Consider the following 57,671-nt stretch of genomic DNA (forward strand, 5'->3'; position numbering starts at 1 on the left):
CAACCCGCTTCGACAAGCTCGCAAGAAATTTCCTCGCCGCAATCGCAATCGCTTCAACACGCCTTTGGCTCAGAAATTATGAGCCCACAACCTAGTCACCAGGGGCGTCTTTGCGTGTCCGAAGACATATCGCCTGAAGATACGTCAAATGGCTATGACGCCATTGCCGAACAATTCATGCATCACCGTCTTCGATCGTCGGTCGGGCTCGCGACCATCCGGACATGGGCGGCATCGCTGCCGCGCGGCGGGGCGGTTCTCGACGTCGGCGCCGGGTCCGGCGAGCCGCTGACCGCCGCCCTGATCGAGGCGGGTTTCGATGTCGCCGCGGTCGATGCCTCTCCGGCGATGGTCGCGGCATTCAGGCGGCGTTTTCCCGATGTGGCGATCGCGTGCGAGCCCGCTGAACGCAGCCGCTTCTTCGACCGGGCTTTCGACGGGGTGCTGGCCATCGGGCTGGTGTTTCTGTTGCCCGGGGACAGTCAGCGCAACCTTGTTCACCGCATGGCCGCGACGCTCAAACCCGGCGGGCGGCTGCTCTTCTCCGCACCGCGTCAGGTTTGTGTCTGGGACGACCTTTTGACCGGTCGGCCGTCATCCTCCCTTGGGGCCGATGCGTACCGGCGCATTGTCGACGGGGCCGGCCTGCGCCTCGTCGGTGAACATGTCGATGAGGGGGAAAACCACTATTACGAGGCTCGCAAAAACCCTGCCTGAACGCGGCGGCCGGCAGGTGATAAGCGCTTCCTGACGGGACCTGACCAGACTTGACCTGGATCAATTGGCCATTTTGCCGGCGCGCTATGGTCTGGCCCCATGAAACAGTCACCGCCTCCATACGCGCTGGCCCGCGTGCCGCGTTATACAAGTTACCCGACCGCCCTCCAGTTCTCGGATGCCGTCGGTTCGGATCGTCACAAGGCCTGGCTGGCCGGTCTTGGGGCCGGGGACAGGCTGTCGCTTTATATTCATGTGCCGTTTTGTGCCCAGCTTTGCTGGTATTGCGGCTGTCATACCAGCGTGCCCGGTCAATATCAGCGGGCTCAACGCTATACCGATTGCCTCGTCCGCGAGATTGAAACCGTCGCCCGTCATCTCGGACCGCACGGCGGGGTCTCCCAGCTTCATTTCGGCGGCGGGACCCCGACCTATCTCAAGTCCGCTGAATTCATGCGTATCCTGATGGCCTGTTCAACGCATATCGGCAGCCTGGAACAGGCCGAGATCGCGGTGGAGGTCGACCCCCGCACCCTGGACGATGAACGGATCACGCTTCTGGGGGATCTGGGGGTCACGCGCGTCAATCTCGGTGTGCAGGATTTTGACGAGGGCGTTCAGCGCAAGATCAATCGGCTGCAATCCTTTGATCTGGTGACCCGCACGGTCAAGGCGCTCAGGACCGCCGGTGTGCCCAATATCGGGTTTGACCTGATGTACGGTTTGCCGGGACAGACCGTGGACAGCGTGCGCCGTTCCGCCCGGCAGGCCGCCGCGCTCGCGCCCGACCGGGTTGCCGTCTTCGGCTATGCCCATGTGCCCTGGTTCAAGAAGCATCAGGCCCTGATCCGCGAGACCGACCTGCCGGACGAAGGAGAACGTTTCGCCCAGATGCGTGCCGCGGCCGAGGTCTGGACCGCCGCCGGATATGTGCCGATCGGCTTTGATCATTTCGCCCGTCTCGGCGACAGCCTCGCCAATGCCGCCCGCGACGGTGTGCTGGCCCGCAATTTCCAGGGCTACACCGATGACGGTGCCGAGGCCGTGATTGGTTTCGGGGCGTCCGCTATCAGCGCCCTGCCGGGCGGATACGTCCAGAATGAGCCGCGAATCGGGGTTTACAGGGCATTGACGGCGGATGGCGGGCTTGCCAGCGTGCGCGGTGTTGCGGTCACGGCCGATGACCGCTTGCGGCGCGATGCCATCGGTCGCCTCATGTGCCGTTTTGAACTGGACATGGACGCCTTGTGCGCCCGGCACGATGTCCCGCGTGACATATTGGCCGATGCCCGCGACCGGCTGGAAGGCTATGCTCTGGACGGACTGTGCCGCCTGGATGGCGGCCATGTCACCATACCGGAAAAGGCCCGGCCCTTTGTCCGCGTGGTCGCGTCCAGTTTTGATGCCTATCTGTCCGATGGAACGCGTCACAGTCGCGCCGTCTGAATATCTTTGTGACAGGCCGGGACGATACCCGGCTGATACGGCTGTGATCCATATGTGATGCGATCTGTCACAGGTCCGTGCCTTGTATCTTGCGGCGGGCTATGCTGGTAATGGCGGCGGCTGTCCCTTGATGCCCGACAGGGCCGGGGCCGGTCATGTCCGCGTTTCCAGCATGAAGGGCCGTTTCCACCGATGTTGCTGCTGTTGTTGTTTTTGGCCACGGCCCTGATGATGGGGTTCAGCATTCTGCTGCCGTCCATCCTTTATGTCCTGCAGAATATGGGGGCCAGTCCGTCGCTGGCTACGCCGGTTCTGGCCAGTTATAGCTTAGCGCAGTTTGTCGCCGGACCCCTCTGGGGCCGTCTGTCCGACCGTGTGGGCCGTAAACCCGTGCTGGTGGCCAGTCTCGGCCTGTCGGCGCTGGCTTATGGTGGCATGGCCCTGTTTGCCACATCGGTATGGGGCCTCTTGATCACGCTGGCCTTTGCCGGGCTCGCCGCCGGCGGTATGTCCTGCCTGATGGCCACGGCGGTGGATGTGACGGGCGCGCGGGACCGGGCCAGGGGAATGGGGATGATCGGCGCGGGCGTCGGTCTTGCTTTTATCGTCGGCCCGGCACTTGGCGGTGTTCTGGGCGGGGCGGATGCGGCCCATGCCGGGATTGCCGCGCCGGCGGTTGCCTCGGCCTGTGCCAGCCTCATCGGTGTGATGATGCTGTGGGCCATGTTCCGCGAACCCGGCGTGTCCGCCGGCGGTGCCGCGCCCCCCATGGGGCATCTGCACACCCTGCGCGGTCTTTTCGGCAGGCCGCTGCTGGTGCGCCTGTGTCTCTTGATGTTGGTCTTTACGGTCAGTGTCGCCCTGATGGAAACCGCCACACCTCTTTTGACCCGGGATCGGTTTGACTGGGGGCCGCGTCAGTTGGGGGCTCTGTTCGCCTATGTCGGCGTGCTGCTTGTGGTGGTTCAGGGCGGCCTTGTCGGCCGTCTCAGCCGGCGTTTCGGGGAACGCCGGCTGGTAACCGTGGCTTTCCTGCTCATGGGATTGGGGCTTGTGACAATTGCCTTTTCCGCCTCTCTGTGGACCCTGTTGCCGGGACTGACACTGACCAGTCTGGGGGCGGCGTTTTTCGCCAGTGCCATGCCCGCCCTGGCCTCGCACCAGGCCGACAGCCGGTCCCGTGGCGCCGTGATGGGGTCGGTGCAGGCGATGCAGGCGCTTGGCCGCACGCTGGGGCCTGTTTTCGCCGGGCTGTTTTTTCAGATACGGGACGATTTGCCCTTTCTGGTCGGCGCGTCTGTCATGGTGCTGGGTCTTGTCTGGTTCATGCGGCTTCTGCCCGCAGGCCGCAATGATACGGGCAGACGGCCGGACGAAAAAGAGACACCGGAGATCGACGCGCTTGAACAACAGGGCGCCGAATGAACCGGGGCGGCCTGACGCTCGCGGCGGTGGCGGAAGACTGGCCGCTGGCCAGGCCGTTTGTCATTTCCCGCTCCGCGCGGACACAGGCGCGGGTGGTCACCCTCTCTGTCGATGACGGGCAGGGCCGGGGGTATGGCGAATGCCAGCCCAACAGCCGTTACGGTGAAACAGCGGAAGAGGTGGTCGACCAGTTGAATGCTCTGGACGGGCGTTTCGGCAGCGTCGATGCCTTGCGTGCCGCGCTCCCTGCCAGCCGTGCCGCCCGCAACGCCCTGGATTGCGCGCTGTGGGATCTGGCGGCCAAACGGCGTGGATGCCGCGTGTGGGACCTGCTGGGGCTCGACGCGCCGGGTGATATCGTGACCGCTGTCACCGTTTCGCTGGGGCCGCCGGATACCATGGCCCGCCACGCGGCGGAACTGGTTGCCGGGGGCGCGCGCCTGCTCAAGCTGAAACTGGGCGGGGACGGCGATATGGCCCGTGTGCGGGCCGTGCGCGCCGCCGCGCCCGATGTCCGCCTTATCGCCGACGCCAACGAGTCCTGGACGCCGGACATGCTGGTACCAAACCTCGCGGCCATGGCCGCCTGCGGTGTCGAATTGCTGGAACAGCCATTGCCCGCCGACGCCGACGAGGCTCTGGCCGGCCTCGACAGGCCGCTTCCCGTTTGTGCCGATGAAAGCTGTCTCGACGTGAACAGCCTGTCCCGCCTTGTCGGACGCTACGATGCCGTGAACGTTAAACTCGACAAGACAGGGGGGCTGACACAAGGCCTGGCCCTGTTACGCGCGGCGCAAAAAGCCGGCCTGAAAACCATGATCGGTTGCATGCTCGGAACCTCGCTTGCCATGGCACCGGCCCATCTTCTGGCGGCCTTGGCCGATTGGGCCGACATTGATGGCTTCCTTCTGCTGTCGCGGGACCGGACGGCGGTTTTGCCCCATCGCGCCGGCCCCTTTGTCGGGGCATCGCCCGCCGCTTTATGGGGCTGATCGGGTCGGGCTTGCAAATTGCATTTTCTTTTGCCGTGTTTCTGCCGGTGGTTGACCAAGTGATGGACAAGGCTGCCACTGCTTAGTAGTCTCGGCAGTCTAAGGCAGTAAATCGGGGGTGTGGTATCATCATGGCCGTTCAAGGCCGGGGCGCACCTGAAATTGACAGTCGCGACCGCTTCCGCCGCACCCCGCCGGTGTGGCTATGATGTCGCATCAAGTGAGAGGACAGACATTATGGAGTATCGTATCGTCGAAAATGGTGACGATGTGAATGTGGTGTTCCAGGGCGATATCACCTTTTCCGAAAATGTGGCCTTTCGCCGGCTGATGCGCGAGCTTGAGGAAAAAAACTTCGGGCGGTGCGTTTTGGATCTCAGCGATGTCGGCATGATTGATTCCGCCGGTCTCGGCATGTTCCTGATCGCCAAGGAGCAATCGGAAAACGGCGGTTGGAAACTTGGCATGCGCGGGGCGCACGGCCATGTCGAAAGCATGCTCAAGCTGACCAAGCTGTCCGAACTCCTTGAAGAGGTGGACTGACCCGTTGCGCCATCCTGTCCGGGGGCGAGCAAAGAGATGAATATCGATATGCCCGACCAGTCCCTTGTCATGGTCGAACGCATTCGCGATGCGCATATTCTTGTCGTGGATGACATGGACCTCATGCGCCAGATCATCGGTGTCTGTCTGAAACGGGCCGGTTTCGAGAATCTGGCCTTCGCGGGCGACGGCGATGAGGCCCTGCGCTATCTCAAGGAAAATGAGGCGGATCTCGTGATCCTCGACCTGAATATGCCGCGCATGTCCGGGTATGAGGTCTGCCGCAGGCTCAGGGCGGAAAGCAAGACGGCCAGCCTGCCCATCCTTGTCCAGTCCGCCGCCGAAACCGCCGAGGAACGGGTCGAGGTGTTCAATGTCGGGGCCACCGATTTTGTCTCGAAGCCGATCAATCAGCCCGAACTGCTGGCGCGTGTCTGCATGCATCTGGAAAACCGTTTCCTGATCCGCGACCTGTCGGACTATCACCGCCACATGCAGGCGGAACTGGTCATGGCGCGCGAGATGCAGGAATCCCTGTTGCCCCAGAAAGACCGTATCAGGGGCATCACGAAGCAGACCGGCGTCGAGATCGAGGCGGTTTATCAGGCTTCCATCGGTCTCGGCGGGGATCTGTGGGGCATGTGGATGCTGGATGACAGCCGCATTGCCCTGTTCACGCTGGATATTTCCGGTCACGGTGTGGGGGCGGCGCTGAACACATTCCGCGTCCATGCCACCATCAACCGCTACAGGGACCTGCGCGAAGACCCGGCGGCCTTTCTGACGGCTCTGAATTCGGACCTGAAAGACAGTTTTCCGCTCGGGCATTACGGCACCATGTTTGCCGGTGTGCTGAACTGCGGGGACGGCACCCTCCGGTTCGCCGGGGCCGGCGCGCCGCGCCCGTTTGTGGTGCGCGGATCGTCACAGATCGAAAGGCTGGATTCATCCGGCATGCCTGTCGGGATTTCGTCCCGTCCCGGTTACGAAAACAAATCCGTGGTCCTGTCGCCGGGGGACAGTCTGTTCCTCTATTCCGATGTTCTGATCGAAACGCGTACTGTCAAACACGATATGCTGGGCGAAGACGGCCTTGCCGACATGGTCGTGGAGGCAGACGCCGACGTTCCCCGCGAAAAGCTGGTGGATGCGGTTCTTGGAAAGTTTTTCATCCGCTACCCCGGTGCGCCTACGGACGATCTGACCGCCGTGGGGCTCCATTACCGGGGCAAAGGTCCGAAGGCGCAGGCCGCCCCGCGAGACGAAAAATGAATAATACCGGCGCTCCATTGGTGATCGCCATTCTGCCGGATGCGTCTTGCGATGCGGGGTTTTATGACAGTCTGGCCTGTCCCGATTTCGATGTCGCCACCGTCACCGGCGAGGCCGCGCTGAAGGAACGCGTCTCCGATAATGCCGATACACTCTCGGCCCTGCTGCTTGACGCCCGCTTCCCCCTGAATGAGAAATTCGCCTGGATGGACCGTTTCGCGGATGCGGCCCTGCCGGCAAAACTGCCGGTTTTCGTGATGCTGGACGATGCCGAGGCGGATGTTGAAGTGCGCCTTCTCGAAGCCGGGGCCAGCAATGTGCTGCACGGGGTGCAGAACCTCAATTCATTGCGTGTCAAACTGACGATCGCCATCGAGGGGTTCGGCAATGTAAGGGCCCTGAAGGAAGAGCTGGAGCGACGCTCGTCCGCCATCGGCCAGATCGTCTCGGGCTCCTTCCGGGTGACGACGCGCCGTGAAGGCCGTAACCTGGCGACCATGCTGTCCATGGCCTGCGATGATCCCCTGCCGGTGGCCATCGGTCTGACGGAACTGATCGTCAACGGGGTGGAGCACGGGTGCCTGGCGATCAGTCACGACCTGAAAGGCACTCTGATCGAAACGGGTATTCTCAATGATGAAATCCAGCGCCGGCGGGCATTGCCCGAATATGCCGGGCGCTATGTCACCGTCGATTTCCAGCGGGAGCCCGACAAGCTGGTATTCCGTGTCACCGATCCGGGCGACGGCTTTGATTATAATGCGTATCGGGCTGACACCGTCGACAGTGCCAAGAAACACGGCAGGGGCATTCTGATGGCACGTGGCTGTTTTGAACGCGTTAAGTATTCAGGACGCGGCAATGTGGTCACCGCGATCAAGAATCTGCCCTGTACATCCGATCCGTAAAAACGGTTTCCCCTTGTCTGCCGCAACGCTTGCGTTCAGGGGGTGCTGCGTTCTTTTGCCGTCTCCTGGCCGAACAGTCCGCCGGACAGGAGACCCGCCAGCAGGGCAATCAGAAACGGCCATGCCGCATCCGGGCGCACGGCCATAATGGTCACGGCCGGGCCCGGACACAGGCCGACCAGCCCCCAGCCGATGCCGAACAGGGCCGCGCCCAGGATCAGCCGGGCATCGATGGCCGATGTTTGCGGTATGGCAAAATGGTCCGCCAGAAAGGGCGCGGCACGGCGGAACACCAGCCTGTAGCCGATCAGCGTGGTGATGACGCCGCCGCCCATGACAAAGGCAAGGGACGGGTCCCACACCCCGCCGACATCGAGAAAGCCCAGAACCTTGGCCGGGTTGGTCATGCCGGAAATGACAAGTCCGAACCCGAACAGCAGGCCCGATACAAGACTGGTCAGGAGTGTTTTCATGATTGCGTCCCCCTTCAGCCGGCAAGGGCCACGGTGATCATCGCGGTCGCCATGAATGTGGCCACGGCGGCGAAGGACCGCGGTGACAGGCGCGACAGGCCGCAAATGCCGTGTCCGCTGGTACAGCCGCCGCCGATCCGCGTGCCGAGGCCGACGAGAAAACCGCCCGCCACAAGCATGGTGGGCGTATCCGTCAGGATAACCGGCACCGTCTTTCCGCTGACCGCCATATAGAGAATGGGCGCCGCAAGCGTGCCTGTCAGGAACGCCAGACGCCAGGATTTGTCCCGCCACGACGCCGGGTCCGTCAGGGCCCCGGCAACCCCGTTAACAATGCCGGACAGACCCATGATACGGCCCGGACCCGCCATCAGGACCACTGCGGCCAGCCCGATCAGCATGCCGCCGATCAGACCGGACAGGGGGGTGAAATGGGCCATGTCGATGGTCATTTTCGTCTCCTTATCGTTTGTGCGCGGGTGTGTGGCCGTGGGCTCCGGCATGCCTGCGGTGGATTCTCGGCGGCGCGTGCAGCCGTTTTGCCCGCTGGCCGGCACGAGGGCAAGCGGCAGTTTTGTCCGGTGCAAAAAAACGGCCGGCTCAAAAACTGCTGGTCAGGCCTGCGCGGATTTGCCAGACAAACGGGGGGCGTCCGAATAAAGGATGTCAAACAGAATTGTCCGGCAAAGACGCCTGGCAGGGCATGCGCGGGGCGGTCTCAGCCGTTGAAAGGCGGGAAAAGCGTATGATCGACAAGCTGCCGGCGTCAAAGGGGCGGTCCGGTCTAAGAGCAGGCGTCCAGCGTATTCTTGGCGCTTTTCTCATGGGGCTTGGATGCCTCGCGGTGATACCGGCGGGACTGCCGCCCGCAACGGCCGAAGAGGCCCCGGACTGGATCGCGCGGGGTCTGGCCCCCTGCCATGTCAAAGGTGTCAGCCGGCGGGCCTTTTGCGGTCATGTCACCGTTCCGCTTGATTATGCGATGCCGTCGGACGCCGGCGGGGAAACCATCGATATTTTTGTCGCTCTCCTGCCGGCGCAGGCGACTTCGCGCCGGGGGGATCCCTTCGTCCTCCTGGCGGGCGGGCCGGGGCAGGCGGCCAGCGATATGGGCGTTCTGGCCGCCCGGGCCTTCGATAACATCTGGCGTCGCCGCGATATTCTGCTGATCGACCAGCGCGGCACCGGGCGCAGCCACCCGGTCAAATGCGACATGCCGGATGGTGCCCCGGACATGGAGGCGGCCGTGGCGGCGGTGGCCGCATGCCGGGCGGACGCCGATATCGATGTCAGTCATTTCACCCTTGAAGCGGATATTCACGACATGGACCGGGTGCGCGACGCCCTGGGCTATGAAACCCTGAACCTGTGGGGCGTGTCCTACGGTACACGCACGGCGGCTCTGTATTACCGACGCTACGGCTCGCGTGTTCGCAGTCTTGTGCTCGACGGGGTGGCTCCGCCGGACTTGCCCCTGTTTCTCACCGCCCCGGCGGCGGCCGAACGCGCCAAACGCAAACTGGCGGAAGCCTGCGCCGAACAGCCCGCCTGTGCCCATACGTTCGGGGATTTGAACGCCGCGATTGACCGGCTGGTCGACCGTGCCCGTGCCGGCGAACTGTCTTTCGACGGCATCGATCCCCTCAGCGGTGCACCGCTTGCCTTCACCATGACCGAGATGATCGCTGTCGAAGCGGTGCGCTCCGTCCTGTATCAGCCGGACGCCGCCGTCACCCTGCCGTTTGCCGTGACCGAGGCCGACCGGGGCAATCTGTTGCCGCTGATCGCGGGCCTCATGGCCGGCGCCGGGCTTGCCGACAGCATGTATCTGGGCGCCACGCTCGGCATTCTGTGCGGCGAGGAGGTGGCGCGGACCGGCGCGGATGCCGCGCGGGCGGCGGGCCGGGACAGTTTCGCCGGCGACACTTACTACCGCACCTGGAAAGCCTATTGCGATGTCTGGGATTACAGGATACCCGGCCGGGACCTGCCCGACGATATCGGCGCTCCCATCGGCGGCGACGTGCCGGCACTGATCCTCTCGGGCGAACTGGATCCGATTACCCCGCCCGGGCAGGGCGACCATATGGCGCGCGGGTTTCCCAACAGCCGTCACATCGTGGCGCCTGCCGCCGGTCACAACACCAGCCACGTGGCCTGCATGCCCGATCTCATCGCCGACTTTCTGGAAACCCTGGATGCGGCGGCGCTGGATACGGCTTGTCTGGACCATCTCGCACGCCTGCCCATGGTGGTGGGGCTGAACGGCCAGACCCGCCTCAGGGGTGGTGACGCCGACGACGGCGACAGTCGCGGCACAGAGACAGAGGCCCATGCCACGGAGAGGCACCCATGATCAGAGTGGAACATCTGGCGAAGTCCTTTGGCGCGGTGGTCGCCGTCTCCAGCGTCAGTTTCACGGCGGAAGATGGGGAAATCACCACTCTTCTGGGCGCCAACGGGTCCGGTAAGACGACCACGCTCAGGGCCGTTGCCGGCCTTTTGAAGGCGGATGGCGGAAGTGTCTTCGTTGACGGGGTCGCCGTTGCAGACGATCCCCTGGCGGCCCAGGCGCGTCTGGGGGTGTTTCCGGACAATTTCGGTCTCTACACCCGGCTGACGGCGCGCGAACACTTGCGCTATTTCGCCGAACTGCACGGTATGCAGGGCACCACCCTGGACGAGGCGGTTGAGTATGTCGCCACGCAGCTCCGCATGCAGGACATTCTCGACCGCCGTACCGAAGGTTTCAGCCAGGGGCAGCGGATGAAGGTCGCTCTTGGTCGTGCCATCATCCACCGGCCGAAAAACATCATTTTCGACGAACCCTCGCGGGGCCTCGATGTGATCAGCGTGCGTCTTTTGCGGCGCATTTTGCTGGACCTCAGGGCCGCCGGTCACTGCGTGCTTCTGTCCAGCCATGTCATGGCGGAAGTGCACAGACTGTCGGACCGGGTCGTGATCATGAGCGACGGGCGCGTCTGTGCCGAGGGCACGCCCGATGCCCTCATCGATCTCAGCGGTGAGGACAATCTGGAAGAGGCTTTCGTCACACTGGCCGGCCTGCCGGCGGAACCGGACACCGGGCTGCGGGCGCAAGCCTGACGGACGGGTCGGACAGGTCACCAAGGGGAAAGCCATGCTGCGTCATATCCGCGTCGTCTATCTGAAGGAACTGCGTGATGCCCTGCGCGACAAGCGCGCGCTTTACGCGCTGGGCTATTTCGTGCTGGGGGTTCCCGCCTTCAGTGCCTTTATCTTTTTTCTCATCAGTCTTGGTGATGATGACGCCGCGATCCGGGCGCAGGTTTACGGGGCGGATCTCGCCCCCGGTATTGTCGCTTTCATGGAACGGGCCGGGATCACGCCCGAGGCCATGCCCCTGGATCAGGCACCGGACAATCTGATGACCCTGCCTGACGGCATTGATGCCGTGGTCATCGTGCCGGCCGATTTCGCCGAACGCCTGGACAAGGGCCAGATGGCGCGGGTGCGTGTTTTTGCCGACCGGGGTGGGCGCAAGACCATTGAGCGCAGCGGCGACGTGATGACCGCCCTCAACGCCTACGCCGCCCATATGGCCAGCGCCAGGCTGGTGACGCGCGGTGTGCCGCCCGTTCTTACCCGGCCTTTTTGGGTCGATGTCGCCGATGTGGCCGAGGAAAGTTTTCTGCGCCGTTTCCTGTCCGACATCATGCTTTTGTTCTTCATCTTCGCCCCCTTTGCCACCGGGGCCAGCGTGGCCACCGATATTTTTGTCGGCGAGAGGGAGCGCCAAAGCCTCCAGCCGCTCATGGCACAGCCGGTATCGCCTCTTGCCCTTGCTCTTGGCAAATGGGGGCTGGTTTTGACATTCGGCCTGACCGGGGCGGTTCTCAGCTTTCTGGTGGTGTCCGTCGGCCTGTATTTTGCGCCCGGCGATTTCCTGGTGGTCGAACCGACGCGGCGCCTTGATCTGCTGTTTCTGGCCCTGTTGCAACTTGTGCCGCTGGCCATGCTGGCGGCGTCCGTACAGACTCTGGTCAGCATTTCCGTCAAGGGTTTCAAGGAAGCACAGACCTATAACGGCATCGTCATGATGCTGCCGATGATCATGGCCTATGTGAAAGTCTATGCCAGCGATAGCCTGCCGGCGGCCGCTGCTTTCCTGCCCATTCTCGCGGATATGGAAAGCCTGGGACGCCTGTTATTCGCCGACAGATGGGTGGCCGGTTCGTATTTCACGGCCGTTGCCGTGGGACTGCTGGGTACGGCGCTGGCGCTGGCCCTGACCGTCCGACGCCTTGGCAGCGAAAAACTGCTGGACGCGGCTTGACAAGGTCTTGGGCCGGGGCGCAGGTGCGCCCGTGCCCTGACCCCCGTGCCCTGACCCCCGTGCCCTGACCCCCGTGCCCTGACCTATGCCCGGGATCGTCGGGGCGGCCGTTTGCGGGGGCCATTTTCCATCCGGTCAATGTCCTCCCGGGGCCGCGTCGTACATGAACCAGATCGCCCTTTGCACCGCCCTATCTGTACCGCTCTTGGCCGGTGAATGCGGTCAGGCGGCCGTCAGCGATTGCACGAATGCCTCTGATCGGGTTTTCAGATCGCCCGACAGCGCTTCCATCGCTTCCGCCGACCCGGACAGCTCGCCGGTGGTCGCGCGTGTTTCATCGATATTGCCGCGGATTGTTTCAATCGCGCTGAAGGCCGAACGCGATTCATCCGCCGCCGTCGTGGCGCCGCGCGCGATTTCACGGGTGGCGGCATCCTGCTCTTCCACCGATGCAGCGATCGAGGCGGCATTTTTGCTCAACTCCTCGATGATGGTGCGGATCTCGGCAATGGCTGAAACGGCGTTGCCGGTCGCGTCCTGCATCGAGGAAATGCGGCGCTGGATTTCATCGGCGGCCTTGGCGCTTTCGTTGGCCAGGCTTTTCACCTCGCTCGCGACAACGGCAAACCCCTTGCCGGCTTCGCCGGCACGCGCGGCCTCGATCGTCGCATTCAGCGCCAGCAGGTTGGTCTGCGCGGCAATGTCCGAAATCAGCGAGACCACCGTGCCGATGCTGTCGGCCTCTTCCGACAGCTGCGAGACGTTGTCATTGGTCGCATTCGCCTTTTCAACAGCCTGCTGGGCGGTGCTGTTGGACTGGGTCACCTGGCCGGCGATTTCGGCGACGGACGCCGAAAGCTCCTCGGTGCTGGCGGCGACGGTCTGTACATTGGCGGACGCGCTCTGGGTCGCGTTCATGACGGACTCCAGGGCCGTGGCGCCGTCGCCCGACAGGCGGTCCAGAAGATTGGAGCGCTCTGACAGATTCTGTGCCGCGCCGGCGAACTCGCGGGCGATCGCGGCGATGGACGCTTCAAAATCCTCCGCCGTGCGCTGGCGTTCCGCGCGGGCGTTGGCTTTTTGCATCTCTTCCATCTTCATGGCCTGTGCGTTCGCGGCCTGGACTTCACGCTGGGCGGCTTCGGCTTCTTCCGTGGCCTGACGGGCCTCTACGGCGGCTTCTTCGGCATCCCGCTCGCGTTCCGCCGCGATTTCAGCTGCTTCCAGCGCCTGCTGACGCGCACTGTCCGATGCCGAAAACAGCGTTTCAATCTGATTGGTCACCCAGATCAGCGCGGCGCTTTCCAGGACAACGACAACGGCATGCAGCACGACGCGGAACAGGTCCGCGCCATCCGGAAAAATCAGGGACGGCAGGGTGAAATTCAGGATCACATGATGCAGGGCGACCGTCGCGGCCGCATAGAGGATCACCCGCCACCGGCTGTATGCCGCCAGGATGGCAAGACCGGCGAAGAAATACATATGCATGTCGATCTGCCAGGGGTGGCCGGCGAACAGGGCGATCAGGACGCCGATTTGTATCATGTAGGACACACCGACAAACTGATGCGTGGTCTCGCTGGCGCCGTTCCGGCGGGCGAGGGCGGTCGGCACCGCGGCAAGAATGGCGACAAAGGCGGTCGCAAGCCATGTCGCACCGCTGCCGATAAGCAACCCGGCAAGGATCGCCACGGGCACCTGGGCCCACAGCAGAACGATCAGATAACGGCAAACGGTGTTGCGAAGATCATCAAGAGTGGTCATGAAAACCTCACTTTAACTGGATAACAGGGCGGCGAACGCCGGTCCGCGGCCGGTCTCGCCGCACGGAAGCAAGCCCTCGGGCCGGAAGGACAGCCAGACGCCGGCGGGCAGCCTGTCCCGGAAGGCCCGCATGTCCGCCGGTGCCACCACGGCGACGAATTCGACCGGGCCGAAGGCGACGACCGCCGCGTCGGTTGCTGACAGGATGCGCACGATGTCGGCCCGCGACAGACCGGGGTCGAAGACAAGCCCGAGACGGCTGTCGTCCATGGCGGGCCGTATCGCCACCGCAAGCGACATTGCCATGCCGGCAAGGGCATAAAGCAGTATGGACAGTTTCATCGGACGGACCCCAATCGCAAACGCCGTCCTCCAAAGGGTATGCGTTCCCCTTAAGAGCACGGATTAATCGTGCGCGTGTCTGACGAAAACGGACCTTGTCCACAACGGGAAAGGCGCCTTTCCCGTGTAAGGGGTTGCGAAATGCGAAAGGAAAACTTTCAGTTGTCCCGCCCGGTCACCGTACGCGCGGCGGCGCGTCGTGGGGGGATTGGCCGCGGATGATCTGCCTGATCAGATGGCGGCCCGGATGCAGACCGGCCAGCCAGTGTCGGGGCACGGGCAGCGGATCGCCGGTGATCAGGGCGGCGACAATCTCACCGGCAAGCGGGGCGTATTGAAAGCCCTTCGAGCCCAGGCCTGTCAGTGTGTACAGCCCCTGTCTGTATACCGGCGCTGGCAGGTCCCGCCGCCGTGCATCGCGGGACAGGGGGGCATACAGCGCGGCAAAGGCCCGCCAGTCGGGCAGGGGACCGGCATGGGGCAGATGATCCGGCGTCGTCGCGCGCAGGCCCGCCCAGGCCCGCCCGGAAAATTCGCCTTGCCCGTTTCCGTCCGGGCCGGATGGATTTGTCACGGCCGGGGCGGCCCAGTCGGTCTCGAAACCGGCCAGCAATTTGCGCCGTGCATCCGCGTTTGGCCTGATCGGCGCCGTCGGTACCGCCCGCAGCCTGTCAAAGGTGGCGCCGATGGTGCGCAGGGGCAGACCGGTTTCACGGTCGTTTAGTGTCGCTGTCAGATAGGTGCCTGCGCTGCCCGATGGCGGCAGTCCACCCGGCAGCTCGTCCGGGGGCAGCATTTCCACCTGCCCGGCGACCGGCCGCAATTCCAAGCCCCCGGTAGTGCAGCCAGAGACGTCGCCAGAGACGTCGCCAGAGATGTCGCCAGAGATGTCGCCAGAGACGTCAGCGGGGACATCGGCGAGTCCTCGGGTGGCCATGCCGGCGGCAAGAACACAGACGGGCGAGCGGGCGATGGCCTGTCCCCTTCCGTCTTTAAGGATCCATTCGTCGTCTTCTCCCACTGTCAGGGTCGCGGCGCGGTGGTGCAGACGGTCCGCGCCCGCCAACAGCGCTTCCAGAAGGGCCGGCGCGTCCACCGTGCCTGCGCGCGGCAGCCACAGGCCGTCCTGCCCCAACCGCATCCAGTCGGGACCCCAGCCGTGTCGGCGCAGAAGCCTGCCGTGTGTCTCCAGGGCGTCGGCATCGTCCGCTTTCAGCAACAGCCCGGCGGGGCTGGCCATATGCCGACGGACCAGCGGATGACCGGCTGCGTGGAGAAAGGCCGTGGCCGCGAAGTCCGCCAGCATTCCGTGTCCAAGGTGCAGGCGCGGTGCCATGATGGCGGCGGGCAGACCGTGACAATCCAGCCCGTCCCGGTGTGGGCCGTCCGCCGTTCCGGGCGCGATCACCGTCACATCCCGGCCGCGCCGGATCAGGGCATGGGCCAGGCTGGCGGCGGCAATGCCCGCGCCGACAATACTGACCGGTCCTTCTGTCGGTGCCGGCCGCTCCGCCCATGGCGGCGGGGCGCCGGCGTCTGAACTTTTCTGTCCGTCGGTGTCGTTGCGGCATGGGGCGGGCCGGATGCCCTCGGCAAGCAGCCGTTCCTTCTTGCGTCCGAAACCGGGGGCCTTGCGCACGGCAAAGCCCCTGTCCGCCAGGCCGCGCCGGACAAAACCCGCTGCGGTGAATGTGGCCAGCCGTGTGCCCGGACCGGACAGACGGGCAATCTGGTCCAGGACGTCCGGCCGCCACATGTCGGGGTTTTTGGCTGGTGCGAAACCGTCCAGATACCAGACGTCCACGCCGGCACCGGCATCCAGTGCATGCAGCATGTCACCGGCTTCGCCCAGCAGCAGAAGAAGCGCAATCCGCCCCTCTTCGAACAGCCGCAGGTGAAACCCCTGTGCCGGCGGCGGCCAGGCATCGCGCAGGGCAGCGGCTTCGGTGGCCAACCGGGCGAAAGGGGCGTGCGTCCGGGCAAGTTGTGCCAGTGTCATCGGATACGCCTCGGTGGATATGAAGGTCAGTCTGCATGGCGCGGCCAGCCGCTTCCACCGGGCCCAGGTGGCGAGAAAGTTCAGCCCGGTGCCGAAGCCGGTCTCGGCGATCACCAGATGGTCCCGGGCGGCGGCAAGCGTGTCAAAGCCCACACCGTCCGGAAAAACATACTCGCTTTCCGCCAGACCGTTTTCGGGATTGTAATACATGTCGCCGAAAGCGTCCGCCACCGGCGCCGTCCCTTCCCATCCGAGACGCGGCGGTGCCAGGGGGGCCGCGCGGACAGGCGTGTCATTCCGTTCGTCTGTCGTTTCGTCCATGCTCTGACCGGGGACCTGCTGACGCCTTGCTTTACCTATCCGTGCGGACTGCGCTATCTTAGGGCGTAAATGGCTGTGGCCAATCGTGTCCGGGCGACCGCAAATGAGGAATAACATGCTTTACGAACTGGATGGAACCGCGCCGTCAAAGGCGGACGAAGGGGTATGGGTTGCCCCCAACGCCTGTGTCATCGGCAATGTTCACCTGCATAAGGACAGCAATATATGGTTCGGCGCAACCCTGCGCGGCGATAATGAGCCGATCACCGTGGGCGAGGGCAGCAATGTACAGGATGGCAGCATTTGTCACACGGACCCGGGGTGCCCCCTGATCATCGGTGCCGGTGTGACCGTCGGTCATATGGTCATGCTGCATGGATGCCGCATAGGCGACAACTCGCTGATCGGCATGGGCAGCACGATTTTGAACCGGGCTGTGATCGGGCAGGAGACGCTGGTCGGTGCCGGCAGCCTGATCACCGAGGGGAAAACCTTTCCGCCTAGCGTGCTGATCATGGGGTCGCCGGCCCGTGTTGTACGCCCGCTGAATGAGGGCGAGCGGCAGATCATCCGCGCCTCGGCCAGTCATTATTGCGAAAATGCCCGCCGTTATGCGCGGTCTTTGAAACCTTTGCCTTAAAAAGCTCATCTTTGGTGCGATTAATGGATGCCATATTGAAACGCTCACATGAAATTCATGAAATTTAACCTTTCCGCTATAGATAATATGGCAACATGCTGTTACTCAGCGCCGCCTCTATTTCAGGGTAAGGCACGCGCCGCCCGCTGCGATTTGGGCATATATGTTCATGACTTTGCCCCGACATGCGTGTTTTGCATCGGTATGTCATGAATGCGGTTTCGGGCCCGCGATACGGGCCTGTGTTCGGAGTATGAAGCGATGAGGGATATGTGACTGGTACGGTCGGTGAACTTGTCAAGGCGGAAGAACTGCGCAATGTCGAACTTGTCGCGCGGATCGAAATCGCGCGCAAGGTCGGGCGGCTCCTGCAGAAAAGCCCGGACGATGCGGAAAAGGATGCCGCAATCGAACTCGCGCGCCTCCTGGCCGAGGATGTGTCCGTTTCCGTGCGTGAGGCGTTGTCCCGCGAACTGCGGTGTTGCCGTTATCTGCCAAAGGATATCATCGCCACACTGGCCCGTGACATCGATCAGGTCTCCATGCCGTTTGTCATGGCGTCGCAGGCGATTGACGATGCCTTTCTCAAGGATTTGCTGAGCGATTGCGGTGACGGTACCCAGGAAGCCATTGCCCGTCGTCAGGACCTGTCCGAGCTGATTGCCTACATCATCTGCGATGTGGCCGAAGCCGATGCCGTCGGCACGCTGATGGATAATGAAACCGCCAATGTTTCCGAGCGGGCCTGCCACCGTGTGGTTGACCGTTTTCCCGAGGAAACCACCCTCATGGAAAAAATGGCGGCCCGCGCGGATCTGCCGATCGGCATTGTCGAGCGGATCATCTTCAAGGTGTCGCAAAGCTATGCCGAACACCTGATGGAAAAATTCGCACTGTCGGAGGATTATGCTTCATACCTCATGTCCGTCGCGAAAAGACAGGTCTTCGCCAAGGCGCTGGAGGTCGCTCCCCTGCGCGAGGTTGAGAATTATCTTTACCAGTTGAAAGCGGTCAACGGCCTGACATCCGACATACTGCTGAACTATCTCCAGAACCGGAATCTGAAACTGTTCACCATTGCACTGGCCGTACTCATGGACCGCGACTATGGCGATGTCGAGGAGCAACTGAAGCAAAAGGGCAAGCTGTTTCTCTCTCGTACCCTTGAAAAACTGGGGTTTTCAAGGGCCGTGATCGGTGTCCTGTTGATCGAGTATGAACGCTGACCCTGCCGGCCGCCGTTTCTCTAAACCAAGACATTCCCGGGGTGCGGCGTCCCTGATATTCGGTGGTCCATGCCGCTTCGCGGATGCACCGGCTCGTGCCGATCTGGCGTTGTCCATCTGGTTTGCCTGCCTCTTGTGCTGTTTGCCGGTGTCGAGGGTCCCCTTTTTAAGGGGGCGGCCATGCAGCGATCATGGGGGTGTCATGATGTGTGCCCTCTGGTCTTTGCGCTGCCTTTGGTGCAGACTTGCCACCCTTGCCGGTCAAAGTCGGATTTTACCCATGCATCCGCCAGTCGGGAGTTTTTCATGATCCTGCCAAGCCAGCGTGGTCTGTTCGATATACCACGTGATTTGTGCTATCTGAACGCGGCCTACATGACCCCGCTCACACGGGCGCAGCAGTCGGCTGCGGACATGGCGGTCGCCCAGAATATGCGACCGTGGGAGGTTGCCCCGGAAGATTTCTTCACCACCGTTGAAGAGGTGCGCGGCCTTGCCGCGACCCTTCTTGGAACCACGGCGGATCATATCGCCCTCGTGCCGGCCACCAGCTACGGCATTGCCACGGCCGCCCGCAATCTGAGCGCTGCACCGGGCCAGCAGGTGCTTTTGCTGGAGGGTCAGTTCCCCTCCAATGTCTATGAATGGATGCACTGGGCGAAGCGGCAGGGGGCTGAAACGGTTTTCATCGGCACCCCTGACGATGATGACTGGACCGGTCCGCTGCTTGCCGCGATTGAGGCCGCCGGAGACCGTGTTGCGCTTGCGGCTCTGCCGAATGTGCATTGGTCTTCCGGGGCCGTGGTGGACCTGCCGCGTGTCTCGGCGGCCCTCAAAAAGGTTGGCGCCGCCCTTGTACTGGATATGACCCAGTCCCTGGGCGCCATGCCTTTCGATTTGGAGGCCGTGGACCCCGATTTCATCGCGATGGGAAGCTATAAGTGGCTGCTTGGGCCATACGGGCTGGGGCTGCTTTATGTGGCGGCGCGCCACCATGACGGCGAACCTCTCGAACAGAACTGGATCGCACGCGAGGACAGCGAGGATTTTGCCGGTCTTGTCCATTATAAACAAGGGTATCAGCCGGGCGCGCGGCGCTTTGATATGGGCGAACGGTCACAGTTTATTCTGGCCCCGGTTCTGAAAACGGGCCTGCGGCATATTCTCGACTGGGGTGTGGACAATATCGCTGCGACCCTGTCCGCGCTGAACATGCGTCTGGCCGAACGGCTGGCTGCCATGGGACTGCGTCCCGTTGACGCGGCATATCGCAGTCCGCACCTTTTGGGCGTACACATGGACGGGCGCGGCGGGCAGGTCCTGCAGGCCCTGAAACAGGACGGCGTTTCAGCCAGTCTGCGCGGCGATATGTTGCGTCTGTCTCCACACCTTTGGGTGGACAGGGACGACGAGGACAGATTTGCCGCGGCTCTTCAGGATGTCTGTGTGCCTGCCGGTGGGTTTTAAAGTGTGATCTTGCAAAAAAGAAACATGATCACCTTCCCAAAAGCATCTGATTGATATACAGTTTTCCGCTATGGAAACGGGGGAAGCGCATAATGGTTTCCATTGGTGTACAGGGCGGTGTTTACCGCCAGGCTGCCTGCTTGCAATGTCCGGCTCGACCGCGGATGTTGTGTGCCGGTATGACGAACGAGCTCTTGCCCGCGCTGGGGTCCATCGCGACCGATGTGCGTCTGGATAAGGGCGAAACCCTTTTTTACGAAGGGGATGACGCGAAATACGTCTATAATGTGAAAAAAGGCTATGTCCGCCTCAGCAGGCTGGGTGTGGACGGGCGCCGTCAGGTTATGGGCTTTCTGACCGTGGGCGACTATATGGGCCATACGGGCAAATCCCAGTATGCCATTTCCGCCGAAGCGCTGACCGATGCCGAAGTGTGCCGGTTTAGCCGCTCAGATCTGGAATCGCTGTTGTCCCAGTATCCGCAGTTGGAGCGGCAATTCCACCACATGACCGCCGGTCTTCTGGATGACATGCTGGATCTGCTGTTCACGCTTGGCCGGAAAAATGCCATCGAAAGGGTGGCCTCTTTTCTCGACAACGCTCTGGACCGGCAGATTCAAAGCGATGAACCTGCGACCCAGATCTGGCTGCCGATGACGCGGGCCGATATTGCCGATTTTCTGGGACTGACCCTGGAAACCGTAAGCCGGGCTTTTTCCCGTCTGCGGAAAGAAGGCATCATTGATATCGAACATGCCCACACCATCCATATCCTCCAGCGTGCGCGTCTGATCGATATTGCCAGCGGCGATGGTTGAGACGCAAAGGTCCGGCATTCGCGATTGACATGCGAACTGATTATGTGAACGGGGCCGGCTGATGCCGGCCCCGTTCTTTTTGTCGATCAGTCTTTGGTTGCATCATTATGAACCATGTTTCGTAATGGAACATTTTTTCCCGTTTTGCCTGTATCGTTATAGATCATGTCCTGGCTTATGTTTCTCTAAGTCTTTGATATTAAATACCATTCACGCCTTGGCACGAAGACTGCGATAATAATGGCGTTTTACAGCATTGCCTGAGGCTGTGAAACTGTTCGGAGTGAGTATCCGCTGCGTTTGCCTGAGCGTTTCGGATAGACTTTGTGGGGCGGACAGTCATGTCCGCCTTTTTTTTGTCTCCCAAGCTATACGGACGGCCGATTATGCACTTTGTTGGGCATGCACGCCCCAAGTGCCGGCCACTGTCATGCCCTGGGCACAGCACAGTCACATAGGGCACAATCACATATCGGACGGATGCCGGGGTTGGTTTCAGTTGACCAGGGATGGTTTCAGTTGAAAAGAGCGCCGGGGTTCAGGATGCCCTTCGGGTCCAGGGCCTTTTTGATGGCGCGCTGTGTCTCCAGCCGTGCCGGGGTGCTGAGGCGCGCCAGTTCCCCCCGTTTGATGGTGCCGATGCCATGCTCTGCCGAAATGGAGCCGCCGTGATCTGTGACAAAATCATGGACCATCCGGTTCATACCGTCCCAAAGGGCGAGAAAATCTCCCTTTTCGGCACCTTTCGGCTGCATCACGTTGAAGTGCAGGTTGCCGTCACCCATATGGCCGAAGGGCGTGACCCGGATACCGGGAAAGGCAGCCTCAAGCGCGGGTGTCGCAACGGTCAGAAATGCCGGGACCTTGCCGACGGGGACGGAAATGTCATGCTTGACGCTGGCGCCTTCCTTGGACTGTGCCTCCGACAGGCTTTCCCGCAGACGCCAGAATTCACTCCGCTGGCGGTTCGACTGGGCGATGGAGGCATCCTGCGCCAGGCCGGCCTCAAGAGCATTCTCCAGAAGTTTTTCAAGTGGTCCGGTCAACCCGGACCGCGCTTCTGCGCCGCCCAGTTCCAACAAAACATACCAGGGGCTGATATGCTCGAAAGGCCGGCGTGTTCCCGGAATATGGGTCAGAACCATCTCAAGGCCGGTCTCGCAGATCAGTTCAAAGACGGAAACCCTGTCTCCGCCATGGTCACGGGCCAGAGACAACAGCTCAAGGGCCGCGCCCGGATCCCGCACCGCAATGAAGGCGGTGGCTCGGCTCTTTTCCGCAGGGCTCAGTTGAAGTGTGGCCTTTGTGATAATACCAAGTGTGCCTTCGCTGCCGATCAGAAGCTGTTTCAGATCGTAACCGCGATTGTCCTTGCGCAGCGGGGACAGGTCTTCGAAGATTTTCCCGTCCGCCAGGACCGCTTCCACCCCGAGGACCAGACGCCGCATCGTGCCATAGCGGATGACATGAACGCCGCCGGCATTGGTGGCGATGGTGCCGCCCACCGTGCAGCTGCCTTCCGATGCCAGGGACAGGGGAAACATCCGGCCGGCTTTTTCGGCGGCATCCTGTACGGCGGCAATGGTGCAGCCCGCTTCCGCCAGCAGCGAATGGTCGTCTGCGTCCACGTGGATGACCGATGTCATCCTTTTCAGGCTGACAAGGATTTCGCGGCGTCCGTTCAGTCCCGGCAGGCCGCCGGCGACCAGTCCCGTATTGCCGCCCTGCGGGACCACCGGCAGTCCATGGTCATGGCAATAGCGCACGGCGCGGGACAAGGCGTCGGTATCGCCGGGCATCAGCATGATGTCGGTGCTGCCGGTATACCGGCCCCGCCAGTCGGCCATGTGGGGGGCGATCCGTGCCGGGTCGTCTGTGACACTGTCTTCACCGACGAGCGCCCGCAATGCGGCCAAATGCTCCGACAGTGCCGTCATGGCGTGGATATCCCCGTGCCGTTATCCGGTGCTGGCTCCGCCATATCCCTCTCCTCATCCTGCCGGGCATTCTTCGGGGCGGCGGCGCGGGACAGCCGGTCGTTTATGGCGATCCCGATGCCTTCCGCCGGGATGGGGGCAATGGCGATTTCTCCCGTAGCTCCGGCTCCCAGACGCGCATCCGCGGCGCGCAGCATGGCAAACAGATTGGCGGCCGCTTCCCTCAGGTCGCCGTCCGGGCTCAGATTGAAATCCCCCGAAGAACGGCCGAAACCGATACGCACCCGCCCCGGTGCCGGTGCCGTTGTGTTCAGACGCACGGCGGCACTGGGGGCATAATGGCTGGCAAGCTGACCGGGCGCGGTCACGGCCGGCGTCCGGCCGCTGCCGGATGCGGCATGTCTATCCTGCTGTTGCAGGGGCATTCCGGTGGTGTCCATGATCTGCTCGGCGGTGATGCTGCCGGGACGCAGCAGACTGACGCCCGCATCGTCAATGCCGACGATGGTTGATTCTATCCCCAGCCTGGTCGGGCCGGCATCGAGGATCAGGGCGACGCCGGTCAGCATGTCCTCCGATACATGGGCCGGTGTGGTGGGCGACACATGGCCCGAGAGATTGGCGCTGGGGGCGGCGACGGGTCTGCCGAGCCGGCGGATGACGTCCCGTGCCGCAGAAACATCCGGGCACCGCACGGCCAGCGTATCAAGTCCCGCCGTGACTTCCCGGGCGATGGTGCTGTCGGGGCGGCGCTTCAGAACCAGGGTGAGGGGGCCGGGCCAGAAATGTTTCATCAGACGGTCCGCCGCCTCCGGCACGATGACATGTCGGTGGGCCATTTCAGGGCCGTCCACATGGCATATCAACGGATTGTAGGCGGGGCGGCCCTTGGCCGCATATATGGCCCTGACCGCCGAACCCTGCGTGGCGTCCGCGCCCAGGCCGTAAACCGTTTCCGTCGGCAGCGCGACAAGGGCGCCCTTGCGCAGCAGGCGGGCAGCCGTTTCACGGGCCGCCTCATCCCCGGCGGGCAGGATTTGACCTATTGTTTTCGCCATGCACAAATTCTATCGTGGCCCGCCTTGTTCGCAATATGAAATGGGTGTCATGCGAAATGCCGTCGCCTGTTCGGGACAGTGCCGGCCCGGTTTACCCGGACGGCTTTATGCCCGCAAGCCATTCCGGCACCCGGAACCGTTCTGATTGAAGCAAAGAGGTCGATCATGTCCGATTATTCCGCCCCGATTGAGGAAATTCAGTTCGCACTGGAAACTGTCGGCGGCATGGCCGACTGGCCCAGCTTGCCCGGGTTTGCGGAGGCGGGCGACGATCTGGTCGCCGCCGTCCTGGAAGAGGCCGGCAAGCTGGCCTCCGAGGTGATCGCTCCGACAAACCCGGTCGGGGACAGGGAGGGGGCTGTCCTGACCGATGGTGTGGTAAAGACGCCGGATGATTTCAAGGCTATGCACCGGGCCTATGTGGACGGCGGGTGGCCGACGCTGGCCTTCGACAGTGAATATGGCGGACAGGGCCTGCCCGGCGCCCTTGCCATGGCCGTGACGGAAATGGTCACCTCCGCCAATATGGCCTACAGCCTGAACCCGCTTCTGACATCCGGTGCGATTTCTGCCCTGACGGCCCATGGCAGCGATGAGCAGAAATCCCTCTATCTGCCGAAGCTGATATCCGGCGCCTGGACAGGCACCATGAATCTGACGGAGCCCCAGGCGGGCTCCGACGTCGGCGCTTTGCGGTCCAAGGCGGAAAAACAGCCCGACGGGTCCTATCTGATCACGGGTCAGAAAATCTATATCACCTGGGGCGAGCATGACCTGGCCGAAAACATTGTCCACCTCGTCCTCGCGCGCCTGCCCGGCGCGCCCGAGGGCACGCGCGGGATTTCCATGTTCGTGGTGCCGAAGTTCCTCGTCAATGCGGATGGCACCCTGGGCGCGCGCAACGATGTGCGGTGCGTCAGCCTTGAGCATAAGCTGGGCATCCATGCCAGTCCCACCTGCGTCATGTCTTTCGGCGACGAGGGCAAGTGTGTCGGCTATATCGTCGGCGAGGAAAATCGCGGCATGCGCAATATGTTCACCATGATGAACCATGCCCGCGTCGGTGTCGGCCTGGAAGGTGTGGCAATCGCCGAACGGGCCTATCAGAAAGCTGTGATCTACGCCCGTGAGCGGGTGCAGTCCGCTGCCATCGGGGCCAAGACCCGGGATGCCGTCACCATCGTCCACCACCCCGATGTGCGCCGTATGCTGATGACCATGCGCGCCTATGCCGAGGCCAGCCGGGCCATCATCTACCGGAATGCCTGGGCCATGGACAGGTCTCACAAACTGGAAAACCCCGAAGGCCGCAAGGCCGCCGAGGGCGAGGCCGATCTGTTGACCCCGGTTTCCAAGGCCTTCTCCACCGATCTGGGGGTCGAGGCCGCGTCGCTCGGCATTCAGGTCCATGGCGGCATGGGCTTTGTCGAGGAAACCGGTGCGGCGCAACATTACCGCGACGCTCGTATCGCCCCGATTTATGAAGGCACGAACGGCATTCAGGCACTGGATCTGGTGGGGCGGAAACTGAATGCGGACGGCGGCGCGCACTGGCGCGCCCTGATCGATGAGATGCGGACCTTCTGTCAGGGGATGGACCGTGCCATGGCGCCGCAACAGGAAACATTGATGGCGGGAATCGCGGCTTTGCAGGACGCGGCGGAAACCCTGTTCGCCAACGGGTTCGAGCGGATCGTCGATACCGCCGGGGCGGCGACCCCTTATCTGCGTCTGTTCGGTACGGTGCTAGGCGCCTATCTCCTCGCCCGTCAGGCGATGGAGGCCGAGAGGCGTTTGGCGGCGGGCGAGGGCAATCCCGCTTTCCTCCGGGCGAAAATCGCCACGGCCCGCTTTTTCATTGAGCAGATCCTGCCGGCGGCGACAGCCCTTCTCGGTCCGGTCAAGGGGGGCGCCGCCCATCTGTTCGATCTGGACGAAGAGGATTTCGCCCGTGCCTGAGGAAGCGATACCTGATGAAACTGTCGCCGGGGATGACGCTGTCAGCAGCGCCGAGGCACCGCGCATCGCCGACCACCGGGACAGCGTACGTGCCGCCAGTGCGGGGGAGAAACTGACCTATCCGGTGGATGCCGTGCCGGATGGTGTCAGTGTTCTGCAATTGGCCGATGGGCTGATCTGGGCGCGTATTCCGCTGCCGTGGTCGCTCGACCATATCAATGTCTACCTATTTGATGAAGGGGACTCCTGGACGTTGATCGATACCGGCGCCAAGGGGGAACGCGGCCGGCAGGTCTGGTTTGACCTCGAGGACAGGGTTCTCGACGGAAAGCCCATAGGGCGGGTGATCGCAACCCATCTGCATCCCGACCATCTGGGACTGGCCGGGTGGCTGTGCGAACGTCATGGTGCCGAATTCTGGATGACACAGACGGAATATCTTCTGGCGCAGACCCTTTGGCTTGGCGCGGCGCAGCAAATCCCTCAGGCCGAACTGGACTTCATGTGGGCGGCCGGCGTGGACCGCCAGGTGGAATCCATGGTGCGGTCCGTCGGCTATGGCAGCTACAAGAAAGGGGTGTCCGCCCTGCCGGGACAGTATGTCCGGATGGAGGAAGGCACGCTTTTGAAACTTGGCGGGCGTCTCTGGCAGGTTGTCATCGGCCGTGGCCACTGCCCGGAACATGCCTGTCTTGTCTGCCTGGATGAGCCCCTGTTCATTTCCGGCGATCAGGTTCTGCCAAGAATTACATCCAATGTGTCGGTTTATGCGCGGGAGCCGCGCGCCAATCCGCTTGGCCACTGGATCGCCAGTCTTGACCGTTTGAAGGCCATACCCGGCGATCCGCTGGTGCTGCCGTCGCATGGAAAGGTTTTCAAGGGACTGCACCGCCGGCTGGACGATCTGATCCGGGGGCATGTGGACAAGCTGGCCGCCCTGCATGAACATTGCCGGCAGGAACGCACGGCGGTTGAAACCTTTCCCGCATTGTACCGCCGCAAGATCACCGGCTTTGATTTTTTCATGGCCCTGGGCGAAGCGGTGGCCCACTGTCACCTTCTCGAAGCCTTGGGCCTGCTGGACAGGCGTCAGGACGGCGATGTTTACCGGTTCAAGGCAAAAGGGCGGTTCGATGCCGAGGCGGTCGCGCCCGGTACCCTGGCCTTGCCGGGGGTGGCGCTGGCGCCTTTCCACCTGCACGATGCCGCGGCCTAGTGTCTTTTCGTGCTAAGGTTTTGACCGCGCCGCATCGCATCTTATAACATCGCCCGTGCCTGAAAGCACGGCACGGGCGACACGCATACGACACACCAGCAAGGCATCCGCATGACATCCAAAACCGATGAATCCCCCATTTCAGACGATCTGAAAGCCCAAATCCAGGCCATGACCTTTGAAGATGCCATGATGGCGCTGGAGGATGTGGTCAGCCGGTTGGAATCGGGCGGCGCCTCGCTTGAGGAATCCATCGACCTGTACGCCCGTGGTACGGCCCTGAAGGCACACTGCGATGCCAAGCTGAAAGGGGCCCAGGCCAAGATTGAGAAACTGACACTGGGCGAGGGCGGCCCGGTGGGCGCGGCCCCGCTGGATGTCGGCGATTCCGACAGAGATTCCAATCCATGACGGGGACAAACCCGCTTTTGCAGGCGCTGAAGGCGACCTCCGGCGCGGTGGAACGGGTGCTCGATCCCATGCTGGCGGTTCCCGACGGCCCTGAGGCGCGCGTGGTTGACGCCATGCGGTATGCGATTTTCTCTCCCGGTAAAAGACTGCGTCCCTTTCTTGTGCTGGCAAGCTCCGAACTGTTCGATGTGAACCGCCAGCAGGCGCTGCGCGTGGCCGCTGCCATAGAATGCGTGCACACCTATTCGCTGATTCATGACGACCTGCCGGCGATGGATGATGACGATGTGCGGCGGGGCCGTCCCACCGTCCATAAGGCTTTTGACGATGCCACGGCTATTCTCGCGGGCGATGCCCTGTTGACGCTGGCCTTTGACATTCTGGTCGATGAAAAGACCCACAAGGACAAAGGGGTGCGCCTGGAACTTGTGCGGACGCTTGCGCAGGCCTCAGGCCACCATGGCATGGTCGGCGGCCAGATGATCGACATCACCGCCGGTGACCATGAACTGGACGAGGCGGCGATCTACCGTCTTCAGCAGATGAAAACCGGTGCCTTGATCAGTGCATCGGCGGAAGCTGGGGCCATATTGGGCCGTGCGGAAAAGCGCGAGCGTCATTCCCTGCAAGGCTATGCCCGCGATCTCGGTCTTGCCTTCCAGATCGCTGACGACCTTCTGGATGTCGAGGGTGATCCGATGATCATGGGCAAGGCGGCCCAGAAGGACGGGCGCCAGGGCAAGGCAACCCTTGTTGCCCTGATGGGGGCTGGCCGTGCCCGTCAGCAGGCGCATATGCTGGCCGAACAGGCGATCGAGCATCTGAGCCTGTTTGATGAGCGCGCGTCCCTGTTGAGAGCGGTTGCCCAATTTGTCATATCGCGCCGGGCCTGAGCCGCGCTTTTCCGATAAATCTGGACGGACGGGTCAGCGGGGACCATATGTCCTATTGCAAATCGCTGTCGTGATTGCCAAACAACCGGGTAGCGGATAACCGGATGTTAAACAGTCCGGTGTCTGAATATCGGTTTGCCGGGCAGGCAGAGCGTTTTGTCAGTCATGTATCAGCGTGATAGAATTAGTGCTCAAGTAATGGATGAATGCCTTGACCGTACAGCCTGAAACACCGCTTCTGGATACAATAGGGTCCGTCGAGGATTTGCGCCGGCTGCCGAAAGCCCGATTGCGGCAATTGGCCGATGAGCTGAGAACCGAGATGATCAGTGCCGTATCCATGACAGGCGGCCATTTCGGGGCCGGGCTGGGTGTTGTCGAACTGACGGTGGCCCTGCATTATGTTTTCGATACGCCGCATGACCGCCTGATCTGGGATGTCGGGCACCAAGCTTATCCGCACAAAATCCTGACCGGGCGGCGGGACCGTATCCGGACCATTCGCCAGGGGGGTGGCCTGTCCCCCTTCACCAAGCGATCCGAGAGTGCATTCGATCCCTTTGGGGCCGGGCATTCGTCAACCTCGATCAGTGCGGCCTTGGGCATGGCCGTGGCCAACAAGCTGGCCGGAAGCAAACGGCAAAGCATTGCGGTCATCGGGGACGGTGCCATCAGCGCCGGCATGGCCTATGAAGCGATGAACAATGCCGAACAGGCCGATAACCGCCTGATCGTCATTCTGAATGACAATGACATGTCCATTGCGCCCGCCGTCGGTGCGATGAGTGCCTATCTGGCCCGTATCCTGTCCAGCCGATCCTTCCTGACATTGCGGGACTTCAGCAAGAAATTTCTGAAAATCCTGCCCAAGCCCCTTGCGGACCGCGCGCGCCTGGCCGAGGAATCCGCACGTGGCATGGTCACCGGTTCAACCCTGTTCGACGAGTTGGGCCTGTATTATGTGGGGCCTGTTGACGGGCACAATCTCGACCATTTGTTGCCCATCCTGGAAAATGTCCGGGACGCACCGCATGGTCCCATTCTGATCCATGTGGTGACGGAAAAGGGGCATGGTCACCCCTTTGCAGATCCGAACGCTGAAAAATACCATGCCGTGCCGAAATTCAATGTCGTCACCGGCGAAAAGCAGAAATCCGCGCCGAAAGCGCCCACATATACCAATGTGTTTGCCGATACCCTGATCGATCTGGCTGCGGACGACGATAAAATTGTTGCCATAACCGCCGCCATGCCGTCGGGGACGGGGCTGAACCGCTTTGAAAAGGCCTATCCTGACCGCACCTTCGACGTGGGGATCGCGGAACAGCATGCCGTGACATTTGCTGCCGGCCTCGCGTGCGAGGGATACAAACCCTTTGCGACCATTTATTCCACATTTCTCCAGCGTGCCTATGATCAGGTGGTGCATGACGTGGCGGTGCAGAAATTGCCCGTGCGCTTTGCCATAGACCGGGCCGGCCTTGTCGGGGCGGATGGCCCCACCCATGCCGGCAGTTTCGATATCACCTATCTGGCGAGCCTGCCGAATTTCATCGTCATGGCGGCGGCGGATGAGGCCGAACTGCGCCATATGGTGGCGACTGCGGCCTCCATTGACGACAGACCGTCCGCCGTACGCTATCCGCGCGGTGAGGGTACGGGTGTCGATCTTCCGGAAAAGGGTGTGCCGCTTGAAATCGGCAAGGGCCGTATCGTCCGCCATGGCAGCAAGATCGCCATCCTCTCCCTCGGGGCCCGCCTGGACGAGGCTTTGAAGGCCGCCGATGCGCTGGAGGCCCGCGGCCTGTCAACCACTGTCGCCGATGCGCGTTTCGCCAAGCCTTTGGACAGCCGTCTGGTTCAGGATCTGGCAGCGGGTCATGAATTGCTTCTGACGGTCGAGGAAGGCAGCATCGGCGGCTTCGGTGCCCATGTGATGGATTATATGGCCGACGAGGGACTGCTGGACGGTGGCCTGAAGGTCCGCGCGTTGAAGCTGCCCGACCGTTTCCAGGATCATGACAATGCGGGGGCGATGTATGCCGATGCCGGTCTTGACGCGGCCGGTATTGTGCGCGCCGTTCTGAAAGCACTTGGCCATAACGACCTGTCGGATATGACCGTTGACCGTCCGGCCTCGGCCTGATCCTTGCCGCCCGTGATGTCGAAGGCGGGCAGACAACGTGCGGACGTGGCATTGGTGGCCTGTGGCTTGGCGGAAAGCCGGGCGCGCGCTCAGGCGCTGATCCGGGCCGGGCACGCTTACGGGGGCGATATCAGGATTGAGAAACCCGGACAGATGGTGGTTTGCGACGGCTCTCTCCATCTGAAGGGGCGCGATCATCCGTGGGTCAGCCGGGGCGGGATCAAGCTGGACAAGGCGCTGTCCCATTTTGCCGTGATGCCCGAGGGCGCTGTCGTGCTCGATATCGGTGCGTCGACAGGCGGGTTTACCCATGTCGCCCTGCACCATGGCGCGGTAAGGGTTTTCGCTGTCGATGTGGGGCACGGCCAACTGGCGGAGACTCTGCGCGCCGATGCACGCGTCACGGTGCTGGAGGGAACCAATGCCCGCCACCTGACCGGGGATGATATTCCGGTGCCTGTGGATCTTCTCGTCTGCGACGCCAGTTTCATCTCGCTGAAAACGCTGCTGCCGGCGGGGATGGCACTGGTGCGTCCCGGCGGTCATATGATCGCCCTGATCAAACCGCAGTTCGAAGTGGGCCGCCAGCGCCTTGGCAAGGGCGGCGTCGTGCGCGATCCTGCCTTGCACGACACCGTGTGCGCGGATATATCCGGCTGGCTCGGCGCACAGCCCGGCTGGACTGTCGCGGGGCTGACCGAAAGTCCCGTCACCGGACCCGATGGCAACAGGGAATTTCTGATCCATGCGATCAAGGCAGACGCGCAGGCCACGGCGAGGTAAGCGGTCCGGCCGGCGAGAGCCCGCGGACGGACCGGTCGTGACGCTCACTATTGAAACCCTTGGCGGACGTGGGGACGGTATCGCCGCGCACCGGCTCGAAGACGGGACCCCCGTATCGGTTTTCGTGCCCGGCACAATGCCCGGGGACCGGGCGGACGTGCGTCTGGGCGCACACCGCCGTTTCGGGGTGGAAGGCAGTCTTGTGCGTCTTGTTATGCCAAGTCCGGATCGGCGGAGGCCGCCCTGTGCCGTCTTTGGGATGTGCGGCGGCTGTCAGCTCCAGTTTCTTGATGATACATGTTATGCCGCGTTTCTGGCCGACAGGGTGCGGGATACATTGCAACATCAGGGGATTTCGGGTGTGCCCGTAAGGGCGGCGGCGGTCAGTCCGCCGGCAAGCCGGCGCCGGATCAGCCTGAAGGCGGAAGGGCGGGATGAAGGTGTCCGCCTCGGCTTCAACGCGCGGGGCAGCCACCGGCTTGTGGATATAACCGCATGCCCGGTTGCCCGCGACAGTCTGGTTGCGCTGTTTCCGGGCCTGCGTGACACACTGGCCGTGCTCCTGGCCGGTCGCGGCCGGGCCGGGATCATCCTGACGGCCACGGATAGCGGAATGGATGTCCTGTTGGACATGGACCGTGCGGCGACATTGCAGGACCGTGACATCCTGACCGACTGGGCCGGGACCAACGATATCGCCGCCCTGCATTGGCGTGATCGTGGATTGATGGACCCCATCCTGATCCGCCGTCAGCCCGTCATGCGCTTTGACGGTGTGCCGAGCGCCCTGCCGCCCGGTGGTTTCCTGCAGGCAACCGCCGAGGGAGAGCGGGCGTTGCGCGATGCGGTGTTGTCGGCGGTGGAGGGTAGCCGCCGCATTGTCGACCTGTTTGCCGGCATTGGCACATTTTCCCTGCCGCTGGCGCGTGGCCGTGCCGTTCTCGCCGTTGAAGGTGATGGTGCCGCTGTGACGGCCCTGAGGGGGGCGGCCGGGGCGGCGGCATCGACGCACCGGTTGACGGTTGAACACCGGGACCTGTTCCGCCGTCCGTTGACGGCGGACGTGCTTGCCCGTTTTGATGCGGTCGTTCTGGACCCGCCGCGTGCCGGTGCCGCCGCTCAGGTCGCCGAACTGTCCGCCGGGACGGTCCCCCGTGTGGTCAGCGTATCCTGTAATCCCGCCACCTTCGCACGCGATGCCCGTATCCTGATCGACAGCGGATATCATCTCCACTGGGTACAGCCTGTCGGCCAGTTTCTCTGGTCGTCTCATGTGGAACTGGTCGGCTTGTTCCTGCGATAACGAACGGCCTTGCGAAAGCCGCTGCCGGACAGGGATTTCCGCTTATATCCGTCGGGTGTGAAAGCGTGTGTTTTTCTCTTTAAAGAAGAAAATTTTTGCACGATAAAGTGAGTTTCACGTGACCGCGAACAGATTTAATCCGTTGTGCGGGAAGGCGCATTTTGATGACCATTGCAAAAAGCGTGGTTTGACCGGATCCGGTGTGTTCCCGCTTTTCATGACCATGCGGGAAGGGCAATACTCCGCGTCTGAATAACGGACCCGTAACCGGTCGCAGACTGTGGGCCCGGCACTATGCAGGCCAATCGATGCGGGTCAGGGAATACCCTGTAAAAAATGAAGACGCTGTAAAAAAGGCATGATCGGACGGAAGGGGGATATATGTTCAGTTTGAAGAATATCAGGATCAGCAGTCGGCTCATTATCGGGTTTTCAGTCGTTTTTGCCCTGATGATCATCCTGTCCGTCATCGGCATTACGGAAGTGGGACAGATCGACAGAAACCTGACGTCCATCAACGACCTGAACAGCGTCAAACAGCGTTACGCCATCAATTTCAGGGGCAGTGTCCATGACCGGGCCATTGCGATCCGCGACGTGGTGCTGCTGATGGATGCGGGCGATTTGCAGGATACCTTCCGGGATATTCAGCGGCTTGAACAGGATTATGAGGACTCCGCCCGGCGCATGGACCGCATGTTTGCCGAACGGGACGATATCACCGCCGAGGAACGGCGCATTCTGGCCAGCATAAAGGAGATCGAGGCCCGCACCCTGCCATATGTCCAGCAGGTCATGTCCGCTTACAATGCCGGTGACAGCGACCGGGCCAAGAGGGTGCTGCTGCGCGATGCCCGTCCCGCCTTTACCGAATGGCTGCGCCGGATCAACCAATTCATCGACCTGCAGGAAGCCAACAATCAGCAACTGACGGCCGATACGCGCGACGTTGCGGAAGGGTTTCAGGTCCTCATGCTGGTGCTGACCCTTGTGGCCGTGCTGCTCGGGGGCGGGATTGCCCTCTGGTCGGTTTTATCGATCACGCCGCTGCGGACCCTGACGCAGAACATTATGCGTCTGGCGGACGGCGATCTGACTGTCGTCATCCCGGATACGGATGCCCGGGATGAGGTCGGCCAGATTACCGGGGCGGTGCGGATCTTCCGAGACAATGCCCGCAAGGTCGAGGAATTGCAGGCCGACGCCGAGGAGCGTGCCGAGCGCGAACGCCGTGAAGAGCAGGAGCGCCAGACCCGCGAGGCCGAGCGGGAGGCCGAGCGTCGTCGCCTCGCCGAGGAGGCGGATGAAAAGGCACGGACGGAACGCCGTGCCGCCATGTTGTCCATGGCCGACAATTTCGAGGCCTCCGTTAAGTCCGTTGTCCAGTCTTTCGCCCAATCCGCGTCCGAGATGGAAGCCGCGGCCCAGGTGATGACCCGTACCGCCAATGACAGTGCCAGCAATGCGCAGGTCGTCGGTCAGGCGGCGGAGGCCGCCAACACCAACGCCCAGACCGTGGCGAATGCGGCGGATGAACTGTCCGGCTCGGTGCGTGAGATCGCGGACCAGACCGGCCAGTCCTCGACCGCCGCGCGCTCCGCCGTGTCGCGTACGGAACGCGCCGGTCACGATATCGCTCAGTTGAAAACCGCGGCCCAGGAAATCGGCGATATTGTAAGCCTGATCAATGATATCGCCGAACAGACGAACCTGCTGGCCCTCAACGCCACGATCGAGGCCGCCCGCGCCGGCGAAGCCGGCAAGGGATTTGCCGTCGTGGCCAGCGAGGTGAAATCGCTGGCCAGCCAGACGGCGAGCGCGACCCAGCAGATCGGCGATCAGATCACCGGCATACAGCAGGCCAGCAACACCGCCGTCGATGCCATGACCGAAATCGAGGGGATCATCCGCGATATTGACAACACCGCCGTCTCCATCGCCTCGGCGGTTGAGGAACAGGACGCCTCCGCCCAGGAAATCGCCCGCAACATCGCCGAGGTTTCCGCCGGCACCAATGAGGTGACCAGCAGCATCCAAAAGGTCAACAACGCGGCGGATGAAACCGGTAGCAAGGCGAACGAGGTTCTGGACGCCGTGCGCGAGCTGGGGCAGCGTTCCAGCGACCTTCAGGCCCAGATTGACAATTTCCTGTCCACCATCCGCGCAGAGACGTGAAGCCCAGAGACGTGAAGACCCGGGACGTGAAGACCCGGGACGTGAAGACCCTGGACGTGCGTAGGTGCTGACATCTGGACGGGGACGCTAACCATGCTCAGGGTGTGCCGGTTTCGTCCATGTTGCTCAGGGTGGTGATGAACGCGGCTGCGTCCGCGGCCGAGCGGTCCGGCGTTTCCTCCATCGGGATGTGGCCGACACCGTCATAGATTTTCAGCCGCGCGTCCGGCAGAAGGGCGGCCAGCCTTTCTCCGGTGCCGACGGGGATCAGCCCGTCATCCCGGCCCCACAGGATCAAGGCCGGGGCCCGGACCTTGCCCGGATCGGTGACATTGCCGCCGCCGGCATACCAGGCAAAGCGTTTGGCGGTGGCGCGGCGGTTGCCCGGATGGCGCGCCAGATGCCAGTAGCGGTCCACCATGGCGTCGGTCACCAGGCTGGTGTCGGTAAAGCTGACCTCCAGCCCTTCGCGCGCCAGGCTGCGCGGGGTGATGACTTCCAGGGCCCAGGCGGTCCACCATGTGCCGGCAAGGCGAAAGGCCAGCGGCAGACGGCGCGTGCCTTCCATGTGCGGCGGCACCGGTACCCCTGCCGCGTCCACCAGGATCAGGCCGGACACATCCTCCGGATACAGGCCGGCATAGCGCAGGGCCACACCGCCGCCCATGCTGTTTCCGCCCAGGAAAAAGGGACTGATGTCAAGCGTCCCCATGGCCTCTTTCACAAAGGCGGCCATGCCGTCATAGGTATAGTCGTCTTGCGGTGTGGCGCCTGTCAGTCCATGACCGGGCAGGTCCATGGTGACGATGCGGAAGTCCCGCTTCAGCCGTGTGACCCAGGGCTCCCATGTGTGCAGGGAACTGTTCGACCCGTGCAGTAACACCAGCGCCGGGCCGAGGGCGTTGCCCTGTACGCGCACATGGGCCCGCGCTCCGGAGGGCAGGGTGACAAAGGTGGACGGCGGCCCGCCATACTGCGCGACCAACTCGTCATGCGGAATGTCCGGTGCCCAGGCGGTATAGGTCAGAAGACCGAGCAGCAACAGCCCCGCGCCGGCGACATATTTCAGCCAGGTTCCCATGTCCGTTCTCCTTGTCCCGTCCCCACCCTGTCTGTGTGTGCCTGCTGGCCGCCCCTAGCCACACTGTGCGCGGTGCAGCATCATGTGATCGGCCAGGACCAGGGCCATCATCGCCTCGGCAACGGGTACGGCGCGGATGCCGACACAGGGGTCGTGCCGTCCCTTGGTCATCACTTCCGTCGCGCTGCCGTCCTTGCGGATACTGCGGCGCGGCGTCAGGATCGAACTGGTCGGTTTCACCGCGAAACGGGCGACGACCGGTTGCCCGCTGGAGATGCCGCCCAGAATGCCGCCGGCCTTGTTGCTCAGAAACGCCGGCGCGCCGTCCGGTCCGGGCACAATTTCATCGGCATTGTCCTCGCCCGTCAGGGTGGCAGCGGCCATGCCGGCCCCGATTTCAACCCCTTTGACGGCGTTGATGCTCATCAGGGCGGCGGCCAGGTCGGCATCCAGCTTGCCGTAAATGGGCGCGCCCCAGCCGGCGGGAACGCCCGTGGCTTCCACTTCGATCACCGCCCCGACGGACGAGCCCGCCTTGCGGATGGCGTCCAGTTCGCCCGCCCAGACATCGGCGGCAACCGCATCCGGACAGAAAAGCGGATTTTGTGCCGCAACGCTCCAGTCGAAGCGGTCGCGGTCGATCCCGTGCGGGCCCATCCGCACCATGGCGGCGCGCACCGTGACGCCGCCGCCCAGGATTTTTCGCGCGATCGCCCCGGCGGCCACGCGCATGGCGGTTTCGCGCGCGCTGGAGCGTCCGCCGCCGCGATAGTCGCGCAGACCGTATTTGGCGTCATAGGTATAATCGGCATGGCCGGGCCGATAGGTTTCGGCGATATCGCCATAGTCTTTCGAGCGCTGATCAATGTTCTCGATCATCAGCTGTACGGGGGTGCCGGTGGTTATGCCCTCGAATACGCCGGACAGGATGCGGACCGTATCGCTCTCGCGCCGCTGGGTGGTATAGCGGGACTGGCCGGGTCGGCGCTTGTCGAGAAAGGGCTGGATGTCCCCCTCGCTCAAATCCAGTCCCGGCGGCACACCGTCCACCGTGCAGCCGATGGCGGGGCCGTGGCTTTCGCCCCATGTGGTGACCCGGAGCAGACGCCCGAATGTATTGTATGACATGGAGCGGTGCCCCCTCTGTTGTCTCTTATCGCCGTCCGGCAAGCCGGCGGCCGTGTTGGGCATACGGTCGGCCCTGTGCCGCCAGCCCTGCCGCCAGCTTCTTTGCCGGCCTCGTTTTCAGCCTCGTTTTTAGGGGCCTTCGACGAAACGCTGCATGGCGTCCTCGTCCGTCGGCATGCAGGTGACGTTGAAGCCGGCGTCCACATAGTGGATTTCCCCGGTCACTCCGCTCGACAGATCGCTGAGCAGATACAGGCCCGAGCCCGCCACATCGTCCAGGGTGATGTTCCGCTTCAGCGGCGCGTTGCGTTCATTGTATTTCAGCAATATGCGGAAATCCCCGACGCCCGAGGCCGCCAGCGTTTTCATCGGTCCGGCGGAAATGGCGTTGACGCGGATGTTTCTGTCTCCCAGGTCGCGCGCCATGTAGCGGGTCGATGCCTCCAGCGCCGCCTTTGCCACGCCCATCACATTATAATGCGGCACCACTTTTTCCGACCCGTAATAGGTCAGCGTCAGCATGGCACCGCCGTTTTTCATCATTTTTTCCGCGCGTTGCGCGGTGGCGACGAAACTGTAGGCGGATACGTTCATCGTCGTCAGGAAATTGTCCAGGCTTGTATCGATATAGCGGCCGCGAAGCTCGCTCTTGTCCGAATAGCCGATGGCATGCACCAGAAAATCAAGGCCGTCCCATGTCTTTCCCAGGGTGTCGAACAGGGCGTCGATGGAGGCACCGTCCGAGACATCGCATGGCAGCACCAGGTCCGAGCCGACGCTCTCCGCCAGCGGTGTCACCCGTTTCTGCAATGCCTCCCCCACATAGGAAAAGGCAAGCTCCGCCCCTTCCGCCGCGCATTTACGGGCAATGCCCCAGGCCATGGACCGGTCGTTCGCGACCCCCATGATCAGCCCTTTTTTCCCCTTCATCAGCATACGTCACCTCTGTTTGGTCTCTTGCTATCCGGTCCTGGCGGCTGCCTGAGCCGCGCGCGGGCCGGTTCGTTGTCGGCCGGAAGCGATCCGGTTTCCGGATCCGGCCGCGATCACGGTGTAATTTCGGGGGCGCAGACTATTGCCAAGCGCCTGCCGGGTCAATTTCCGGCGTGACCCCCCCTTGATCCCCCTGTCTTTTTGCCTACGCCTTCAGGGGGCGGCTGTAGGCCGCGTTCAGCGCCGCGCCAAAGATGAACCCCAGACTGACGAGAAAACAGAAAAGCTGTGCCACCACCACCCCGGCCAGCGAACCATAGGTGACGTCATAGCTGCCGGCATAGGTCAGATAGACCGACATGCCCCGTGCGGTGCCCAGAAACACCAGCAGCGCCAGCAGGGTGCCGGGCAGGCGCACGGCGGCACCCGCCCGGCGCGGTATCAGTGCCAGATAGATACCATACAGCGCCGCCAGAAGCAGCGCCGGGCTGACCGCCAGGCGGATCAGATCGAACAGCAGGGTCAGCCCGCCTGTGATGATCTCGGGAAACAGGGCGAGGACGGCCCGCTCCAGCGCCGGGGCGATCACCAGCATGGTCATGGCCGCGATCAGCAGGATCGACGCCCCGATGACCACGCCGAAGCTTTCCAGCCGGCGGCGCCACATGGCCGGTGCGAACCGCCGCCCGAACAGGCGGATGACAATGCCGCGCGCCGCCTCCAGCCCGCTGGTGGCGGTCCACAGCGCGAACAGGACCGATCCCGTCAGCAGTTCCGCGCCGGTGTTTCTGATAATGCCGTTGATCGGGCCTTCCAGCACGTTGGTCACTTCCGGCGGCAGGACCGACAGGAAAAAAGCGACCGCAGCCAGCCCGCGTTCCGTCTGGCCGAGAAATCCCGAGACCGAAACGAAAAAAATCAAAAAGGGAAACAGCGACAACATGGCGAGAAAGGCCAGATTGCCCGCCGCCGACAGCCCGTCATGCCGCCAGAACAGGGCCCAGGCCTGCGCGAAGGCCCGGCGCTGACGCACGGTCCAGGGCGGCTGCACGCTGCGCGGCGGCATGACGACGGTTTCGCCGCCCACGTCCCCGCCCGTCTTGTTGCCAGTTTTGTTGTCAGCCTTGTCGCCAGTCTTGTCGCCAGCCTTGTCGTCAGCCTCCATGGCGGGCACAGCCGGCGATGCCTGCGCGGGGGCAGGGGGGACTTGTTCGTCCCGTTTCGGTTCGGTGGTGCCCGTCACGCTCTGTCTTCCCGTTCCGTCACATCAACCGTCCCGTTTCGTCCGTCATGTTTGTCGGGACCCGTTTTCAGCGCGGCAGTCTCACGCCAGGCCGGCCTTGCGGCGCAGGGTCTTGCCGCCGCCGCCGGGCCACTCCTGCATCAGTTTTTCAAGCGCCTCATTCCGCTCGGACGGCAGCATGATCTTCAGCGTCACATACATGTTTCCCGTATCCTCCCCGCGTATCACGCCCTTGCCCTTCAGGCGCAGGCGGCGCCCGCTGGACGAGTTTTTCGGGATACGGACCGTCAGTCGCCCGCGCGGGGTGGGCACGTCGATATCGCCGCCCAGAACCGCCTCGTCGATCGAGATCGGCAGGTCCAGATGAATGTCCAGACCCTCGCGGTGATAATAGGGGTGTGGTGCCACGCGAACCTCGACCAGGGCATCGCCCTTGGGGCCGCCGCCCATGCCAGGCCCGCCCTGTTTGGCCAGGCGGATCACCTGTCCGTTCTGGATGCCGGCAGGGATTTTGATGTCCACCGCCCGTCCGTCGCTCAGCCGCAGACGCCGGGTACCGCCGGTGATCGATTCTTCAAACCCGACGGTGATTTCATAGGTGATGTCCAGGCCGCGCTGTTCCCCGGTGCCCGCGCTTGCGCGCTTGCCCCGTGCGCTCCGTGCGCCACCACCGGTCTTCTTGCCGCCCTTGCCGGCGTTGCGGCCGCCGGTAAAGCGGAAGAATTCCGAAAAAATGTCGCTGGCATCATCCATGTCAAAGGGCTCGTCCGGGCCGGACCGGCGGTAGGCACGGCTGTATCCCCCGCCTCCGGCACCGGCGCCGGCAAAACCGCGCTCATTGCCCTGTTCGTCGATCTCGCCCCGGTCATAGCGGGCCCGCTGCTCCGGATCGCGCAGGATGCCGTAGGCCGCCGATATCTCCTTGAACCGTTCGGCGACCCGCGGGTTGTCCTTGTTGCGGTCGGGATGCAAGTCCTTGGCAAGCTTGCGGTACGCCTTTTTCACATCCGCCTCGCTCGCCGTTCTCGGAATACCGAGAATCTGATACAGATCAGTCATTACCCATACAATCCGTTGATCTGCCGCCCCTTGGTGCGCCGCGGTTCCGCGTGCGGCCTGTGTCCTTTTTCAACCACCTCCCCACAAAAACGGCAAATCCGGCCCCGGGTCAAGCCTTCTGGAACCCTTCTGGAACACAGCGGCACGATCCGGACAGGCCGGAGAAACGGTTTTGTTGTGGTTTCGGCCGCTTGGCGCGACCGCAGGACGGGGGTCAGTCCAGGGCCTCAGTCCAGTGCAGGTATCCGAAAGGCCCGGACCTCGCGCGCCGGGCGGCTGATCGCCCAGACCAGCCGCGGGTCCGCGGGATCGAAGGCAAAGGCCTGGCCCTCCGCCGGCACGCTGATGGTGGCCCGGTGCCGCAGCACGGGGCCCATCTCGGGAAACTCCAGCACATACATTTCCGGCAGGTCATGGCCCATTACATAAAGCCGCCCGTCATCGCCGACAGCCCCGCCCGAGGCGGCCTGTGGCGCCATTTTCTCCAGGATGGACGCCGGCAGCATATATCCGCCGGTCCGCCGCCACCGGTCGTCAAAGGTGACGATGGAGGCATAGGTATGGTCCTTGAACGGCAGGCCGGTTTCGTCGTCATAATGGGCAAAGCCGGCGATCCAGCCCCCCCGGAAGCGGTCGAACCAGACCAGCGAGCCCTCATCCATGACGCCCAGGCTCTTGCTGGCATGGTGCGTCATGGTCGTGGTGTCGAAAATTTCGATCGAACTGGCCATTGGCAGATTCGGATGGTTGGAATTGGCGCAGTAAAGTTTGCCGTCCTCGGTAAAACAGCTGTTCAGATGTCCGATCGGTCCGCCGTATTTGCCTTTCCAGCGGGCGGTGAGCCGGCCGTTTGACCGGTCGTATTGCCCGATGACGAAATTTACGATGGCGTAAAAATGCGCGCTGTCCGCCGCCGCGCCCTGACCGGCTTCAATCGCGGGAAAGGCATGGACGGGCACCGCCTGCAACATGTCTACGGACGGTGCTTCATACCGTTCGATGCCAAGGGCCGCCCAGGCCGCGCGCGCTTTGTCCCGCCGTGCTTTCGTATCGTCCAGGGCATGGCCGTCACCGCTGTTGACGGTTATCGCGGCCATAATAATGACGTGCGGGGCCATGGTGGTCAGGATCATGAAAGCGGTAAGAAGGCGGCGCGGCATGGTCGGTCTCCCTTAGAATGTGGCGTTGATGCCGATCCAGTAGGTGCGCCCGAACCGCGCATCTTCCTGTAGGAAAGCGGCACCGGGCCCGGTCAGCTCGGTTCGGCCTTCGTCGGTGACATTGACGGCCTGCGCCACCAGGGCCACATTTTTGTTCACATTCACCCGGGCCTGCAGGTCCAGCTGGCCGCGTTCGTCCCAGAACTCGTCCCGGTCCGGATTGTCCGCGTTCAGCGTGTCCAGAAACGTATCCGTATAATTGTAGGAGCCACGGATCTCGAAATGGTCGGTCGCGTAAAACAGGGTCAGGTTATAGGTCAGGTCCGGCTGTTGGAACAGGGTGGTGGTGCGGGTCGTGCCGTCGCTGAGCGGCACGTCGAACTCCGTATCCAGCCAGGTGATGTTGGCACCGATGCCGAACCCGTCCCACGGCGCGGGCAGGAAGGACAGCACCTGCTGATACTGGGCTTCCAGACCGAACACTTCCGCGCTTGAGGCATTTTCCGGCTGGGTCACCCGGTCGAACGTCACCCCGTCGATGACGACATTGGCGTCCGTGGTCGTCACCACGAAGATTTCGTCCTCGATATCCTTGTAAAAGACGCCGAACGCCAGAATGCCGTCCGGAATATACCATTCGACCGATGCGTCGAGATTGAACGACTTGCGCGGGTCCAGCTCGGGGTTCGCGCGCGACAGCGTCAGGTCCGGTCCGTCCGTGCCGGCGGTGAAGCCGCGTGTCAGGTCACTGATATCCGGCCGCCCGATGGTCTGCGAACCGGCGACACGGATGACCAGATCGTCCCGTACGTTAAAACGGGCGACCGCGCTCGGCAGGATATTGGTGTAACTGCCGGACACCTGCTGGCCGCCCACCGGGCCGCCCTCCCATTCGGTATGTTCTATGCGCACGCCGCCGGTGATCGAACCGCTGCCGAAATCATATGTGCCCTGAAGATACCCGGCATAGACCTCCTCGCTGGCATCCGATTCCGTGCCGGTGGTGAAGGTCTGCGTAAAGGGATTGCCGGCGAAAAAGGCGTTGGCACCGTCTGAATCCACCCGGAAGGGGAAGATATTGTTGCCCTGGAATTCCAGATCCGCCAGCGCCGTGTCCGTCACGTCCGCCAGCGTATAGGGCGTGTCCGAGACGAAACGGTTGAAGGTAAAGCCTTCATTCTTGCTGCGGTCGCGGTAGACGCCGCCCACTTTCAGGCCGATATCGCCGAGGGCGAAGTCGCCGTTGATCGCCGCCTCGAACAATTCATCGTCGACAAAACGGTCCAGTTCGCCCCGGTTGGCGTGGCTGTAGTTTGCCGTGTCGAAAAAGCCCTCCGGATCCAGCGGGGAATAGCGCGGGAAGAAACCGCTGGTGTCGTAGCGCGCGCCGAATGTGGGCTCGGTGGTGAAGCTCTCCGTCGATTCCGGATTGTCCAGCTCAGCTCCCGCATAGGTCAGGCGTATATCAAAGGTGGCGATGTCGCTGGCCCGCCATGTGGCTTCGCCCTGGATATTGTAGATGCTGCGGTCCAGGACGAAACGGCCCAGGCCGACAATGCCCTGGCCGTCTTCGGTCACGCCGGATGTGGGGGTCTGTCCGGTGATGGTATCGGGCTGGGCGGAACTGCCGTTCGTGCCCAGCTCATAGCGGATTTCATCGCGCCGTTCGTCATCGTTGAACTGGGTATAAAGGCCCGACAGTGTCATGTCGAACCGGTCGCTCGGCCGCCACTCCAGCTTGCCGGTGCCGCCGATGCGTTCACGCACATTATTGTAGAAGAACAGGCGGTTGTTGGTCGGCACGATGATGCCGTTGCCATTGCCCAGGCCCACATTGTTTCCCTCGGCATCGAACTCGGTATAGTCGGCGTCATCCACCTCGATCTGCGGAATTTCGAAATTGCGTATGGAATAGTCGAAGCCGATGACGATGCCGAACTGGTCTTCCCGGCCGAAGCGTGTGCCGGCGGCGAAATTGGCGCGCCACGGCTGGACGCTTTCGCCGTCCCTCAGGGTGCCGCCGTCGCCGGACTGCTCATGAAAGCCGATAAAACCGGACCCGTAGAAGAAGGGTGATTTTTCCTCGAAGGCGCTGCGGGTCACCACATTGATGGTGCCGCCGATGGCGTTGGCGTCCAGCTCCGGTGTTGCCGACTTGATCACCTCCAGCCGCGACAGCAGCGATGCCGGGATCACATCCAGCGGCACGGCCCGGCCCGACGCCCCGCGCTCCGGCGAGGCGACGATGCCACCGTCGATCGTGGTCCGGTTGAATGTGGGGTTCAGCCCGCGAATGATCGGAAACCGTGCTTCCGCCTGGTCGTTCTGCACCGCGACGCCGGTGATGCGGCGGATGACCGCGGCCGTGTTCAGGTCCGGCAGACGGCCGATGTCATCCTGCACCGTGGCGTCGATGATATTGGTGGCATTGCGCTTGGCATCGATGGACCGTTGCAGGGACAGGGCTTCACCAAAGACGACGATCTCTTCAACCGGCACTTCCTTGATGTCGTCGCCGTCGTCGCTGCCGGCAGCCGACTGGGCGCTTGCCGCCGGCGCGAAAGCCGCTGCGGCCGCCACAGCCGTCAGTGCCGTCGCGGCGCAGCCCGCGCGCCATGCCAGCCTGCGGGCTCTCGGTCCGCTTCCTGTTGTGCCCGCTTCTGAGCGCGTGTTTGAAACAGATTCGTCAGCCGTAAAAGAGACGGCCGCGCCCCCGCGCGTCGCCATCAAGTGCAGATTTTTCATTGAAGTGTTCCTTATGCCTGAAACCCGAAAGACCCCGAATGCCCGAAAAGTCTTCGTGTGCCCGATACCCCCGAAGAGCCCGCAAGTCGCGAAAGCCCGGATGCCCGGCTGTTGAGATGCCGCCATCCAGCTCAGAGCCATAGGCAGGATATTTGACGTTTATTTGAAGTTTCAGTGTCGGTTTTGCGAATATCGCAATACAAAATAAATAAACATGAAATTAATAAACAATAATAAAATCAAATATAAGTTTTATTATGCAATTTTTAGAGTAAAAAATTTGAATTTTTTAAAAATAAAAACTGAATTATGTTTCAAAATTGAATTTTTCATTAAAAAAATATTTCATTAACCGCTTCGGTTGAAAATGTATTCAGGTTTTTTCATATTCGTCATGCGTGCTTTTCATGGTGTCATAAACATGCATTGGATGCACCACCGGGCACACCGGCAAAAGGCGCGCGCGCAAGCCGTTTGTTCCGGGCGTGCCTTTTGCCCTCCATTGCCCTTTTGCCGTCAAAGCCGTATGCCTGCACATCGGGGGCCGGATGGACCGGAACCCGCCGGACAAGACGGAGGAGCCCGTGACGGACAAAAGCGATCAGGATAGGGCCCTTAAGGCAGAAGACGGCGCGGCGGACGAGGGGGCGGGCGGCACCGCCCCTTTCTCCAGGCCGTTCGACACCTTTGCCGGCTGGTTCGCTGAAGCCGGCGACAGCGAACCGAACGATCCCAATGCCATGGCGCTGGCCACTGTCGCCGCCGACGGTCGGCCCAGCCTGCGCATGGTGCTGCTGAAAGGCTGGGACGAGGGCGGTTTCGTCTTCTACACCAATTTTGAAAGCCGCAAGGGCCGGGAGTTGACGGGCAATCCGCATGCCGCCCTTTTGTTCCATTGGAAAAGCCTGCGGCGGCAGGTCCGGATTGAAGGCGCGGTCACACCGGTCACCGACGACGAGGCCGATGCCTATTTTGCCAGTCGCCCCCGGCCGAGCCGTATCGGCGCCTGGGCATCGAAACAGTCCCGCCCGCTGGAAGGCCGCCTGGCGTTCGAGGCGGCGATTGCCAAATTCACCGCCCAATATGCCGTCGGCACGGTGCCGCGCCCGCCGCACTGGTCCGGCTTTCGCCTGTCTCCCGACCGGTTCGAATTCTGGCAGGATCGCAAATTCCGTCTCCATGATCGCCATATCTATGACCGCGCGCAGGGGGAAGACGGCCCCTTGTGGCAAACCAGCATGCTGTATCCCTGATCCGGCCTGCCTCATCCGGCGACGGCCTTGGGCCAATGGCGGACACGAACACAGATATCTCAAATCCTGCGCCCCAGGCCGCGACTGCGCCCCGGCCGGTCAGGCCGCCCTCGCGGAGCGGGCCGCGCATGCGGCCCCAGCGTGAGCGCAAAATCAACACCGGTCAGGCCGCCCTCGCGGAGCGGGCCGCGCATGCGGCCCCAGCGTGAGCGCAAAACCAACACCGGTCAGGCCGCCCTCGCGGAGCGGGCCGCGCATGCGGCCCCAGTATGAGCGCCAAATCGCCAAAATATGTATGCATCATACATATTTTGCTTTCCCGTGAGTATGCGGGGTGTCTTTGAATATTTATTGATCGATGTCCCGGCAGCGTTCCTGAAAGGCCTTTGGCGTCAGACCGGTTTCGCGTTTGAAGGCCTTGTAGAAGGTGGAGCGGGAATTGAAACCGACCTCCAGGGCGATGGTCAGGATCGACGCCTCGCCCGCTTCGATCAAAGGCTTTGCCGCCTCGATCCGCCACCGGGCGACATAGTCGTAAAAGGTTTTGCCGAGGCATTCGTTAAGGGACTGCGACACCAGATTTTGCGGCGTCTGCACATGACGGGACAGTTTTTGCAGGGAGAGATTGGCGTCAAGATACAGTGCGTCCCGGCGCATGGCGGTCTCAATCCGGTCCGCGATCCGCTCGGCCCGGTCCGGCGTCAGGGCGGAGCGTGTATATTTATCCTTGGGCGGGATTTCGGAGCCGCGACCGTCCACAGGCGGGTCGGTTTCTTCCGCCGGTTCGGGTGTGAGTGCGAAGGCGATGAGGAACAGCAGAACCGACGCCGCGAGCAGTAAGACAAGTTCACCGGGGAAAAGCAGGCGGGGGCTGAAATTGTCGCTGATCAGCGACAGGGCGGCGGCGACCCACAGTGTGACCAGCAGGGCCAGGAACCCGTCGATCCAGCGCAGCTCATATTGCTCGGTATTGGAATAAAGCGCTTTCAGACGCCTGCGGTACGCGCCCAGCGCACGGACCGTCGCGATCAGATAGCCCAGGGATGCAAGACACCAGATCAGGATCAGGCCGATCGTCATCAGGACGAGGGCGGACGGCAAAAAACCCGGCGGCAGAGCGCCCTCCACAAACAGCGTATCTTTCGCGCCTGCCGGCAAACTCCAATACCCAAGGGTGACGATGAGGCCGGCGCCCGGCAACACCCCGTCACGCCACCGGGCAAGAGGGGGTTCAGCGATCCCCGTCCGCGCGTTTGCGTACCGGTGGACCGTGACGGATAAGGCAAGCAGTACCGGCAGCACCGCCGGCATATGGAAAACATAGAGCGGCCGCGCGAAGGCGATCACGAGCGGTACGCTGACGATCGCTGAAAGCAGGCCGAACGACGCCATGAGATAGAGCCGGGCACGCCGGTCTCCCGCGCCGCGCAGGGACGCCACGGCGCCCGCCGCCGCAATCCCGGCCGTCATGGCCGAAAGCGTTATCATTCCATCGCTCTGCATCCGCGCGACTATAGGTTTGCGCCCTCAGGCGATCAATGCATCGCCCTGAAAAACGATCGCAGTCTGTCCGCGCCGTCCCGCAGGGACGACAGCGCCGGCTCATCCTCGCAATACCATGACATATCAGGTGGCCGCGTCACAGGCCGCCCCCTTGGCAAAAGACGGAGGTCACCGTGATGAATGCGTATGCAGGGTTCCCCAAAAATTCAGTCTTCGTGGTGTGGCGACAGCCGACAGGCTCGGGGATCGGGGCCGGCCATGGGTGAACCCGCAAGTCTTGGCGACGCCCATTTCTGGATCGGCTGCCTTGCCGTCGTCTCGGGATACACCGCGTTCGCGGCGGCCAAGGGAAGGAGAGCTCACCGCATCGCCGGCAAGGTCTTCGTCATCGGCATGCTGCTGCTGACGGCGAGCGGTCTCTGGCTCAGTATCGCGCGCGGGGTCCTTTTCACCGTGTTCCTGTCGGCGATCGCCTTTCACGCGGTCGCCACAGGGTGGGCCGCCGCCTGTCTCGGCAGGCGGCTTGGCGGTGTCCTGACGCGGACCGCCCCGGTTTTGTCAGGGGGGATCGCACTTGGCGCCGTGTATGGCGGCATGCTCGCGGCGGCCGCGCCCACCGGGATGCTCAACGGCCTGCCGCCTGGGGCCTTTTATCTGGTGGCCGGGGTCGGTGGCGTTGTCTGTGTGTTGGACGTGTTGTTTGCCTTTGCAAATCGGCCATCGCAACAGCGGCGGATAACCCGGCACCTGTGGCGGATGGGATTTTCCTTCTTTTTGGCGACCGGCATCTTCTTCTTCGGCAACAACCATGTTCTGCCGGCGGCGCTGCGGACCCCGCCGCTCCTGTCGGTCCCCGTCCTGGCCGTTGTTTTGTGGACTTTGGTCTACGCCGTCCGAACGCGCTTCGCCTCCCCCCCCCATGAGTGTTTCGCCCAAATGAGTGTTTCGCCCAAATGAGTGTTTCGCAAAAACAAACTGTCCGCCCCTGTCGGCGGACACACACGGGGATCGGTCCTCGGCTAGGGTGGTGATCGGTCGGTCGCCTTGAGCGGCGTCATTGAAAGGATGTAAAAATATGGTGTTTCAACGGATAAGCGGCATATCGGCCATAGCCGCCGGCGTGACCTATATCATCGGCTTTTGGGTCTATTTCGCCGTCCTCGGCCCGGCGCAATACGGCAGCCCCGAGGTTCCGGTCACGCAACATGTCCGGTTTCTTGTCGACAATCAGGGCCTGATGAACGCCTGGAATCTGGTGATCTATGTCCTCAATGCCGCCCTGATGGTGTTTATTGTCGTCGGTCTCCACCAGCGGGTGAAGGCCGGCAACGAGGCGCTGGCCCAGGCCGCGTCGGCCTTCGGCATCATCTGGGCCGGTCTTATCCTTGCCGCCGGCATGCTGGAAAACATCAGCCTGAGCCAGATCGTCAGACTGTCCGGCCAGGACATGGAGGCGGCCGCGACTCTGTGGCGGTCGACGACCGTTGTCGGCGCGGCGCTTGGCGGCGGCAATGAGATCACCGGCGGCCTGTGGATCTTCCTGTTAAGCGTGGTCGGGTTTCAGACGAAATCAATTCCCGCCCCCGTGAATGTGGCCGGGGCGCTGGTCGGCGGCGCGGGCATCGTATCGACCATCCCGCTCCTGTCGGGCGCCACCATGATTTTTGGCCTTGGCTTCATCCTGTGGTTTTTCGCCATTGGCCTGGTCCTGGTATTTTCCAAAGCGCTTTCAGGCGAAGTGTCAGCGGTTCGCCGCCCGGAAAGCGCTTAGATTCAAGAGCGCTTTCAGGCGAAGTGTCAGCGGTTCGCCGCCCGGAAAGCGCGTCTGCAAAAATCCCTACGCTTTCAGGCGAAGTGTCAGCGGTTCGCCGCTCGGAAAGCGCGTCTGCAAAAACCCTATGCTTTCAGGCGAAGTGTCAGCGGCTCAAAGCCCGGAAAGCGTTTGAAATCAATAAATGAGGATATTTTGTCTGCGCCTGTGAGCATCGAAAACGCTCAGGGCGAACAGTCGGCCGGGATTGCAGCGAAGGGTAGGGTGTGTTTCAGGCTGCGACCATCGGCCTCAGACCCCAACGCCGTCATTTCGTTCCGGGATACAAATGACTGTTTCGCGCCCGCGATCATTTGCATCCCGCACGTATGACTGCCGGCCGCGCGCGGCGGGTATGATACGCCCGGTCAGGGCGTTTGCGACTCTCCGTCGGCCGGGCGTCCAAAGAGCGCGAGGCTGTGTCCCTCCAACCGGTAGCCGAGGCGGGCGGCGATTCGTTTTTTCAGGGCTTCGAGCTCCGGGTCGTGAAACTCCACGATCTGGCCGCTGATCGTATCGATCAGATGGTCATGATGATCGTCATGTCTGACCTCATAGCGTGCCCGGCCGTCGCCGAAATCGTGTTTCCAGACAAGGTCCAGGTCTTCGAGCGCCCGCAATGTGCGGTACACCGACGCCAGGGAAAGGCCGGGATCGGACTCGCGCGCACGCGCAAGAAGCTGATCCACATCCGGATGATCTCCGGAACACTCAAGTGCGCGGCAGATGACTTTGCGCTGCGGCGTGATCTTGGCGCCCGCGGCGCCGGCGCGGTCCAGTAATGATAATGCCAACATTGATACTCCCACAGTAGATTCTATACGCTGATCTCCTGCCCAAAACCCCAGACGTTTCCTCCTCCTCCGCCGGGACGTGCCCGGAGGATCCCGCTTGCCGGTCAGGTCCGGTGAACGGCTCTTGTAACTCTCCCCTTGCACGGCGTGGCCGCTGTCATGCGGTGCTTGCCGGGGTAGGGGACGGCCGTATTTCAGTTTACCGTTCCTATACTAATGACTGCTGAGCGCGCGAAAGTGCCCCTCTATACTGATATTTTTTAGTCCGATTTAAGGGCTCGACCACCCCGCAACACCCGTTATGCTTGAAAAAATGAAGATGGGCAGGGCCCCGCAAACCAATCTCCCCCAGGGCGCGACGGCGCCCCGGCCGGTCAGGCCGCCCTCGCGGAGCGGGCCGCAGCGCGGCCCTAGCGTGAGCGCAAAACCGGACACAGGTAGGATATCTCAAGCCAATCTCCCCCAGGGCGCGACGGCGCCCCGGCCGGTCAGGCCGCCCTCGCGGAGCGGGCCGCAGCGCGGCCCTAGCGTGAGCGCAAAAACCGGACACAGGCAGGATATCTCAAACCAATCTCCCCCAGGGCGCGACGGCGCCCCGGCCGGTCAGGCCGCCCTCGCGGAGGCGATTGCGCAGCAATCTGCCGTGAGCGCAAAACATCCCTCGGTAAGCGCAAATCCTCAGGGGCGATCAAAACCTCTGCACGTAGAAATAAAATGAAATCATGGCGAGCATAAGAATGGGCATGGTGGCGAACTGGGTTTTGGAGACAGCGACGGTGCGCAGCCTTTTGTAGGTGAGCCAAACGCCCGTAACGGACAGACCGGTCAGCATGAGACCGAAGACAAACCAGATCAGCTTGGTCGCCAGCCCGCCGAAAAAACCGAAATGCAGGGGGTCTGCCATCTCGTTCACATAGGCGACCCAGCCGATTTCCGACGATTTTTGCGCCAGCAAGACCTCGCCGGAATAGGGGTCGATAAACACCCGGTTGGCTCTGGGGCGGATAAGGAAATCGTCGGTGGCGCCCAGGACGCTGACGGGCATGTTGTCACGGGACGGATAATATACGTCCGTCGGGGTCCAGTCCGGGATCTGTTTTCTGGCAATGGCGACAAGGGTGTCGACCGGCAGCCGCTCCTGCGTGCCGTCCAGTTCGGACAGCCGTGTTTCCGACAGGACCGGACGCGCGGGTTCAAACCGACTACCAAAAGCGGGTGCGACAAATTCCGCGAGATACCAGGTCCCCGTGACGATCATCAGAATCATGAACCAGATGGCCCACACCCCCGAGGATTTGTGCAAATCACCGATAAAGACGCGGATGCCGCGATCTCTCCTCAGTCTGGTGGCGGCGGTCGTCAGACGGCCGACAGTGCGCCACCCGGTATAGAGCGACAGCAGCAGGACGAAGGCCATGGATGCGACAATGGGCAGGCCGAAGACCGACGGCATGAACAGGTAACGATGCAGATCGCGGAAAAAGCGTTGTACCGTCAGGGGGTGGGTACGACCGGTGACCTCACCGGTCCACTGATTGATGTGCAGAAAATACCAGCCGCCGTCCTCGGGGAAGAGGGTGGCCCTGTAGGCAAAATGATCGCCCGCCCCGGAAACGATCGCGTTCAGTCTATCGTCGGGCGCACGGGTTTTGACCGCATTTTCCATGTCCCCCCAGGACACTCGGGAACCGTCGGGGCTTACGCGCATTTCCGGGTAAATCAACCAATCGATTTCATTGGAAATCGTTGCAATCGTCCCGGTCAGCAGCACGACGGACATGATCAATGCAAGGTGAAACCCGAGCCACGCGTGCAGTTCATAGCGTTTTCGCTTTTTAGACTTATTTGCTTTTTTGACCCCTATGGAATGGGCCCTGACAGCGGCCGGCGTCTGGTCGAGCATGGTAAAACCTCAACAATTCTCTGAAGTGTCGCCTATCGCCGTACCGGTCTGGGTGAAAACAGCTTCAACCGGGTCATGCAAGTATAAATCGGAAATCGTCAGGCAGGTAAACGGCCCTGATTCCTGCCTGACGCCCTGATTCCTGCCTGACGCCCTGATTCCTGCCTGACGCCCTGATTCCTGCCTGACGATGGTGTGCTTTCGGTGACAATAGCGCACTTTCAGATTGAGTTTCTCGCGCTAGAAGTCAAAGGAAATCGATCCGAAGACCGTCCTGGGGGTCCCGAGGGCGATGCGCAACGGGTTGCCGATGGCCGGGAAAAACGCCTCATCGAACAGGTTTTTCGCGGCAACCTGGAACCGTATGATGCCGCCGTTGCGGACAAATGACGGGGCGGGAACGGTATACCAGACCGATGCATCCACCAGCGTGTAGGTGCCCAGTTCCAACGTATTGGCATTGTTGCCGAAGCGGTTGCCCTGGTGGAAGACCCCGCCGCCAAATCCCAGCCCTTCCAGCTTGCCGCCCTGCACCTCATAGGACGTATACAGATTGAAGGTGGTATCGGCGACGCCCTGTGGGCGGTTTCCGGTATCCAGTTCCGCATCCGTGTAGGCATAGGATGCGATGACATTCATTCCCGGTACCGGCTGACCGGTTATCGAGACCTCAACCCCGCGCGAGCTCTGCCCGTCGGCCAGAATGGGGGCGCCAAGCGGGTCGAAGCCCGTGACCACATTCACCTTTTCAATCCGATACAGGGCGACGGAGGTCTGCAGCCTGCCGTCGAAAAACTCTGCCTTGCCGCCGAACTCGATTTGCTCCCCGATTTCAGGGTCTATCGTGTCAACGGCACCAGTCACGTCGTCGACGGCCACATTGTTGGGTTCAAAGCTTTCCGAATAGGACGCGAAGACCGCGGCATTGTCCGTGATACGGTAGCTGACCCCCACTTGCGGTGTCAGGCCCGATGATCGCTGCGATGACTGTGTCGTGGCAAAAATCATGTCATCGTCGATCTCGCTGTAGCGGAAACCGACAAGGACCCCAAGCCTGTCGGTCACCTCGGTATAGCTGTTGAAGAAAACGCCCAGATCTTCGTCCAGGAAACTGTCAACATTCACGCCGTCCACGCTGAAGGTGTCCGGCAGGGTGTAAAGGGGGTTCTGGATGTTGAACAGCGGGACGGTGACGCCATCCGACTGCGCGCCGCGCACGAACTGACGGGTTTGCTCGGAATCCAGATAGTCGGCGCCGAAGGAAATGCGGTGGGTCAGTGACCCTGTTTTGATCTCGCCGGTGACGATCAGGTTCAGATACAGGGCCTCCGTATCCCTGTTGCGGCTTCCATCGAGACGCCTTGCCAGAAACACCTGATCGGTCGGGTCATCGAAGACGCCGGCAAAATCAAACAGGTTCGGGGCCAGCGCGAAACCGTCCGCCGTGATCGGGGCATCGGCATCGAAAACAAAGGCCTGAAGGGGCCGTGACTGAAGATCGTCGGCGCTGCTGTCTTCAAAGCCGAAGGCAAACCGCACGCCCCACGTCTCTGAAAAGTCATGCGACACCGTGGCTTCATAAAAGCTGAAATCGCTTTCGGAACTCTCGAACGGACTGCCGAAGCGCCGGCCGATCGGAATGTCCAGGATTTCATTGACAATCGCCAGGCCGTCGGGGGTCGGCACGGCAATGGTACCGCGGTCCAACGGTCTGGATTCGTTGCGGAATTCGTAGGCAAGTTCCAGTTGCGTGCGGTCCGTCACCTGAAACCGCGCGGAAACCGCCACCGCGTCCCGAACAATTTCAGTAAAATCGCGGAAGCTCTCGGCATCCTGGGTGGAGGCCACAACGCGCAGGCTGATGTCGTCGTTGACCGGTTGCGAGTAATCCAGCAAGGCCAGGGTGTCTTCAAAACTGCCGTACCGCAGTTCACCGGAAATCCGCTGTTCCTCCAGCGGCCGCTTCGTGACGATGTCGACAATACCGCCGGGCTCCACCCGCCCGTAACGGATGGATGCCGGTCCACGGATGACCTGCGTATATTCGATGTTGATCAGATTGGTCCGGAAATTGGTTTGCCGCCGGAAACCGTTGCGGTAGACCGCATTGCGGCGAAAGCCGCGCAGGAAGAAATCATCATTTGTCCCGCCGAAGCCATCGCCGTCCGCGATACCCGGCACATTCCTCAGGGCCTCCTGCAGGTCGGTGATCTTTCTGTCCAGGATCAACTGTTCGGGCAGGATCGTGACATTGCGCGGATTTTCAAGGAAATCGAGATCAAGACCGGTGACCGGATCGCCCTCACTGACGATGTAGCGGGACTGCGGTGTACCGACGACGACGATCTCATCGATATCGTCGTCCCTTTCCTCCGTATCGGCATCCTGCGCGGACAGCGTGCCGGTCAGTGCGGTGGAACCGATGAGCAAACCGATCAAACAACTACGCATTTCTATAAGCTTCCTGATTAAAGATGTGCGTGTTTATCTGTTAATGATAATCATTGTCAACAAGGAATCGTGCCGGGACCGAGGCTCCCGATCCGGGAAATCGTCACTCCGGCGCCCATAACAGCTGGATTGACACGCGACAGCGCGTCGCGGATGAGTAAAGGCCGATGGATAAAGTGCGGATACAGCCTTTCCGGATCAGGTAAAGACGACGCATGAAGACGATGACGTTCGCTTTTTTGATAGGAAATACCGCACCGGCACGAACGCAGTTCGAACCGGTGCCGGAAGCGCGACCGCGCCCCGCCCGGTCAGGGCGCCCCCGCGGAGCGGATCGCGATTGCGATCCTGGCGTGAGCGCACATAACAGCCCCAGGCGTCATTTTCCCCAATTTTGCTCCCCCAGGGCGCGACCGCGCCCCGCCCGGTCAGGGCGCCCCCGCGGAGCGGATCGCGATTGCGATCCTGGCGTGAGCGCAAAAACCCTGCCGGCACCCGGCCATGATTGACCATATGGGCAAGGCGGACGCTGTGTCATCATTTGCAAAGCGGGACGAGGACTGCCCCGGCGGCACGCACGATGCCGCCGCCGAAGACCCGCTGGCCGTGCTCTATCATGAGTACCGCGCGGAGCTGTCAGCCGGAATTCGCCGGCTGTTCGGCGACGGCCCGCCGGACCCGGACGATGTCGCCCAGGACGCGTTCCATAAGGTCTATGAGCGCGGCGACACCGCCTCGATCCGAAATCTGAAAGCTTTCTTGTGGCGTACGGCGCGCAACATTGTTCTTGTCGCCAAGAGAAAAGACGACATCCGATCCAAACTCGATTTTGAGGTCGAACAGCTTTTTTTCCCGCTGAAGGGTGACATTTCGACGCCTGAAACAATCATTATAGCGAAAGAGCAACTGCGCGCGATCAATGACCTGCTTCGGAGCATGCCTGAGAAACGGCGCCGGGCCCTGATGCTCTACCGAGTCGAAGGGCTGCCCCTCGTGGAAGTGGCCCGCCGGCTCGGGATCAGCCGTACCGCGGTCACAAAGCACATCAGCCGGGCGCAAATGCAGATCAATGCGCTCTTCCTGGACGCTTCCGGGGATTGAACGCCATGGACACCAGATTGAAACCGGAAACGGAGAAACTGTTACAGGCATCCCACGACTGGATGCTGCGTCTGGAAGATCCGCGTGCAACGGACGAGGACCGCCGGCGCTTTCAGGATTGGCTGGACGCCGACCCCCGCCATCGGGACATCTATGATCGGGCGATTACGTTCCGCGAGGCGTTCGGCCGGCTGTCGAAAGACGATTTCGATGATGATCTGCGTCGTCCGTCATGGCGTGAACGGTTCACGGCCGCCTCCGACCGGGCCCGTGGCCTGTCGGAGGCGGCCAGGGCGCGCGCCGCCTTCGCGGGGGTCCTGGCGGTCGTGGCAGCGGTCGCCGTGATACTTCCGATCGTCAGCGGGCTGCCCGAGAGCATGCCCGTCTCGGCTCTCGTGAGCGCAACCCACGCCAGCGGCACCGGTGAGACAAAGCGTGTCACCCTTGCCGACGGCACGCAGGTGACGCTCAGCGCATCGACGACCATCGTGGCGGCGTATTTCCTCGATAAAAGGCATGTCCGGCTGACAGGTGGCGCCGCTTTTTTCGATGTGGCGCCGGACAGGGCGCGGCCCTTCTCGGTGGAGGCGGGCGCCCTGACGGCAACGGCGCTGGGTACGGAATTCGATGTGCGCAGCAGCGCCGGCGTGTTCCGGGTCGCGGTCGCCGAGGGCGCGGTCGAGGTCAGTTTCCCGCTCATCCTGAACGGTCGGGCGACATCCCTGGTGACCAGGCGCAGTCTCAACGCCGGCCAGAAGGTGTCCGCGACCAGTGACGCGGGCCTGGGCGCCGTCTCCGGTGTTGACCCGGCCAATGTGGCGGCATGGCGCGCCGGCCGGCTGGTATATAGCGGTGCGTCCATTGCGGAACTGGTCGGCGATGCGAACCGCTATTCGACGATACCGATAGAGATCGATCCCGACGCGCCCGGTATCGCCGATTTCGAGGTCAGGGGGGCGTTTGTCGGCAGTGATATCGACCATCTGCTCATGTCCATCGCCGATATTCACCCCATCGTCATCGACCGGTCCGACCCGGACAGGATCGTTCTGCGGCGGCGGCACGGCGCATAAGACGCCGGATTTTCGACGATTTGATCTTTCGGAATTTTTTCACCGGTCAAGGTGTCATTTTCGGCCCCTCATTAATCATTGGGATGAAAGTGCGATTGATGCGCAGTCGCATTCTGAATGCTTGAAGGGCAGAAAGCGTGAAGACTTCCACTCGACACACATGGGGCAGGACGGCGCTGATCGGCGTCGTGACCGCAATCGCAATCACCGGCGCGTCGCCGGGCGCTCATACGCAGGAAGACGCCGTCATCGGAACTGTCAGAAGCGTCCGTATGGCGCCGCAGCCGCTCGGCGATGCACTCATCCTTCTGTCCGACATCTATCAGGTCAGCATTTTCGCGGATGAGGCGCTTGTACGGGGGAAACGTTCCGGACCCTTGAGCGGTGACCACGCCCTGAAGGACGCGCTGGCGCGTGTTCTGGACGGGACCGGTCTGACGGCCAGTCGGTCCCGAAACGGGGCCTATGTCATCTCGCGGCGGGCCGTACCGCCGGACGACCCCTCGTCGCGGCCTGTGTCCGGCGACACCGGTCAGCCCCCGGTTACGGAGCTGATCATTGTCTACGGCGAACGCCAGCGGCGCTCCCTGAACGAAACGCTGTCCAGCGTCAGCATCCTGGGGGCCGACGCCATCGAGGAGGCGGCGCAGAACAGCGTCTATGAAGCGGTCACCGGGCTGCCCAATGTCGCCTATGTCGCCGGCAACGGTTTTCCCGCGATCCGCGGCCAGGCGTCGACGCCCGTCGGAACCAGCCTCGGCAACTCTGTCCTGAGCGGCGTCCAGCCGCGGACATTGCTGATCATCGATGATTTCGCCCGTGCGGCAAGCTGGCCCAACACCGCTTACACGTCTCTTTTCGATGTGGAGCAAGTCGAAGTGTTCCGTGGCCCGCAATCGACCCTGCGCGGACGAAACGCCATTTCCGGCGCTTTCATCATCCATACGCAGGACCCCTCCTTTGAGGCCGAGGGCCGCGCGGTCGTCGAGGGAACCTACAACGAATTCACCGAGTTCGGGTATCGCCTCGGCGGTGCCGTATCCGCGCCGCTGGTATCCAATCAGGTCGCCGCCCGCATCGGTGTGCAGCACCAGATCGACAACGATGTCTATGAGGATTTTCTGCCCGGCACATATACGGGCACGGCCGATGTCGAAGATGTGCGCAAGATCGAAACAACGGCGATCAACGGCAAGCTGCTCATAACGCCGAAGGCGGTCCCGGATCTTGAGGTCAATTTGACCGCCTCCTATGTTGAGGGCATCACGAACCTCAATCCCGGCCTGATCGCCGGGCCCGACGCCGGCGCCGACTTTGACGACCGGTTCTACGGTCTGGTGGGGGATGTGCGGATCGTTGACTTCGACTCCCGGTTTTACGGCTTGGACGCAACCTATTATTTTACCGATACGGCATCGCTCCAACTGCTGGTGAGTTATGGCGAAGACGATTATCAGACCAATGAAGACCGGTCGTCTTCCAGCGTGGTTTTCAATCCATCCGAAGATACGGTGTTCACCGCCGAGACGGTTTTCAGGCTGGGCGCTGAGGACGGTTTCATCAACGGGCTGACGGGGCTGGCATATGCGCAAACCGAAACACGGCTTGACTCGGTCGCATTCGGTGCATTTCCACTAACCGCCGATACGGTGACCGACACCTATTCCCTCTATTCCGACGTCCGGATCAATCCCACCGACCGGCTGGAGCTGACCCTGGGCGGCCGGGTTCTGCATACGGAACAGATTCGAAGCTTTTTCTTCTTCTCGCCCCTGATCGCCGACGAGGAATTCGATGACACCGCCATCCTGCCGCAGGTCGGCGTATTGTACCGGCTGAATGATGAACAAAGCCTCGGCCTGTCGGTGCGGCGCGGATACAG

At 62.2% G+C, this 57,671-nt stretch carries 46 protein-coding genes and 1 pseudogene (1 of these 47 running past the window's edge); 29 read left to right on the forward strand and 18 right to left on the reverse strand.

Going from position 1 to position 57,671, the window contains the following annotated elements; all coding sequences use genetic code 11:
* From BXY39_RS19645 to BXY39_RS04925, 8 genes and pseudogenes are all read left to right on the forward strand, one after another.
* Positions 1 to 95: pseudogene (locus BXY39_RS19645) on the forward strand (IS5/IS1182 family transposase); the annotation flags it as partial.
* Positions 96 to 114: 19 nt separating this feature from the next.
* Positions 115 to 717 carry a class I SAM-dependent methyltransferase gene (locus BXY39_RS04895; RefSeq protein ID WP_245998967.1) on the forward strand — a complete coding sequence of 201 codons (603 nt, stop codon included), beginning with the start codon at positions 115 to 117 and terminating at the stop codon, positions 715 to 717.
* Positions 718 to 816: 99 nt separating this feature from the next.
* A complete protein-coding gene (gene hemN, locus BXY39_RS04900; protein WP_121937749.1) occupies positions 817 to 2,163 on the forward strand; it encodes an oxygen-independent coproporphyrinogen III oxidase in 1,347 nt (448 codons plus the stop codon).
* 192 nt (positions 2,164 to 2,355) lie between these two features.
* On the forward strand, positions 2,356 to 3,588 hold the full coding sequence (locus BXY39_RS04905; protein WP_121937750.1) for an MFS transporter: 1,233 nt from the start codon (positions 2,356 to 2,358) through the stop codon (positions 3,586 to 3,588).
* Positions 3,585 to 4,580 carry a dipeptide epimerase gene (locus BXY39_RS04910; protein WP_121937751.1) on the forward strand — a complete coding sequence of 332 codons (996 nt, stop codon included), beginning with the start codon at positions 3,585 to 3,587 and terminating at the stop codon, positions 4,578 to 4,580. Before BXY39_RS04905 ends, BXY39_RS04910 begins: the two co-directional genes overlap by 4 nt.
* A 237-nt stretch (positions 4,581 to 4,817) precedes the next feature.
* The gene (locus BXY39_RS04915; protein ID WP_121937752.1) at positions 4,818 to 5,123 is read left to right on the forward strand and encodes an STAS domain-containing protein; all 306 of its coding nucleotides are present in this window, start codon (positions 4,818 to 4,820) and stop codon (positions 5,121 to 5,123) included.
* A 36-nt stretch (positions 5,124 to 5,159) separates the two neighbouring features.
* Entirely contained in the window at positions 5,160 to 6,395 is a 1,236-nt protein-coding gene (locus BXY39_RS04920) for a PP2C family protein-serine/threonine phosphatase (protein WP_121937753.1), read from the forward strand.
* Positions 6,392 to 7,303: an ATP-binding protein gene (locus BXY39_RS04925; RefSeq protein WP_121937754.1), complete on the forward strand. Its 912-nt coding sequence runs from the start codon at positions 6,392 to 6,394 to the stop codon at positions 7,301 to 7,303. Before BXY39_RS04920 ends, BXY39_RS04925 begins: the two co-directional genes overlap by 4 nt.
* Before the next feature lie 35 nt (positions 7,304 to 7,338).
* On the opposite strand, the gene BXY39_RS04930 is transcribed toward BXY39_RS04925, so the two are convergent.
* Together BXY39_RS04930 and BXY39_RS04935 are read right to left on the reverse strand one after the other, a co-directional pair.
* A complete protein-coding gene (locus tag BXY39_RS04930; protein WP_121937755.1) occupies positions 7,339 to 7,776 on the reverse strand; it encodes a YeeE/YedE family protein in 438 nt (145 codons plus the stop codon).
* Positions 7,777 to 7,790: 14 nt separating this feature from the next.
* Positions 7,791 to 8,228, reverse strand: coding sequence for a YeeE/YedE family protein (locus BXY39_RS04935; RefSeq protein WP_121938354.1), 438 nt, complete (start codon positions 8,226 to 8,228; stop codon positions 7,791 to 7,793).
* A gap of 293 nt (positions 8,229 to 8,521) precedes the next feature.
* Here BXY39_RS04935 and BXY39_RS04940 point away from each other — a divergent pair, with 293 nt between their 5' ends.
* Genes BXY39_RS04940 through BXY39_RS04950 form a run of 3 tightly spaced genes read left to right on the forward strand, consistent with a single transcriptional unit; the run spans position 8,522 to position 12,091 of the window.
* On the forward strand, positions 8,522 to 10,132 hold the full coding sequence (locus tag BXY39_RS04940; RefSeq protein WP_170163634.1) for an alpha/beta fold hydrolase: 1,611 nt from the start codon (positions 8,522 to 8,524) through the stop codon (positions 10,130 to 10,132).
* Positions 10,129 to 10,881 (forward strand): ABC transporter ATP-binding protein, encoded by a 753-nt coding sequence (locus BXY39_RS04945; protein ID WP_121937757.1) that lies wholly within the window; start codon positions 10,129 to 10,131, stop codon positions 10,879 to 10,881. The genes BXY39_RS04940 and BXY39_RS04945 overlap by 4 nt, the downstream gene beginning before the upstream one ends.
* A gap of 34 nt (positions 10,882 to 10,915) precedes the next feature.
* The gene (locus tag BXY39_RS04950; RefSeq protein ID WP_170163635.1) at positions 10,916 to 12,091 is read left to right on the forward strand and encodes an ABC transporter permease; all 1,176 of its coding nucleotides are present in this window, start codon (positions 10,916 to 10,918) and stop codon (positions 12,089 to 12,091) included.
* Positions 12,092 to 12,313: 222 nt separating this feature from the next.
* Here BXY39_RS04950 and BXY39_RS04955 read toward each other — a convergent pair whose 3' ends face one another.
* The 3 genes from BXY39_RS04955 to mnmC2 all read right to left on the reverse strand — a co-directional run bounded on the left by BXY39_RS04955 (position 12,314) and on the right by mnmC2 (position 16,520).
* On the reverse strand, positions 12,314 to 13,858 hold the full coding sequence (locus tag BXY39_RS04955; RefSeq protein WP_121937759.1) for a methyl-accepting chemotaxis protein: 1,545 nt from the start codon (positions 13,856 to 13,858) through the stop codon (positions 12,314 to 12,316).
* Between the two features lie 12 nt (positions 13,859 to 13,870).
* Positions 13,871 to 14,200: a hypothetical protein gene (locus BXY39_RS04960; protein ID WP_121937760.1), complete on the reverse strand. Its 330-nt coding sequence runs from the start codon at positions 14,198 to 14,200 to the stop codon at positions 13,871 to 13,873.
* Between the two features lie 175 nt (positions 14,201 to 14,375).
* Entirely contained in the window at positions 14,376 to 16,520 is a 2,145-nt protein-coding gene (gene mnmC2, locus BXY39_RS04965; protein WP_170163636.1) for a tRNA (5-methylaminomethyl-2-thiouridine)(34)-methyltransferase MnmC2, read from the reverse strand.
* 103 nt (positions 16,521 to 16,623) lie between these two features.
* On the opposite strand from mnmC2, the gene BXY39_RS04970 reads away from it, so the two are divergent.
* The 4 genes from BXY39_RS04970 to BXY39_RS04985 all read left to right on the forward strand — a co-directional run bounded on the left by BXY39_RS04970 (position 16,624) and on the right by BXY39_RS04985 (position 20,671).
* The gene (locus BXY39_RS04970) at positions 16,624 to 17,160 is read left to right on the forward strand and encodes a gamma carbonic anhydrase family protein (protein ID WP_245998968.1); all 537 of its coding nucleotides are present in this window, start codon (positions 16,624 to 16,626) and stop codon (positions 17,158 to 17,160) included.
* Positions 17,161 to 17,432: 272 nt separating this feature from the next.
* Positions 17,433 to 18,386, forward strand: coding sequence for a DUF2336 domain-containing protein (locus tag BXY39_RS04975; protein WP_121937763.1), 954 nt, complete (start codon positions 17,433 to 17,435; stop codon positions 18,384 to 18,386).
* Positions 18,387 to 18,692: 306 nt separating this feature from the next.
* Positions 18,693 to 19,853 (forward strand): aminotransferase class V-fold PLP-dependent enzyme, encoded by a 1,161-nt coding sequence (locus BXY39_RS04980; RefSeq protein WP_211332099.1) that lies wholly within the window; start codon positions 18,693 to 18,695, stop codon positions 19,851 to 19,853.
* Between the two features lie 179 nt (positions 19,854 to 20,032).
* Positions 20,033 to 20,671 carry a Crp/Fnr family transcriptional regulator gene (locus BXY39_RS04985; protein ID WP_170163637.1) on the forward strand — a complete coding sequence of 213 codons (639 nt, stop codon included), beginning with the start codon at positions 20,033 to 20,035 and terminating at the stop codon, positions 20,669 to 20,671.
* A gap of 515 nt (positions 20,672 to 21,186) precedes the next feature.
* On the opposite strand, the gene BXY39_RS04990 is transcribed toward BXY39_RS04985, so the two are convergent.
* Both BXY39_RS04990 and BXY39_RS04995 read right to left on the reverse strand, forming a co-directional pair.
* The gene (locus BXY39_RS04990) at positions 21,187 to 22,608 is read right to left on the reverse strand and encodes an FAD-binding oxidoreductase (protein WP_121937765.1); all 1,422 of its coding nucleotides are present in this window, start codon (positions 22,606 to 22,608) and stop codon (positions 21,187 to 21,189) included.
* Entirely contained in the window at positions 22,605 to 23,666 is a 1,062-nt protein-coding gene (locus tag BXY39_RS04995; RefSeq protein ID WP_121937766.1) for an L-threonylcarbamoyladenylate synthase, read from the reverse strand. Before BXY39_RS04995 ends, BXY39_RS04990 begins: the two co-directional genes overlap by 4 nt.
* Before the next feature lie 165 nt (positions 23,667 to 23,831).
* On the opposite strand from BXY39_RS04995, the gene BXY39_RS05000 reads away from it, so the two are divergent.
* From BXY39_RS05000 to BXY39_RS05035, 8 genes are all read left to right on the forward strand, one after another.
* Positions 23,832 to 25,625, forward strand: a complete 1,794-nt coding sequence (locus BXY39_RS05000) for an acyl-CoA dehydrogenase C-terminal domain-containing protein (protein WP_121937767.1) — start codon at positions 23,832 to 23,834, stop codon at positions 25,623 to 25,625.
* Positions 25,618 to 26,841, forward strand: a complete 1,224-nt coding sequence (locus BXY39_RS05005; RefSeq protein WP_170163638.1) for an MBL fold metallo-hydrolase — start codon at positions 25,618 to 25,620, stop codon at positions 26,839 to 26,841. The genes BXY39_RS05000 and BXY39_RS05005 overlap by 8 nt, the downstream gene beginning before the upstream one ends.
* A 111-nt stretch (positions 26,842 to 26,952) precedes the next feature.
* Positions 26,953 to 27,252: an exodeoxyribonuclease VII small subunit gene (locus BXY39_RS05010; RefSeq protein WP_121937769.1), complete on the forward strand. Its 300-nt coding sequence runs from the start codon at positions 26,953 to 26,955 to the stop codon at positions 27,250 to 27,252.
* Positions 27,249 to 28,145 carry a polyprenyl synthetase family protein gene (locus BXY39_RS05015; protein WP_121937770.1) on the forward strand — a complete coding sequence of 299 codons (897 nt, stop codon included), beginning with the start codon at positions 27,249 to 27,251 and terminating at the stop codon, positions 28,143 to 28,145. The genes BXY39_RS05010 and BXY39_RS05015 overlap by 4 nt, the downstream gene beginning before the upstream one ends.
* A gap of 211 nt (positions 28,146 to 28,356) precedes the next feature.
* On the forward strand, positions 28,357 to 30,291 hold the full coding sequence (dxs, locus tag BXY39_RS05020) for a 1-deoxy-D-xylulose-5-phosphate synthase (protein WP_121938356.1): 1,935 nt from the start codon (positions 28,357 to 28,359) through the stop codon (positions 30,289 to 30,291).
* A gap of 15 nt (positions 30,292 to 30,306) precedes the next feature.
* Complete coding sequence (locus BXY39_RS05025; RefSeq protein ID WP_121937771.1) at positions 30,307 to 31,074, forward strand: TlyA family RNA methyltransferase; 768 nt, start codon at positions 30,307 to 30,309, stop codon at positions 31,072 to 31,074.
* Between the two features lie 37 nt (positions 31,075 to 31,111).
* On the forward strand, positions 31,112 to 32,377 hold the full coding sequence (locus tag BXY39_RS05030) for a class I SAM-dependent RNA methyltransferase (RefSeq protein ID WP_170163639.1): 1,266 nt from the start codon (positions 31,112 to 31,114) through the stop codon (positions 32,375 to 32,377).
* A 381-nt stretch (positions 32,378 to 32,758) separates the two neighbouring features.
* Complete coding sequence (locus BXY39_RS05035; protein ID WP_121937773.1) at positions 32,759 to 34,552, forward strand: methyl-accepting chemotaxis protein; 1,794 nt, start codon at positions 32,759 to 32,761, stop codon at positions 34,550 to 34,552.
* A 97-nt stretch (positions 34,553 to 34,649) separates the two neighbouring features.
* Here the strand turns inward: BXY39_RS05035 and BXY39_RS05040 are convergent, their stop codons facing one another.
* The 7 genes from BXY39_RS05040 to BXY39_RS05070 all read right to left on the reverse strand — a co-directional run bounded on the left by BXY39_RS05040 (position 34,650) and on the right by BXY39_RS05070 (position 43,901).
* Positions 34,650 to 35,633, reverse strand: a complete 984-nt coding sequence (locus BXY39_RS05040; RefSeq protein ID WP_121937774.1) for an alpha/beta fold hydrolase — start codon at positions 35,631 to 35,633, stop codon at positions 34,650 to 34,652.
* A gap of 54 nt (positions 35,634 to 35,687) precedes the next feature.
* Positions 35,688 to 36,761, reverse strand: coding sequence for a chorismate synthase (aroC, locus tag BXY39_RS05045; RefSeq protein WP_121937775.1), 1,074 nt, complete (start codon positions 36,759 to 36,761; stop codon positions 35,688 to 35,690).
* A gap of 129 nt (positions 36,762 to 36,890) precedes the next feature.
* Positions 36,891 to 37,697, reverse strand: coding sequence for an enoyl-ACP reductase FabI (locus BXY39_RS05050; RefSeq protein ID WP_121937776.1), 807 nt, complete (start codon positions 37,695 to 37,697; stop codon positions 36,891 to 36,893).
* A gap of 202 nt (positions 37,698 to 37,899) precedes the next feature.
* A complete protein-coding gene (locus BXY39_RS05055) occupies positions 37,900 to 38,937 on the reverse strand; it encodes a YihY/virulence factor BrkB family protein (protein WP_121937777.1) in 1,038 nt (345 codons plus the stop codon).
* An 81-nt stretch (positions 38,938 to 39,018) separates the two neighbouring features.
* Positions 39,019 to 39,996: a DnaJ C-terminal domain-containing protein gene (locus BXY39_RS05060; RefSeq protein ID WP_121937778.1), complete on the reverse strand. Its 978-nt coding sequence runs from the start codon at positions 39,994 to 39,996 to the stop codon at positions 39,019 to 39,021.
* A 227-nt stretch (positions 39,997 to 40,223) separates the two neighbouring features.
* Positions 40,224 to 41,156 (reverse strand): hypothetical protein, encoded by a 933-nt coding sequence (locus BXY39_RS05065; protein WP_121937779.1) that lies wholly within the window; start codon positions 41,154 to 41,156, stop codon positions 40,224 to 40,226.
* 12 nt (positions 41,157 to 41,168) lie between these two features.
* Positions 41,169 to 43,901 (reverse strand): TonB-dependent receptor, encoded by a 2,733-nt coding sequence (locus BXY39_RS05070; protein WP_170163640.1) that lies wholly within the window; start codon positions 43,899 to 43,901, stop codon positions 41,169 to 41,171.
* 584 nt (positions 43,902 to 44,485) lie between these two features.
* On the opposite strand from BXY39_RS05070, the gene pdxH reads away from it, so the two are divergent.
* Positions 44,486 to 45,154 carry a pyridoxamine 5'-phosphate oxidase gene (gene pdxH, locus BXY39_RS05075; protein WP_245998971.1) on the forward strand — a complete coding sequence of 223 codons (669 nt, stop codon included), beginning with the start codon at positions 44,486 to 44,488 and terminating at the stop codon, positions 45,152 to 45,154.
* A gap of 348 nt (positions 45,155 to 45,502) precedes the next feature.
* On the opposite strand, the gene BXY39_RS05080 is transcribed toward pdxH, so the two are convergent.
* Positions 45,503 to 46,624, reverse strand: a complete 1,122-nt coding sequence (locus tag BXY39_RS05080) for a helix-turn-helix domain-containing protein (protein ID WP_211332100.1) — start codon at positions 46,622 to 46,624, stop codon at positions 45,503 to 45,505.
* Positions 46,625 to 46,915: 291 nt separating this feature from the next.
* Between BXY39_RS05080 and BXY39_RS05085 the strand changes: the two genes are divergently transcribed.
* Positions 46,916 to 47,614 (forward strand): hypothetical protein, encoded by a 699-nt coding sequence (locus BXY39_RS05085; protein ID WP_121937783.1) that lies wholly within the window; start codon positions 46,916 to 46,918, stop codon positions 47,612 to 47,614.
* A gap of 118 nt (positions 47,615 to 47,732) precedes the next feature.
* Positions 47,733 to 48,428 (forward strand): DUF4386 family protein, encoded by a 696-nt coding sequence (locus tag BXY39_RS05090; protein ID WP_121937784.1) that lies wholly within the window; start codon positions 47,733 to 47,735, stop codon positions 48,426 to 48,428.
* Between the two features lie 407 nt (positions 48,429 to 48,835).
* Here BXY39_RS05090 and BXY39_RS05095 read toward each other — a convergent pair whose 3' ends face one another.
* From BXY39_RS05095 to BXY39_RS05105, 3 genes are all read right to left on the reverse strand, one after another.
* Positions 48,836 to 49,264, reverse strand: coding sequence for a Fur family transcriptional regulator (locus BXY39_RS05095; RefSeq protein WP_211332101.1), 429 nt, complete (start codon positions 49,262 to 49,264; stop codon positions 48,836 to 48,838).
* Positions 49,265 to 49,949: 685 nt separating this feature from the next.
* A complete protein-coding gene (locus tag BXY39_RS05100; RefSeq protein WP_121937785.1) occupies positions 49,950 to 51,164 on the reverse strand; it encodes a PepSY-associated TM helix domain-containing protein in 1,215 nt (404 codons plus the stop codon).
* Positions 51,165 to 51,404: 240 nt separating this feature from the next.
* Positions 51,405 to 53,615 carry a TonB-dependent siderophore receptor gene (locus tag BXY39_RS05105; RefSeq protein WP_121937786.1) on the reverse strand — a complete coding sequence of 737 codons (2,211 nt, stop codon included), beginning with the start codon at positions 53,613 to 53,615 and terminating at the stop codon, positions 51,405 to 51,407.
* A gap of 513 nt (positions 53,616 to 54,128) precedes the next feature.
* Between BXY39_RS05105 and BXY39_RS05110 the strand changes: the two genes are divergently transcribed.
* The 3 genes from BXY39_RS05110 to BXY39_RS05120 form a co-directional block, all read left to right on the forward strand.
* Positions 54,129 to 54,716, forward strand: a complete 588-nt coding sequence (locus BXY39_RS05110; RefSeq protein ID WP_170163642.1) for an RNA polymerase sigma factor — start codon at positions 54,129 to 54,131, stop codon at positions 54,714 to 54,716.
* A gap of 5 nt (positions 54,717 to 54,721) precedes the next feature.
* Positions 54,722 to 55,789, forward strand: a complete 1,068-nt coding sequence (locus BXY39_RS05115) for a FecR family protein (RefSeq protein ID WP_121937788.1) — start codon at positions 54,722 to 54,724, stop codon at positions 55,787 to 55,789.
* A gap of 137 nt (positions 55,790 to 55,926) precedes the next feature.
* Positions 55,927 to 57,671 carry the 5' portion of a TonB-dependent receptor gene (locus tag BXY39_RS05120; protein ID WP_147453479.1) on the forward strand. The gene runs 661 nt beyond the window's last position, so only the first 1,745 of its 2,406 coding nucleotides appear in the window; its start codon is at positions 55,927 to 55,929; the stop codon falls past the right edge of the window.

Source organism: Eilatimonas milleporae (genome assembly GCF_003688555.1).
Lineage (GTDB): Bacteria > Pseudomonadota > Alphaproteobacteria > Sphingomonadales > Kordiimonadaceae > Eilatimonas > Eilatimonas milleporae.

What these genes read in the sequence shown, in the direction of transcription:
- BXY39_RS04910 (WP_121937751.1), top strand. Translation starts at nt 3,585, where the DNA reads ATGAACCGGGGCGGCCTGACGCTCGCGGCGGTGGCGGAAGACTGGCCG.
- BXY39_RS05010 (WP_121937769.1), top strand. Translation starts at nt 26,953, where the DNA reads ATGACATCCAAAACCGATGAATCCCCCATTTCAGACGATCTGAAAGCC.
- BXY39_RS04995 (WP_121937766.1), bottom strand. Translation starts at nt 23,666, where the DNA reads ATGGCGAAAACAATAGGTCAAATCCTGCCCGCCGGGGATGAGGCGGCC.
- BXY39_RS05080 (WP_211332100.1), bottom strand. Translation starts at nt 46,624, where the DNA reads ATGACGGCCGGGATTGCGGCGGCGGGCGCCGTGGCGTCCCTGCGCGGC.
- BXY39_RS05035 (WP_121937773.1), top strand. Translation starts at nt 32,759, where the DNA reads ATGTTCAGTTTGAAGAATATCAGGATCAGCAGTCGGCTCATTATCGGG.
- BXY39_RS05105 (WP_121937786.1), bottom strand. Translation starts at nt 53,615, where the DNA reads ATGCGTAGTTGTTTGATCGGTTTGCTCATCGGTTCCACCGCACTGACC.
- BXY39_RS05060 (WP_121937778.1), bottom strand. Translation starts at nt 39,996, where the DNA reads ATGACTGATCTGTATCAGATTCTCGGTATTCCGAGAACGGCGAGCGAG.
- BXY39_RS04935 (WP_121938354.1), bottom strand. Translation starts at nt 8,228, where the DNA reads ATGACCATCGACATGGCCCATTTCACCCCCCTGTCCGGTCTGATCGGC.
- BXY39_RS05040 (WP_121937774.1), bottom strand. Translation starts at nt 35,633, where the DNA reads ATGGGAACCTGGCTGAAATATGTCGCCGGCGCGGGGCTGTTGCTGCTC.
- BXY39_RS04960 (WP_121937760.1), bottom strand. Translation starts at nt 14,200, where the DNA reads ATGAAACTGTCCATACTGCTTTATGCCCTTGCCGGCATGGCAATGTCG.
- BXY39_RS04905 (WP_121937750.1), top strand. Translation starts at nt 2,356, where the DNA reads ATGTTGCTGCTGTTGTTGTTTTTGGCCACGGCCCTGATGATGGGGTTC.
- BXY39_RS05015 (WP_121937770.1), top strand. Translation starts at nt 27,249, where the DNA reads ATGACGGGGACAAACCCGCTTTTGCAGGCGCTGAAGGCGACCTCCGGC.
- BXY39_RS04915 (WP_121937752.1), top strand. Translation starts at nt 4,818, where the DNA reads ATGGAGTATCGTATCGTCGAAAATGGTGACGATGTGAATGTGGTGTTC.
- BXY39_RS04950 (WP_170163635.1), top strand. Translation starts at nt 10,916, where the DNA reads ATGCTGCGTCATATCCGCGTCGTCTATCTGAAGGAACTGCGTGATGCC.
- BXY39_RS04925 (WP_121937754.1), top strand. Translation starts at nt 6,392, where the DNA reads ATGAATAATACCGGCGCTCCATTGGTGATCGCCATTCTGCCGGATGCG.
- BXY39_RS05115 (WP_121937788.1), top strand. Translation starts at nt 54,722, where the DNA reads ATGGACACCAGATTGAAACCGGAAACGGAGAAACTGTTACAGGCATCC.
- BXY39_RS04940 (WP_170163634.1), top strand. Translation starts at nt 8,522, where the DNA reads ATGATCGACAAGCTGCCGGCGTCAAAGGGGCGGTCCGGTCTAAGAGCA.
- BXY39_RS04955 (WP_121937759.1), bottom strand. Translation starts at nt 13,858, where the DNA reads ATGACCACTCTTGATGATCTTCGCAACACCGTTTGCCGTTATCTGATC.
- BXY39_RS04945 (WP_121937757.1), top strand. Translation starts at nt 10,129, where the DNA reads ATGATCAGAGTGGAACATCTGGCGAAGTCCTTTGGCGCGGTGGTCGCC.
- BXY39_RS05100 (WP_121937785.1), bottom strand. Translation starts at nt 51,164, where the DNA reads ATGCTCGACCAGACGCCGGCCGCTGTCAGGGCCCATTCCATAGGGGTC.
- BXY39_RS04980 (WP_211332099.1), top strand. Translation starts at nt 18,693, where the DNA reads ATGATCCTGCCAAGCCAGCGTGGTCTGTTCGATATACCACGTGATTTG.
- BXY39_RS05110 (WP_170163642.1), top strand. Translation starts at nt 54,129, where the DNA reads ATGGGCAAGGCGGACGCTGTGTCATCATTTGCAAAGCGGGACGAGGAC.
- BXY39_RS05070 (WP_170163640.1), bottom strand. Translation starts at nt 43,901, where the DNA reads ATGAAAAATCTGCACTTGATGGCGACGCGCGGGGGCGCGGCCGTCTCT.
- BXY39_RS05050 (WP_121937776.1), bottom strand. Translation starts at nt 37,697, where the DNA reads ATGCTGATGAAGGGGAAAAAAGGGCTGATCATGGGGGTCGCGAACGAC.
- BXY39_RS04930 (WP_121937755.1), bottom strand. Translation starts at nt 7,776, where the DNA reads ATGAAAACACTCCTGACCAGTCTTGTATCGGGCCTGCTGTTCGGGTTC.
- BXY39_RS05090 (WP_121937784.1), top strand. Translation starts at nt 47,733, where the DNA reads ATGGTGTTTCAACGGATAAGCGGCATATCGGCCATAGCCGCCGGCGTG.
- BXY39_RS04990 (WP_121937765.1), bottom strand. Translation starts at nt 22,608, where the DNA reads ATGACGGCACTGTCGGAGCATTTGGCCGCATTGCGGGCGCTCGTCGGT.
- BXY39_RS05065 (WP_121937779.1), bottom strand. Translation starts at nt 41,156, where the DNA reads ATGCCGCGCCGCCTTCTTACCGCTTTCATGATCCTGACCACCATGGCC.
- BXY39_RS05025 (WP_121937771.1), top strand. Translation starts at nt 30,307, where the DNA reads ATGTCGAAGGCGGGCAGACAACGTGCGGACGTGGCATTGGTGGCCTGT.
- BXY39_RS05085 (WP_121937783.1), top strand. Translation starts at nt 46,916, where the DNA reads ATGGGTGAACCCGCAAGTCTTGGCGACGCCCATTTCTGGATCGGCTGC.
- hemN (WP_121937749.1), top strand. Translation starts at nt 817, where the DNA reads ATGAAACAGTCACCGCCTCCATACGCGCTGGCCCGCGTGCCGCGTTAT.
- BXY39_RS05000 (WP_121937767.1), top strand. Translation starts at nt 23,832, where the DNA reads ATGTCCGATTATTCCGCCCCGATTGAGGAAATTCAGTTCGCACTGGAA.
- BXY39_RS04970 (WP_245998968.1), top strand. Translation starts at nt 16,624, where the DNA reads ATGAGGAATAACATGCTTTACGAACTGGATGGAACCGCGCCGTCAAAG.
- BXY39_RS05095 (WP_211332101.1), bottom strand. Translation starts at nt 49,264, where the DNA reads ATGTTGGCATTATCATTACTGGACCGCGCCGGCGCCGCGGGCGCCAAG.
- BXY39_RS04920 (WP_121937753.1), top strand. Translation starts at nt 5,160, where the DNA reads ATGAATATCGATATGCCCGACCAGTCCCTTGTCATGGTCGAACGCATT.
- aroC (WP_121937775.1), bottom strand. Translation starts at nt 36,761, where the DNA reads ATGTCATACAATACATTCGGGCGTCTGCTCCGGGTCACCACATGGGGC.
- mnmC2 (WP_170163636.1), bottom strand. Translation starts at nt 16,520, where the DNA reads ATGGACGAAACGACAGACGAACGGAATGACACGCCTGTCCGCGCGGCC.
- BXY39_RS04985 (WP_170163637.1), top strand. Translation starts at nt 20,033, where the DNA reads ATGACGAACGAGCTCTTGCCCGCGCTGGGGTCCATCGCGACCGATGTG.